The 57,671-nt window shown below is 73.3% G+C and carries 40 protein-coding genes (1 of these 40 cut by a window edge); 18 read left to right on the forward strand and 22 right to left on the reverse strand.

The window, feature by feature from the left end; all coding sequences use genetic code 11:
• Positions 1–119 precede the first annotated feature (119 nt).
• From ACZ6BG_RS34300 to ACZ6BG_RS34315, 4 genes are all read right to left on the reverse strand, one after another.
• On the reverse strand, positions 120–2,732 hold the full coding sequence (locus tag ACZ6BG_RS34300) for an ATP-binding protein (protein WP_469008863.1): 2,613 nt from the start codon (positions 2,730–2,732) through the stop codon (positions 120–122).
• A gap of 192 nt (positions 2,733–2,924) precedes the next feature.
• Positions 2,925–4,082 (reverse strand): acetyl-CoA C-acetyltransferase, encoded by a 1,158-nt coding sequence (locus ACZ6BG_RS34305; RefSeq protein ID WP_469008868.1) that lies wholly within the window; start codon positions 4,080–4,082, stop codon positions 2,925–2,927.
• A 47-nt stretch (positions 4,083–4,129) separates the two neighbouring features.
• Positions 4,130–4,717, reverse strand: a complete 588-nt coding sequence (locus ACZ6BG_RS34310; protein ID WP_468483579.1) for a TetR/AcrR family transcriptional regulator — start codon at positions 4,715–4,717, stop codon at positions 4,130–4,132.
• A gap of 144 nt (positions 4,718–4,861) precedes the next feature.
• On the reverse strand, positions 4,862–5,647 hold the full coding sequence (locus ACZ6BG_RS34315; RefSeq protein WP_468454861.1) for an SDR family oxidoreductase: 786 nt from the start codon (positions 5,645–5,647) through the stop codon (positions 4,862–4,864).
• A 122-nt stretch (positions 5,648–5,769) separates the two neighbouring features.
• On the opposite strand from ACZ6BG_RS34315, the gene ACZ6BG_RS34320 reads away from it, so the two are divergent.
• Entirely contained in the window at positions 5,770–7,071 is a 1,302-nt protein-coding gene (locus tag ACZ6BG_RS34320; RefSeq protein ID WP_469008871.1) for an acyl-CoA dehydrogenase family protein, read from the forward strand.
• Positions 7,071–8,075: an acyl-CoA dehydrogenase family protein gene (locus tag ACZ6BG_RS34325; RefSeq protein ID WP_469008874.1), complete on the forward strand. Its 1,005-nt coding sequence runs from the start codon at positions 7,071–7,073 to the stop codon at positions 8,073–8,075. The genes ACZ6BG_RS34320 and ACZ6BG_RS34325 overlap by 1 nt, the downstream gene beginning before the upstream one ends.
• A gap of 112 nt (positions 8,076–8,187) precedes the next feature.
• Here the strand turns inward: ACZ6BG_RS34325 and ACZ6BG_RS34330 are convergent, their stop codons facing one another.
• On the reverse strand, positions 8,188–9,573 hold the full coding sequence (locus ACZ6BG_RS34330) for an MFS transporter (protein WP_469009010.1): 1,386 nt from the start codon (positions 9,571–9,573) through the stop codon (positions 8,188–8,190).
• Positions 9,574–9,941: 368 nt separating this feature from the next.
• On the opposite strand from ACZ6BG_RS34330, the gene ACZ6BG_RS34335 reads away from it, so the two are divergent.
• Positions 9,942–11,123, forward strand: coding sequence for an anhydro-N-acetylmuramic acid kinase (locus ACZ6BG_RS34335; protein ID WP_469008877.1), 1,182 nt, complete (start codon positions 9,942–9,944; stop codon positions 11,121–11,123).
• 80 nt (positions 11,124–11,203) lie between these two features.
• Entirely contained in the window at positions 11,204–12,130 is a 927-nt protein-coding gene (locus ACZ6BG_RS34340; RefSeq protein ID WP_469008878.1) for a DUF2510 domain-containing protein, read from the forward strand.
• Between the two features lie 189 nt (positions 12,131–12,319).
• Here ACZ6BG_RS34340 and ACZ6BG_RS34345 read toward each other — a convergent pair whose 3' ends face one another.
• Positions 12,320–12,985, reverse strand: coding sequence for a TetR/AcrR family transcriptional regulator (locus ACZ6BG_RS34345; protein WP_469008880.1), 666 nt, complete (start codon positions 12,983–12,985; stop codon positions 12,320–12,322).
• A gap of 168 nt (positions 12,986–13,153) precedes the next feature.
• On the opposite strand from ACZ6BG_RS34345, the gene ACZ6BG_RS34350 reads away from it, so the two are divergent.
• Together ACZ6BG_RS34350 and ACZ6BG_RS34355 are read left to right on the forward strand one after the other, a co-directional pair.
• Entirely contained in the window at positions 13,154–14,074 is a 921-nt protein-coding gene (locus tag ACZ6BG_RS34350; RefSeq protein WP_469008882.1) for a phosphatase PAP2 family protein, read from the forward strand.
• Complete coding sequence (locus tag ACZ6BG_RS34355) at positions 14,071–15,036, forward strand: DMT family transporter (protein ID WP_469008884.1); 966 nt, start codon at positions 14,071–14,073, stop codon at positions 15,034–15,036. The genes ACZ6BG_RS34350 and ACZ6BG_RS34355 overlap by 4 nt, the downstream gene beginning before the upstream one ends.
• A 163-nt stretch (positions 15,037–15,199) precedes the next feature.
• On the opposite strand, the gene ACZ6BG_RS34360 is transcribed toward ACZ6BG_RS34355, so the two are convergent.
• The 3 genes from ACZ6BG_RS34360 to ACZ6BG_RS34370 form a co-directional block, all read right to left on the reverse strand.
• On the reverse strand, positions 15,200–16,099 hold the full coding sequence (locus ACZ6BG_RS34360) for an LURP-one-related family protein (protein WP_469008886.1): 900 nt from the start codon (positions 16,097–16,099) through the stop codon (positions 15,200–15,202).
• Between the two features lie 123 nt (positions 16,100–16,222).
• Positions 16,223–18,838, reverse strand: coding sequence for a valine--tRNA ligase (gene valS / locus ACZ6BG_RS34365; RefSeq protein WP_469008890.1), 2,616 nt, complete (start codon positions 18,836–18,838; stop codon positions 16,223–16,225).
• 155 nt (positions 18,839–18,993) lie between these two features.
• On the reverse strand, positions 18,994–21,051 hold the full coding sequence (locus tag ACZ6BG_RS34370) for a phosphocholine-specific phospholipase C (RefSeq protein WP_469008893.1): 2,058 nt from the start codon (positions 21,049–21,051) through the stop codon (positions 18,994–18,996).
• A gap of 317 nt (positions 21,052–21,368) precedes the next feature.
• On the opposite strand from ACZ6BG_RS34370, the gene ACZ6BG_RS34375 reads away from it, so the two are divergent.
• Positions 21,369–22,289 carry an NADP-dependent oxidoreductase gene (locus tag ACZ6BG_RS34375; RefSeq protein ID WP_469008898.1) on the forward strand — a complete coding sequence of 307 codons (921 nt, stop codon included), beginning with the start codon at positions 21,369–21,371 and terminating at the stop codon, positions 22,287–22,289.
• 395 nt (positions 22,290–22,684) lie between these two features.
• Positions 22,685–23,188, forward strand: coding sequence for an FBP domain-containing protein (locus ACZ6BG_RS34380; RefSeq protein ID WP_469008901.1), 504 nt, complete (start codon positions 22,685–22,687; stop codon positions 23,186–23,188).
• On the opposite strand, the gene ACZ6BG_RS34385 is transcribed toward ACZ6BG_RS34380, so the two are convergent.
• The 7 genes from ACZ6BG_RS34385 to ACZ6BG_RS34415 all read right to left on the reverse strand — a co-directional run bounded on the left by ACZ6BG_RS34385 (position 23,185) and on the right by ACZ6BG_RS34415 (position 30,009).
• Positions 23,185–23,583 carry a (2Fe-2S) ferredoxin domain-containing protein gene (locus ACZ6BG_RS34385; protein WP_469009014.1) on the reverse strand — a complete coding sequence of 133 codons (399 nt, stop codon included), beginning with the start codon at positions 23,581–23,583 and terminating at the stop codon, positions 23,185–23,187. The two genes, ACZ6BG_RS34380 and ACZ6BG_RS34385, sit on opposite strands and share 4 nt — an antisense overlap.
• Before the next feature lie 147 nt (positions 23,584–23,730).
• A complete protein-coding gene (locus ACZ6BG_RS34390; RefSeq protein WP_469008903.1) occupies positions 23,731–25,071 on the reverse strand; it encodes a 6-phospho-beta-glucosidase in 1,341 nt (446 codons plus the stop codon).
• A gap of 154 nt (positions 25,072–25,225) precedes the next feature.
• Positions 25,226–25,729, reverse strand: a complete 504-nt coding sequence (locus ACZ6BG_RS34395) for a thioesterase family protein (RefSeq protein ID WP_469008907.1) — start codon at positions 25,727–25,729, stop codon at positions 25,226–25,228.
• Complete coding sequence (locus ACZ6BG_RS34400; RefSeq protein ID WP_469008911.1) at positions 25,726–26,733, reverse strand: 3-hydroxyacyl-CoA dehydrogenase NAD-binding domain-containing protein; 1,008 nt, start codon at positions 26,731–26,733, stop codon at positions 25,726–25,728. Before ACZ6BG_RS34400 ends, ACZ6BG_RS34395 begins: the two co-directional genes overlap by 4 nt.
• 69 nt (positions 26,734–26,802) lie before the next feature.
• The gene (locus ACZ6BG_RS34405) at positions 26,803–27,705 is read right to left on the reverse strand and encodes a beta-keto acid cleavage family enzyme (protein WP_469008914.1); all 903 of its coding nucleotides are present in this window, start codon (positions 27,703–27,705) and stop codon (positions 26,803–26,805) included.
• Positions 27,706–27,798: 93 nt separating this feature from the next.
• Positions 27,799–28,656: a TetR/AcrR family transcriptional regulator gene (locus ACZ6BG_RS34410; RefSeq protein WP_469008917.1), complete on the reverse strand. Its 858-nt coding sequence runs from the start codon at positions 28,654–28,656 to the stop codon at positions 27,799–27,801.
• Between the two features lie 198 nt (positions 28,657–28,854).
• Positions 28,855–30,009: an MFS transporter gene (locus tag ACZ6BG_RS34415; protein WP_469008920.1), complete on the reverse strand. Its 1,155-nt coding sequence runs from the start codon at positions 30,007–30,009 to the stop codon at positions 28,855–28,857.
• A 723-nt stretch (positions 30,010–30,732) separates the two neighbouring features.
• On the opposite strand from ACZ6BG_RS34415, the gene ACZ6BG_RS34420 reads away from it, so the two are divergent.
• From ACZ6BG_RS34420 to ACZ6BG_RS34430, 3 genes are all read left to right on the forward strand, one after another.
• Entirely contained in the window at positions 30,733–32,949 is a 2,217-nt protein-coding gene (locus ACZ6BG_RS34420) for a terpene synthase family protein (RefSeq protein ID WP_469008922.1), read from the forward strand.
• Between the two features lie 110 nt (positions 32,950–33,059).
• Complete coding sequence (locus tag ACZ6BG_RS34425) at positions 33,060–33,515, forward strand: hypothetical protein (protein ID WP_469008924.1); 456 nt, start codon at positions 33,060–33,062, stop codon at positions 33,513–33,515.
• 7 nt (positions 33,516–33,522) lie between these two features.
• On the forward strand, positions 33,523–34,890 hold the full coding sequence (locus ACZ6BG_RS34430) for a hypothetical protein (protein ID WP_469008927.1): 1,368 nt from the start codon (positions 33,523–33,525) through the stop codon (positions 34,888–34,890).
• A 3-nt stretch (positions 34,891–34,893) separates the two neighbouring features.
• On the opposite strand, the gene ACZ6BG_RS34435 is transcribed toward ACZ6BG_RS34430, so the two are convergent.
• The 6 genes from ACZ6BG_RS34435 to ACZ6BG_RS34460 form a co-directional block, all read right to left on the reverse strand.
• A complete protein-coding gene (locus ACZ6BG_RS34435) occupies positions 34,894–37,212 on the reverse strand; it encodes a hypothetical protein (RefSeq protein WP_469008930.1) in 2,319 nt (772 codons plus the stop codon).
• A gap of 85 nt (positions 37,213–37,297) precedes the next feature.
• Entirely contained in the window at positions 37,298–38,941 is a 1,644-nt protein-coding gene (qcrB, locus tag ACZ6BG_RS34440) for a cytochrome bc1 complex cytochrome b subunit (protein WP_469008931.1), read from the reverse strand.
• Positions 38,942–39,044: 103 nt separating this feature from the next.
• A complete protein-coding gene (gene dgoD, locus ACZ6BG_RS34445; protein ID WP_469008933.1) occupies positions 39,045–40,190 on the reverse strand; it encodes a galactonate dehydratase in 1,146 nt (381 codons plus the stop codon).
• Between the two features lie 93 nt (positions 40,191–40,283).
• Positions 40,284–41,039, reverse strand: coding sequence for an SDR family NAD(P)-dependent oxidoreductase (locus tag ACZ6BG_RS34450; RefSeq protein ID WP_469009019.1), 756 nt, complete (start codon positions 41,037–41,039; stop codon positions 40,284–40,286).
• A gap of 215 nt (positions 41,040–41,254) precedes the next feature.
• A complete protein-coding gene (locus ACZ6BG_RS34455) occupies positions 41,255–42,667 on the reverse strand; it encodes a cation:proton antiporter (RefSeq protein WP_469008935.1) in 1,413 nt (470 codons plus the stop codon).
• A 272-nt stretch (positions 42,668–42,939) separates the two neighbouring features.
• Entirely contained in the window at positions 42,940–43,809 is an 870-nt protein-coding gene (locus tag ACZ6BG_RS34460) for a metallophosphoesterase family protein (RefSeq protein WP_469008938.1), read from the reverse strand.
• A gap of 132 nt (positions 43,810–43,941) precedes the next feature.
• Between ACZ6BG_RS34460 and ACZ6BG_RS34465 the strand changes: the two genes are divergently transcribed.
• From ACZ6BG_RS34465 to ACZ6BG_RS34495, 7 genes are all read left to right on the forward strand, one after another.
• Positions 43,942–47,172, forward strand: coding sequence for an NACHT domain-containing protein (locus ACZ6BG_RS34465; protein ID WP_469008940.1), 3,231 nt, complete (start codon positions 43,942–43,944; stop codon positions 47,170–47,172).
• Between the two features lie 521 nt (positions 47,173–47,693).
• On the forward strand, positions 47,694–49,775 hold the full coding sequence (locus ACZ6BG_RS34470; RefSeq protein WP_469008944.1) for a P-loop NTPase family protein: 2,082 nt from the start codon (positions 47,694–47,696) through the stop codon (positions 49,773–49,775).
• Positions 49,776–49,781: 6 nt separating this feature from the next.
• Positions 49,782–51,401, forward strand: coding sequence for an ABC transporter substrate-binding protein (locus ACZ6BG_RS34475; protein WP_469008947.1), 1,620 nt, complete (start codon positions 49,782–49,784; stop codon positions 51,399–51,401).
• 363 nt (positions 51,402–51,764) lie between these two features.
• Positions 51,765–52,865 (forward strand): radical SAM protein, encoded by a 1,101-nt coding sequence (locus ACZ6BG_RS34480; protein WP_469008950.1) that lies wholly within the window; start codon positions 51,765–51,767, stop codon positions 52,863–52,865.
• 544 nt (positions 52,866–53,409) lie between these two features.
• Positions 53,410–55,668 carry an aminotransferase class I/II-fold pyridoxal phosphate-dependent enzyme gene (locus ACZ6BG_RS34485; protein WP_469008952.1) on the forward strand — a complete coding sequence of 753 codons (2,259 nt, stop codon included), beginning with the start codon at positions 53,410–53,412 and terminating at the stop codon, positions 55,666–55,668.
• Positions 55,665–56,957, forward strand: a complete 1,293-nt coding sequence (locus ACZ6BG_RS34490; protein WP_469008954.1) for a hypothetical protein — start codon at positions 55,665–55,667, stop codon at positions 56,955–56,957. Before ACZ6BG_RS34485 ends, ACZ6BG_RS34490 begins: the two co-directional genes overlap by 4 nt.
• Positions 56,954–57,671: the 5' portion of an acyl-CoA synthetase family protein gene (locus ACZ6BG_RS34495; protein ID WP_469008957.1), read on the forward strand. The gene runs 431 nt beyond the window's last position; only the first 718 of its 1,149 coding nucleotides appear in the window; its start codon is at positions 56,954–56,956; the stop codon falls past the right edge of the window. The genes ACZ6BG_RS34490 and ACZ6BG_RS34495 overlap by 4 nt, the downstream gene beginning before the upstream one ends.

Below are 57,671 nucleotides of genomic sequence, written 5' to 3' on the forward strand. Positions count from 1 at the left end.
TTTCCTTTCCTTCTTTTTTTTCTCTTTCTCTGTTTTTTTTTGTTTTCTTCCTCCTCCTCCCTTTTTTTGTCCCCCTCGCTTCTTCTCCTCCCTCCCCCCCCCCCCACACCCGCAGGGCCCTACACCCCGGCCAACTCCCGCTCGGCCAGGGCGGCAAGCCCATCGGCCCCGCAGGCCCGGGCGAGAGCGAGCCCCCGCTCGAGCTCCTCCGCGGCGCCCGAGGCGATCCCGTACTCGACCCGGGCCACGGCGTGCTCGTACTGGCAGGGCGAGGCCTCCAGATACGTGACGGCCTTGGCGTACAGGGCGACGGCCCGCGACCCGGTCTCCAGCGACGCCGCACACCGCACCGCTTCGCCGATCGCGGTGTCCGTGCCGAACCGCTCGGCCTGCACGCGCGCGTCCGCGACGAGGTCGCCCGCACGCCGCGGGTCCTCGGCGGCGAGCGCGCGGGCGAGGTCGTACGACCAGGGCGCGAGCACGGTGTTGTACTGGCCGCGGGCCGTCAACGCCTTGGCGGTGGCCTCCAGTTCGTTCAGGCCCTCCTCGGTGTGGCCGAGCGCGAGGAGGAGCCGTCCGCGTACGGACATGGCGTCGGGGACGTAGATCGTGGACGCGGACGGCGGCGCGAAGCCGTAGCGGTCGGCGACGGCCTTGGCCTCCAGCGCGTGGCCGCGGGCGAGCAGGGTGTCGATGAGCATGCTGGCGGCTTCCCAGTGCATGGGCAGTCCGCCCTGGCCCACGCGGTCGGCGAGCCGCAGGCTCTCGCGCAGCGACTTCTCGGCGTCCCTGAGCCGTCCGCGCCTGCGGTGCACATAGCCGAGGAAGGCGTGCGCGAGGGCGAGGTGTCCGCCGCTCCAGCCCGCGGTCTCGTACGCCTTCACGGCCTCGGTGAACAGGCTTTCCGCGCGGTCGAGCCGGTCCGCGAAGGCGTAGGAGCTGCCGAGCATCAGGCGCAGCTCGAAGCTCCACTCGGCGTCGGTCCAGCCGAGTCCGGGCGCGAGCCGGCCGTTGACGAGGGCGCGGTCGCACAGCTCGACGACCTCTTCGGCGTTCTCGCCGCGCGTCATGGCGTCGAAGGCGCGCAGGATGAGCAGCGCACGCTCGGCGTTGTCGCGGCCGGTCAGCGGTCCGGCGAGCGCGGCGAGGCGCCGGGAGCGTCCCGGCGAGTCCTCCTCGCCCGCGTGGATGCCCTCCCACATGTAGTGCACGGCCTGGAGCCGCAGCCGGGCGGGGCCGTCGGGGAGCCGCGCTGCCTCCTCGTCGATGACGCGCAGGCCTTCACCGAGCTGGTCGTTGTGGACCAGGGCCTGGGAGAGCCTGCACACGGCGTCGACGCGCAGTTGCTGGCTGAGCCCGGCCATCGACAGGGCCTCGCGCAGATGCCCGATGGTGGTGACGGGTGAGGTGAGCAGGGTGGCGCAGCCGAGTTCGTAGAGCACGCGGGCGTGCACGTCGGGCCGGGGCGGTTCGCGCAGGGCCCGCTCCAGGCAGCGGCGGGCCGCGTCGGGCGCGCCGACCGCGAGGTGTTCGGTGGCGGCGTCGCGCAGGTGCTGGACGAGTTCCGGGTCGTCGTCCGGGTGGACTTCGAGGAGGTGCCGGGAGGCCGCGGCGGCGCCGCGCCCGGAGCGGGTGACGGCCCAGGCGGCCCGGCCGTGCATCGCGGTGCGGGTGGCGTTCGGGATCGATTCGTAGACGGCGGTGGCGATCAGCGGGTGCACGAACTCCAGGCCCGCTTCGCCGCTGGTGACGATGCGGGCGGCGCGGAGCCGCTCGGCGCACCGAGCGGCGTCGTCGTACGGCATCCCGGCGAGCGAGGCGGCGAGTTCGGTGGAGACCGCGGGGCCGAGGATCGCGGCGGCCCAGGCGAACCGGGTCACGTCGGTGCCGAGGTCCTCGAGGCGGGCGACGAGGCCGCGGCCGCGTGCGGAGCGGTTGAGGTCCCGCAGTTCGGCGGCGGAGCTCTCGACCGGTTCCAGCTCGCTGTCCTGCACCTTGGCGAGCAGTTCCACGGACTCGTACGGATTGCCGCCGGTGACCGCCCAGACCTCGCGGCAGAACGGGGCGTCGGCGTGCTCGCCGAGGGTGGCGCGGGTGAGGCCCGCCGTGGCGTCCGGGGTGAGGGCGCGCAGCGGGGTCGTGGGCAGGGCCGTCGCGCCGATCCGGGCGAGGTGGCGGGCCCCCTCGCCGGTGGCCTCGCCGGGCCGGTGGGCGACCACGACGAGGGTGGGCAGGTCGTCGAGGCGCTCGGCGAACGCGGCGAGCCAGCGCAGCGTCTCCTGGTCGGCCCAGTGCGCGTCGTCGACGATCAGGACCAGCGGCCAGTACAGCCGCGAGAGGCGGGCGACCACGTCGACGAGGCCGTCGCACACGGCCTGCGGGTCGGGGCGGCCGCTGCCCGGCTCGGTGATGCCGAGGGCGGGTCCGGCGATCTCGTACCAGTCGCCCAGATATTCGCGGCCCTCTTCGGGGCTGAGCTGGACGAGGACGGGTTGCAGGAGTTGTCGTACGACGTTGAAGGGGACCTCGGCCACGGTCTCGCCGCCGCGGGCCGCGAGGACCGTGGCACGGCCCTGGGCGATGCCTGCCTCGCCGCTGTAGACGAGCAGGCCGCCCTCGGTCGTCAGGTCCGAGCACAGTGCGGACACCGCGCCTTCGGCTGCGGCCAGTTCCGCGTCGCGCTCCCACAGCGGGGCCCAGGTGCCACCACCTCCGGGCCGTCCCTGCGTCATCGCGCTACCTCCCGGGGTCGCTCAATCGACGTACAGAAGTCGAGCCTAGCCGGGTCGGGGCTGTCGCGGAGCACGGTCCGCGCAGCTAGTCCCGCATGGGTGACAGACGGTCATATGCCAGGCTGCCGGGCAATCGCGTGCGGGGCGCGGCGCGGTGGCGCCGGGACGCGCGGTCGGTCGGCAGGCGGGGCTTCACAGGCGTTCGATCACTGTGACGTTGGCCTGCCCACCTCCTTCGCACATGGTTTGGAGGCCGAACCGGCCGCCGGTGCGCTCCAGTTCGTGCAGGAGGGTCGTCATGAGGCGGGCGCCGGTGGCGCCGAGGGGGTGGCCCAGGGCGATGGCTCCGCCGTTGACGTTGACGCGGGCGGGGTCGGCGCCGGTTTCCTTCAGCCAGGCGAGGACGACGGGCGCGAAGGCTTCGTTGATCTCGACGAGGTCGATGTCGTCGAGGGTCAGGCCGGTCTTCTTCAGGGCGTGTGCCGTGGCGGGGATGGGTGCGGAGAGCATCCGGATGGGGTCCTCGCCGCGCACGGACAGGTGGTGGACGCGCGCTCGGGGCGTCAACCCGTGGTCACGGACGGCCTGTTCACCGGCGAGGAGCAGGGCGGCGGCGCCGTCGGAGACCTGCGAGGAGCAGCCGGCGGTGATGCTGCCGCCGTCCATGACGGGCTTGAGGGACGCCATCTTCTCGGCTGTCGTGTCGCGGCGCGGGCCCTCGTCGGCGGTGACGCCCGCGAGGGGGACGACTTCGCGGTCGAAGCGGCCCTCGTCGATGGCGCGCAGGGCCCGCTGGTGGGAGCCGAGCGCGAACTCCTCCATGTCCGTGCGGGAGATGCCCCATTTTCCGGCTATCAGCTCGGCGCCGTGGAACTGGTTGACGGGCAGGTCCCCATAGCGGGCGCGCCAGCCCTCGCTGCCCGCGAAGGGGCCGTCGGTCAGGCCGAGCGGTGCGGCGGCCTGCCGGGAGGCGAAGGCGATGGGGACCATGGACATGTTCTGCGTGCCGCCCGCGACGACGAGGTCCTGAGTGCCGGAGAGGATGCCCTGGGCCGCGAAGTGCAGGGCCTGCTGCGAGGAACCGCACTGCCGGTCGACGGTCACGCCGGGCACTTCCTCGGGGAGTCCGGCCGCCAGCCAGCTGGTGCGTGCGATGTCCCCGGCCTGCGGTCCGACGGCGTCCAGGCAGCCGAAGACGACGTCGTCCACGGCTGCCGGGTCGACGCCGCAGCGCTCGATGAGCGCCTTGAGGACGTGGGCGCCAAGGTCTGCGGGGTGCACGGCGGCGAGGCCGCCGCCGCGCTTGCCGACGGGGGTGCGGACCGCCTCGACGATGTAGGCCTCGGCCATGGCTGCGTACTCCTCGCGGTCTGGCGCCGTGCGGCGACGGCGCGGTGTCAGGTGCGTACGGAGATGCCGTCCAGGACCATCGACAGATACTGGCGGGCGATCTCGTCGGGGCTGTGGCCCCCGCCGGGGCGATACCAGGACGCGGCGACCCAGACGGTGTCGCGCACGAAGCGGTAGGCCAGGCGGATGTCCAGGTCGGCGCGGAAGACGCCGTCGGTGACGCCGCGCTCCAGCGTCGTCAGCCAGGCCTTCTCGAACCGCTGCTGGGACTCGACCAGGTACTCGAACCGGGTCTGGGCGACCAGGTGCTTGGACTCCTTCTGGTAGATCGCGACGGCGGAGCGGTGCCGGTCGATCTCCCGGAAGGACTCGGTGACCAGGGCTTCCAGGGTCTCGCGGGGGCCGAGGGGCGCGGACAGCACGCTGTCGTACCCGTCCCACAGCTCGGTCAGGAACGTCCGCAGGATCTCTTCGAGCATCGACTCCTTGGAGTCGAAGTGGTAGTAGAGACTGCCCGCGAGCATGCCCGCGGCGTCCGCGATCTTGCGGACCGTGGTGGCGTTGTAGCCCTGTTCGGCGAAGACGTCCGCGGCGATCCTGAGCAGCTCGCCGCGGCGCTCGGGCGAGGGGGTCACCGGGGGCTTCTTCTTGCCGCCGGCGGCCTGCTCGGCGGCGGCCGCCCGCTTGGCCCCCGTCGTCGGCTTACGGACGTCGGTCGGCTTCTCGCTGGTGCTGGTGTCGCTGGACTGCTTCTGTTTCGGCACACGGTCATTCTCCGCCTAGGCGTGCTGGCTGCTGACCGACACCGTCTCCCCCGTCATGTACGAGGAGTAGCCGCTGGCGAGGAAAACGATGACGTTGGCTATCTCCCAGGGCTCGGCGGGACGGCCGAAAGCCTCGCGCGCGGTCAGCTCGTCGAGCAGCTCGGCGGAGGTCACCTTCGCGAGGTGCGGGTGCAGGGCGAGGCTGGGGGCGACGGCGTTGATCCGGATTCCGTGGGGCGCGGCTTCCAGGGCGGCGCAGCGGGTGAGGGCCATGACTCCGGCCTTCGCGGCCGCGTAGTGTGCCTGGCCCGGCTGGGCGCGCCAGCCGAGCACCGAGGCGTTGTTCACGACGACGCCCCCCGAGCCGGTGGCGCGCAGGCGGCGCAGGGCGGCTCTGGTGCAGCGGAACGTGCCGTTCAGCGTGACGTCGATGACGCGGTCCCACTGCTCGTCGGTCATGTCGGTCAGCTCGGCGGTGCCGCCGAGGCCCGCGTTGTTCACCACGATGTCGAGGCGGCCGTGCTGCCGCTCCGCCAGGTCGAAAAGGGCCTGCACCTGGGGCTCGTCCGTCACGTCGCAGGGCGTGCCGTGCACGCGCTCGGCGCCGAACTCGTCGGCGAGCCGCTCGACCGTCTCCTTGGTGCGGCGCGCGTGCGCGTCACCGAGGACGACGCGCGCGCCCTCCTCCAGGAAGCGGCGCGCGGTGGCACCGCCGATGCCCGCTCCGGCCGCCGCCGTGACGACGGCGGTGCGGCCGTCGAGCAGGCCGTGCCCGGACACATACGGAACCGCTGCCGTCATGCCCCCTCCTGACATCCCCCGACACCCCCTCGGCCGCTCCGGCCCTCGACGATTGTCTGCCCCTCACGATAATCTACCAAACACTTGTTAGGGAAGGTTCCCGAGCGGGAGGCGGACCAGGGATGGACCTCGAATTCACCGCGGCGGAGGAGGAGTTCAGGCAGCAGGCGCGGGCCTGGCTCGCCGCGCATGTGCCGTCACGCCCGTTGCCCTCGCTGGAGACCGAGGAGGGGTTCGCGGCCCACCGCGCCTGGGAGGGCGAGCTGGCCGCGGACCGCTGGTCGGTGGTGTCGTGGCCCGAGGAGTTCGGCGGGCGGGGCGCCGACATCGTCACGTGGCTGGTGTTCGAGGAGGAGTACTACGCGGCGGGTGCCCCGGGCCGGGTCTCCCAGAACGGCATCAGTCTGCTCGCGCCGACCCTCTTCGACTTCGGCACGCCGGAGCAGCGCGCACGGGTGCTGCCCCCGATGACACGCGGCGAGGTGATCTGGGCGCAGGCCTGGTCGGAGCCGGAGGCGGGCTCGGACCTGGCCTCGCTGCGCTCCACCGCCCGCCGGGTGCCTGGCGGTTGGCTCCTGAACGGGCAGAAGACCTGGTCGTCCCGGGCCGCGTTCGCCGACCGCGCGTTCGGCCTGTTCCGCAGCGACGCGGCCACGGACCGGCCGCACCGCGGCCTGACGTATCTGATGTTCCCGCTCGACGCGGCGGGCGTCACCGTGCGTCCCATCGGCCGCATCGACGGCAAGCCCGCGTTCGCCGAGCTGTTCCTGGACGACGTGTTCGTGCCCGACGAGGACGTCATCGGCGAGCCGGGCGAGGGCTGGCGGATCGCGATGGCGACGACGGGTGAGGAGCGCGGCCTGACGCTACGCTCACCGGGCCGCTTCCTGGCGACGGCCGACCGGCTGCTCGGCGAGTGGCGCGCGCACGGCGACCCGGCCGACACGGCGCTGCGCGACCGGGTGGCCGACGCGGTGATCGGCGCCCGCGCGTACCAGCTGTTCACCTGGGCCAACGCCTCCCGGTTCGGGGCCGGCGAGCAGATCGGCGCGGAGTCGAGCCTGAACAAGGTGTTCTGGTCGGAGTACGACATCGGGGTGCACGAGACGGCGCTGGATCTGCTGGGGGCGGAGGGGGAGTTGAAGGGCACGGAGAGCGCGGAGGGCACGGAGAGCGCGGAGGGCACGGAGAGCGCGGAGGGCACGGAGAGCGCGGAGGGCACCGAGGACACCGAGGACGCGGCCTGGAGGCGGTCGATGCAGAACGGGGCGGAGCACGCCGAGCTGCCCGACCGGACGCCTCCGACCGACTGGACCGAAGGCTACGTCTTCGCGCTCGCCGGGCCGATCTACGCGGGCACGAACGAGATCCAGCGCGACATCATCGCCGAGCGGCTGCTCGGCCTGCCGAAGGGACGCCGGTGATGCGGTTCCTCCTGGACGACGAGCAGCGGGACTTCGCCCGTTCGCTGGACGGCATGCTGGCGGCGGCGGACACACCGGCGGCCGCGCGGTCCTGGGCCACCGGGGAGCACGCGGCAGGTCTCGCCCTCCGGCAACGGCTCGGCGCGGCCGGGGTGTTCGCGCTCGCGGCACCGGAGGCGTACGAGGGCGTGGGGCCGCTGCCGGTCGAAACGGCTGTCGCGTTCGTGGAGTTGGGACGGCACGCCGTCCCGGGACCGCTGGTCGAGACGGTGGCGGCGACAGCGCTCCTGTCGCGCCTGGCCGAGCTCGGGATACCGGAGCCCGCCAAACGGTCGCTGCCGACGCTGGTCGGCGGTGGGGCGAGCGCGACGCTGACCCTCCCCGGCACCGGGCCGTACGCACTGGACGCGGACGCTTCGGCGGTGCTGCTCGCCGCCGGGGACGGGGAGGTGCGGCTCGCGCCCGGCCACGCGGACCCGCGCGCCTCCCTCGATCCGGCGCGGCGGCTCGCCCGGCTGCTCCCGGGCGGGGAAGTGGTGGCGTCCGGGGACGCGGCGGCCGACGCGGCCGGGTGGGCCCTTGACTGGGCGGCGCTGGCGACGGCGGCGCAGTGCCTGGGGGTCGGGTACGCACTGCTCGACCGGACCGTGACGTATGTGCGGGGGCGGACGCAGTTCGGCGTGCCGGTGGGCTCGTTCCAGGCCGTCAAGCACCGGCTCGCGGATGTGCTGGTGGGGCTGGAGTTCGCGCGGCCCCTGGTGTTCGGGGCGGCGGTGTCGCTGCGGGACGGCGACCGGTCGGCGGCCCGGGTGGACCTGGCCGCGGCGAAGGTCGCCACCGGGGAGGCGGCGTACGGCGCGGCGCGGGCGGCGCTGCAACTGCACGGGGCGCTGGGGTACACAGCCGAGTACGACTTGTCCCTGTGGCTCCTCAAGGCGCGGGCCCTGCGCGGGGCTTGGGGTGGCGTGGGGAAGTGGCGGGAGCGGGTGGTGTCGGGTGGGTGAGGCTCGCGTCGCACGTGGGCGGCCCCGTCCCGACGCTGTGCGGGCGGCCACCATCGCGTACCCGGAACCCCACTCCCCGCAGGCTTCGGCCTCGTACCCGCCCCCGGAAGCATCAGCCCCTTCCAGGAAGCGTCCGCCCCAACCGGGCCAACGGCGAGAACCCCATCAGCACCGGCGAGAGGAGCATCCCGCAGGCGGCCACCAGCAGGCCGGTCCGCAGCCCGTACGCCTCGGCGAGCCAGCCGCCGAGCAGTGATCCGAGCGGCGTGAGGCCCATGCCGAAGAAGGTGATCGTCGCGGTAGCGCGCCCCTGCATGCCGTCCGGGGTGAGGGCCTGCCGGACGGCCATGACCGTGACGTTCACCAGCTGGCCGAAGGCCCCGAAGACGAAGTTGACGGCCAGGAGCACGGGGACGGTCACCGGGGCGGGGCCGCGCAGCGCGGGCACGCACAGGAGCACGCCGTCGCCGAGTGCCGCCGCGGCCACGAGCACCCTGCCGTGGCCGAACCGGCGCGGCAGGCGGGCGGCGAGCAGCGAGCCGAGGAGCGCGCCCGGCCCGATCGCGGCCAGCGCGAGGCCGACGGCGGTTCCCGGCAGGTGCAGTTCGCGGGGCAGGAACAGCAGGTACACGGTCATGAGGGCCGCGAGGGAGAACTGGAAGGCGGCCGAGGCGAGGCCGACGGTGCGCAGGGCGGCGTCGTGGACTACGAAGCGCAGGCCGTCGAGGATCTGGCGCCGGATGCGCGGAGGCCGTTCCGCGCGCTCCTCAAGGGGTTCCGCCGGAACGGATTCGCGCGACGGAGGCTCCCCCGCAACGAACTCCTGCGCAACGGACTCCTGCCACACGGATACCACCGGAACGAGATCCCGCGGAGCCGATTCATGGCGCCGAATTCCCCTGATCGCCAGGAACGACACCCCGAAGAACACCGCCGCGCACGCGATGCCCCAGGGCGCCGCGAGCACGGACACCAGTGCCCCGCCGAGGGCGGGCCCGCCGACCTGGGCCGCGGACCTGCTGCCTTCGAGCGCGCTGTTGCCGCGTACGAGGTGGTCGCGCGCCACGAGACGTACGAGAGAGGCCTGGTAGGCCACGTCGAAGAACACGGACAGCGTGCCGACGGCGAAGGCGACGACGAACAGCAGCGGCAGACCGACCCCGCCCAGGAGGCAGGCCACGGCCAGTCCGCCCAGGGCGAGGGCCCGGGCCGCGTCCGCGCGGACCATCACCGTGCGGGCGTGCCACCGGTCCACCCAGGCGCCGACGAGCAGCGAGAACAGCAGGATCGGGGCCTGCCCCACCGCACGGAGGGCACCCAGTTCACCGGCGCCCGCGCGCAGGGTGAGCACGGCGATGAGCGGCAGGACCACCAGGCTGAGGTGTTCGCCGAGTTGGGAGGCCGTCTGCCCCAGCCACAGGCGGCGGAAATCACGGTCCCGCCACAGGCTGGTCGGCACGGACCCGGCGGGCCCGGACCCGGACTCGGGCCCCGACATGGACTCGGACTCGGCAGACTCGGACACAGCGGGAGAGAAAGACGACGGCACAAGCGCCCCAAGAATCACGGAGTACAGGCAGGGAAGGGCTCGCTGTGCCGCACACTCAGGGGCAGCACGCGATGACGGGCCTCACGGCAACAAGGTCAACGCGTGCGGGAACGACCGGGCATGCCCAGACTCCTCACGGTGATCGCCCGCGGAACACTAGCCTTCGGCCGCTCACGGCGAAACGCATTTCCGATCTGGGCCGGACACCACTGGACCCAGGCCCCGCCCCGCGGCACCTTTAACTCCGGGCCCCCGGGGGAAGAGCACCCTCACGCCGCCCCGGCGCACCCCACCCCGCCAGTGAGAGACAGAGACCCATGCGAGTGATCGGCCTGATGTCCGGCACCTCCCACGACGCCATCGACGCCGGTGCCGTCGACCTCACCCTCGACGGCGAAAGCCTCCGTCTGACACCGCTGGGCCTGATCAGCCGCGCGTACGACGACGAGCTGCGCGCGGCCCTGACCGCCGCGCTGCCCCCGGCGGCCACCACCCTCGCCGCCGTGTGCCGCCTCGACACCCGCATCGGCCAGGCCTTCGCCGCGGCCGCCACCGAGGCCGACCGCGAACTGTGCGGGGGCCGCGCCGAGTTGGTCGCCTCGCACGGGCAGACCGTCTTCCACTGGGTGGACGAGGGGCAGGTGCGCGGCACGCTGCAGATCGGGCAGCCCGCGTGGATCGCGGAGGCCACGGGGCTGCCGGTGGTCGCCGACTTCCGGCCGCGGGACGTCGCGGCGGGCGGCCAGGGCGCGCCGCTCGTCAGCCTCGTGGACCAGATGTGGCTGCGCGGCCGCCCCGGCACCCCCGTCGCCCTGAACCTCGGCGGCATCGCCAACATCACCGCCCCGGACGGCACGGCCTTCGACACCGGCCCGGCCAACGCCCTGATCGACGCGGCGGTCCGCGCGTGGACGCCGCAGGGCCGCGAGCGGGGCCTGACGTACGACAGGGACGGCGGCATCGCCGCGCGCGGCACCGTGCACGAGGGCCTGCTCGCCCGGCTGCTCGCCGAGCCGTACTACGCGCTGCCCGCCCCGAAGACGACGGGCAAGGAGCTCTTCCACCCGGACTATCTGCGCCGGGCCCTCTCCGGGTACGAGGACCTTGCCCCCGAGGACGTCGTCGCGACGCTCACCCGGCTCACGGCGGTGACGGTCGCCGACGCGGTGCGCGCGGCGAAGGCGAGCGAGGTGGTGGCGTCGGGCGGCGGGATCCGCAATCCCACGCTGATGGCGATGGTGCGGGCCGAGCTGGGGCCCGACGTGCCCGTGCGCGGCTCCGACGAGCTGGGGCTCGCGTCGGCGGCGAAGGAGGCGTACGCCTTCGCGGTGCTCGGTTTCCTGACGGCGCACGGCCTGCCCGGCACCGTCGCGGCGAGCACGGGCGCCCGGCATCCGAGCGTGCTCGGCTCGATCACCCCGGGGCGCGCGGGGCTGTGGCCGGGGGGCCTCCTCGGCGGTGCGCAGGCGCCGACGCGGCTGGTCGTCGACGGTCACTGAACCCCGCTCCGGCCGCACTTGGCCGATTTCCACCGACCCCTCTCATCCGACTTTCAGGCGCTGCTCTTACGCTGACGCCCATGACGCACGCGACTCCCCCGGGCTGGTATCCCGACCCCGGGCAGATACCTGGTGCCCCGCCGTCCGAGCGATGGTGGGACGGGACCATGTGGACGGATGCCGTCCGCGCTCCGGGCGGCTCGCCCGCCTTCCCCCAACAGCCCCCGCAGGCGCCACGGCGCCGGGCGCGCACGGCCGTCGTCGTCGGGGTGGCCCTCGCGGTGCTCGCGGGCATCGGCGGCGGCGTGTACGCGCTGACCGCGGGCGACGACGATGACGGCGATGACACCGCCAAGACCCCGGCGTCCTCCGGGCCTTCGAAGCCCGGCAAGGGCGACGACGGCCCCGAGAAGCCCGAGGGCTCCCCCTCGCCCGGCCCGTCCGACGGCGCCCCGCAGGCCGAGGAGGGGTTCGCCGCCGACACGGCGAGCGGCATCAGCATGCCGGTCCCGGACGGCTGGGAGGGCAAGTCCGGCAGCCTCGGCGCGGGCGTCACCACGGGCAAGTACCCGTGCCCCGGCGACGGCGCGAAGGTGTGCGTGCGCGGTGGCGCCTTCTCCGCTCCCGCCAGCAGCTTCAAGGTCAGGGAGACAAGCCCCGAGGCGGCGGCCAAGGCCGACATCGAGAAGAACGCCGAGGAGTCGTACGGCGGCAAGATCTACGGCGGCAAGCTGGTGTCCCACAAGCAGCTCGCCTCGAAGTCGGTGACCGTGGCCGGGCAGAAGGGCTATCTGGTTCGCTGGAAGGCCGTGAACCGCAAGGGCCCGGACGGCTATGTGCAGTCGCTCGCGTTCAAGTCGCCCGCCGACGACATGACGATGGTGATCGTCCGCTTCGGCATCGACGACCACGACGACGCCCCGTCGGTGTCGTACATGGACCAGATCACCAAGGGCATCAAGGAGTCCCGCGGCGGGGGCGGCGGAGGCGACGGCCAGCAGGTCTGACGGCCGGGCGCGGGACGGCTGCGGGCGAGGGACCGTACACGAGAAGCACGCGAAGCCGCGCGTGAACACGAGAAGCCGGGCGTACCGATCGCGATCGGTACGCCCGGCTTCTCGTCGCGCGCCGCCCCCGTCCCCACGGTGCGGCGCTCTGCGGGCCCCGTCCGGTCATCCTGCGGACCGGGCCCACGCTCAGGTGGCCGGGGTCTCCCCCGCGGCCGGGCGGGCGGGGCCCTCGCTCAGTCCGAGGACCGGCAGGAGCACCGCCTCCACGAACCGCTCCAGATAACGCTCGTCCGCGTCCTCGCCCTCCACCAGCGGCCGAGCCCGCAGCACGCCGAAGAGCTGGACCGTGACGAACTCCGCCGCCGGGTGGCCCGCGGCGATCTCCCCGCGCGCCACGGCCCGCGCGACGAAGCCGTCGACGGCCTGCACCTCCGGCTCCACCAGCGCCTCTCGGAGCGCACGCTGAAGGTCCTCGTCCTGCTGGACCGCGTGGCTGAGCGCCTGCACGATCATGGTGTCGCGCCCGGCCCAGGCGGCGGCCGCGCGCGCCGCCGCGCGCAGGTCGCCGGCGAGCGAGCCGGTGTCGATGCCCGCGAAGCGCACGCACCGGTTGGCGCGCAGCGCGGCGGCCACGAACTGGGGCTTCGTCTTCCACTGGCGGTAGAGCGTGGACTTGCTGCAGCGCGTACGCGCGGCGACGCCCTCCATGGTCACGGCCTCATAGCCGCACTCGCGGAGCTGGTCGAGGACCGCGTCGTAGAACTCCTGCTCACGCTCGGGTGTGATCTTGGAGCGGCGCGACATCGCGACCTGCTCGCAGAGGTGCTCCTCAATCCGTTCCCGCGGCGTCATCTCTCGTCTCCTCGGTGCGGCGGCCCGCTCGGTCGCTTCCCGCGGACCCTACCGATACGCCAGTGTACCGGTACGCTCCCGTATCGGTACACTGGCGTATCGATGAGTGGAACAACAGGGAGTCACTCATCACCGCACCACCCAGTCGTCATGCAAAGGGGCCGGCGGATGGATTCCCGCACCGAGCCTGCAGAACAGGAGCCGGAGATAACCTCCGGACGACCGGACACCCCTGCCCGGCCGCCGCTCGCGCGCGAGCTGCTCCTCGTCGTCGGACTCTTCCTCGTCTACAAATTCGGCAGGCAACTCGCCAACGGCCATACCGCCGAGGCGTTCCGCAACGCCCACCGCGTCTGGGACACCGAGCGGTTCCTGCGCCTGCCGGGCGAGGGCTCCGTGCAGGACGTCCTGCTGAGCGGCGACAGCCTCGTCCACGTCGCGAACACCTACTACGCGACCGTGCACTTCCCGGCGACGCTGCTCTTCCTGGTGTGGCTGTACGTGCGCCGCCCCCGGCACTACGTCTGGGCCCGGCGGATCCTCGCCGCGCTCACCGCGGCCGCGCTCGCGCTGCACCTGGCCTTCCCGCTGGCGCCGCCGCGCCTCCTGGAGGCGGCGCACCTCGTGGACACGGCACAGAAGTACGGGCCCTCGGTGTACGCGGCCGAGCCCGCGACCGACTCGATGGCCAACCAGTTCGCCGCCATGCCGTCGCTGCACTTCGGGTGGGCGCTGATGGTGGCCGTCGGCCTGATCGTCGCGACCAGCTCCCGGTGGCGCTGGCTGTGGCTGCTGCATCCGCTGCTCACGCTGCTCGTCATCGTCGGCACCGCGAACCACTACTGGCTCGACGCCCTCGCCGCGGCCGCGCTGCTCGGCATCGCGCTGGCCGTGATCCGGCCGCCGCACCCGGCCCGGTCCCGGATCGTACGCAGGTCCGCCCCGACAGCGAGGCCCACACCCGTGTGGTCAAGGACGCCATCCGTAGCGCCCGCGCTCCCCGCACGCGAGCCGGTCGCCCCGGCCGCCTCGTCCGCCACCGCGGCCACCCCCGCCCCCGTTCCCTCCACCTCCGGAGCCGGCCGATGAGCGCCACCCTGCTCGCCGTCCTCCTCTCCCTCGTCTCCGCCGCCGCGTACGCCACCGCCGCCGTCGCCCAGCAGCGCCTGGCCGTGCGCATGGCCGACACGGACGGCCGGGTGACACGGCTCCTGGGCAGTGGCGCGTGGTGGGCGTCGGTCGGCCTCAACGCTTCGGCGGCGCTGCTGCACGTCGCGGCGCTGAAGTTCGGTCCGCTCACCCTCGTACAGCCGCTCGGCGCGCTCACGCTGGTGGCCGCGGTGCCGCTGGGCGCGCGCCTGGCCGGGCGGCGGGTCTCCCCGCTGGAGTGGCGCGGCACGGGCCTGACCCTGATCGGCCTGGGCGTCCTGCTGCTCACCGCGTCCGGTCCTGAGCCCGATGACACGCTGTCGCTGCCGGAGGCCGTGGCGGTCGCCGGGGTGACGATGGCCGTCGTCGGCCTGCTCTCCCGGCCCGGCACCCGACCCGGACTGCGGCACGCGACCGCGTCCGGCTTCGCCTCCGGAGTCGCGTCCGCGCTCACGCAGACCGTGACGGTCGCGGCGACGGACCGCTCGGGGCCGGTGCTCGACGCTCAGGTCGTGGTGGTGGCGCTGCTCGTCGCCGCGTTCGCCGTGGGCGGGCTGCTGCTGTCGCAGACCGCGTACCGCGGCGGCCTCGGCGCGCCCCTCGCCCTCGTGACACTGGCCAACCCCGTCGCCGCGGCGGCCATCGGCATCGCCCTGCTCGGCGAGCGGCTGCGGGGCGGCGCGGGCGGGGTGCTCCTCGCCGCGACGGGGGCACTGATCGCCGCGTACGGGGTCGTGGTCCTCACCCGGTCCCCGCAGACCACCGCCGCGCGCGGGCCGGAACAGGCACCCGAACCGGCAGCCGTTCCCGCGCCTGGCCCCGTCCTCACACCGGACACGGCGGCCGACTACCTGCCCTCGATCCCCCTCCAGCCCGAACCAGCGACTTCCCTGCGGACGTAGACCGGGGCCGTAGGGCGAGGACGCGACAAGGGCGTACGACGAAAGCGACCGCCCCCGCCAGCGAGCGGGCCCCGCACCGGGGCGCCCTCGTCGGGGAGCGGTCGCTTCGTCGTACGTGTACGTGCCCTGCGGCCCCCGGACCCGTCGGCCCGGAGGCCGCTGCTCAGCCGAGGCCGCGCGAGTCCTGCTTGAGCGCGGTGTCGACGGTCAGGGCCGTCGCCACGACCAGGCTCAGGAGCGGGTCCGGGAGCTGGTAGTGGATCTGCAGGACGTAGTTGTCCGCGGTCGTGAACATCGTCTTGGCGAGGCCCTCCCAGGTCTTGGTGATCCGGGCGACCTCGTTGTCCGACTGGTCGACGATCGAGAAGTTCCAGGCGCGCCAGTTCTCCGCCTTGATCGCGCCGACCTGCTGGCCGTTGACGTTCATCGCGAAGTTGATCTTGCCGATGACGTTCTGCTGGAGGATCTCACCGACCACCTGGCCGTCGGGCCGCTCCACGATCACCCGCGACTTCATGAACTTCCGGGGCCGGGTCATGAGCAGCTGCGGGGTGCCGTGCGCGTCCCGGATCTCCAGCTTGTGCGTCATGAACTGGTCGATGCTGGAGACGAAGCGGGCCACCTTCTTGATGGCGCTCTGGTCGACCTGGACCACCGAGCCGAGCTGGTTGCCCGACTGGTCCATGACGCTGTACTCGTTCGTCAGCTCGATCAGCTTGGCCTTCTGGTTCACCACCAGGACCGGCTCGCTGAACAGCGTGCCGCCGCCCTGCGAGGTGGGGTTCACGCCGGCCTGCTGCTGCACCTGGCGCTGGACCCTGGCGGGGTCCGCGGCCGGGGCGGCGGGGACGGCCTGGGCAGGGGCCTGGGCCTTGCTGAACTGGGCTGCCTGCCCCGGCTGCTGCGGGACCTGCTGGCCCTGCGCGGCCGCCTGGGCCGTCGCGTCCTGCGGGGCCTGGTTCGTGTGGTCGGTCCACTGGGAGCCGTCCCACCAGCGGAGGAGCTGGGAGGCGCCCTTGGGGTCCGGGTACCAGCCTGCAGGAGTGTTCGAATGCGTTGTCACCCGGGCACACTACCTCGAACCACCCCGGCCCCCGCCAGCCCCAGGAGCGGACTTTCCGCAGGCCGGAGCGGTGCCCGCGCTTCCGGAACCGCCACCGGCCCCGGCACCACGACGGCGCCGGAGCTAACTCAGGACCTCCACCGCGAGCGCCCCGTCCGCCACTTCGAGCACCACCTCACCGACGCGCCCCGCCGCCCGCACGTCCGCCGCGGCGAGGGCGAACCGGTCGAGCGCGCCCCGCTGTCCGCGCACGACGACCGTCGCGATCTCGGCCCGCATCGAGAGCCTGGCGAGGGACTTGGCCTTGCGCACCCCGGCGATGACCTCGGCGGCCGTCGCGAGCACACTCCCGTCCGGGTCACCCGCCTCCCGGCCGTCCGGACCGCCCTCGGCCCGGCCGGGCCCCTCGCCGCCCCGCGCCCCCGCGAGCACCTCCTCCGCCGACGGCCACGCGGCCCGGTGGACCGACCCCGGCGCGTACCAGGACCAGACCTCCTCGGTGACGAAAGGCAGGATCGGCGCGAACAGCCGCAGCACCGTGTCCAGGGCGGTCCGCAGGGTCGCGCGGGCGGAGTCGCGGGCGGCCGCGCCGCCGTGGTCGCCGTAGGCGCGGGCCTTGACCAGCTCCACGTAGTCGTCGCAGAAGCGCCAGAAGAACGTCTCCGTGCGGCTCAGCGCCCGGGTGTAGTCGAAGTCGTCGAAGGCGGCCGTCGCCTCCTCGACGGTGGCGGCGAGGTCGGCGAGCAGCGCCCGGTCCAGCGGTTCGCGCACGGCCGCGTCCGTCGCCTCGAAGCCCAGGACGAACTTCCCGACGTTCAGGAGCTTCGTCGCGAGCCGTCGGCCGATCTTCATCTGACCGGTGTCGAAGGCGGTGTCGGTGCCGGGCCGGCCGCTAGCCGCCCAGTGCCGGACCGCGTCCGAACCGTGCGTGCGGAGCAGGTCGTCGGGGGTGACGGCGTTGCCCTTCGACTTCGACATCTTCTTGCGGTCGGGGTCGAGGATCCACCCGGAGATCGCCGTGTGCCGCCAGGGCAGCGTCCCGTGTCCGGTGTGGGCGCGCAGCACCGTGGCGAAGAGCCAGGTGCGGATGATCTCGTGGGCCTGCGGGCGCAGGTCCATCGGGAAGAGGCGGGCGAACAGCTCCGGGTCGGCGAGCTGCCGTCCGGCGATCTGCGGGGTGAGCGACGAGGTGGCCCAGGTGTCCATGACGTCCGGGTCGCCGGTGAAGCCGTGGGGCTCGCCGCGCTGGGACGCGTCGTAGCCGGGCGGGGTCTGCGCGCTGGGGTCGACGGGCAGCGTGGCCGGGTCGGGGACGATCGGACGGGTGTGGTCGGGGGTGCCGTCGCCGTCGAGGGGATACCAGAGCGGGATGGGGACTCCGAAGAAGCGCTGACGGCTGATCAGCCAGTCGCCGTTGAGACCGTCCACCCAGTGGTCGTAGCGCACGCGCATGTGCGGCGGGTGCCAGACCAGCTCCCGTCCCCGCGCGCGGAGTTCGGCCCTGCGGCCCTCGTCGCGGCCGCCGTTGCGGACGTACCACTGGCGGGTGGTGACGATCTCCAGGGGCTTGTCGCCCTTCTCGAAGAACTTCACCGCGTGCGTGACGGGCCGGGGTTCGCCGTGCAGCTCGCCGTGCGCGCGCAGGCGCGCGACGATCCGTTCGCGCGCGGTGTGGGCGGTGGCGCCCGCGAGTTCGGCGTACGCGGCCACGGCGTCCGGCGCGTCGACGCCGCTCGGCGGCTCGGCGCGGAAGCGACCGTCCCAGCCGATCACCGGCCGGGTGGCCAGGCGCAGTTCACGCCACCAGACGACGTCCGTGGTGTCGCCGAACGTGCAGACCATGGCGATGCCCGTGCCCTTGTCGGGCGCCGCGAGCCGGTGGGCGAGGACGGGGACCTCGACGTCGAACAGCGGGGTGCGGACGGTCGTGCCGACGAGGTCGCGGTGGCGCTCGTCGTCGGGGTGCGCGACGAGCGCGACGCACGCGGGGAGCAGTTCGGGACGGGTCGTCTCGACCGGGACGCCATGGCCGTCGGCGGCGCGGAAGGCGAGCCGGTGGTAGGCGCCGGGCCGTTCCCGGTCCTCCAGTTCGGCCTGGGCGACCGCCGTGCGGAAGGTGACGTCCCACAGGGTGGGCGCCTCGGCGAGATACGCGTCGCCGCGGGCGAGGTCGGCGAGGAAGGCCCGCTGCGAGGTGGCGCGCGCCTCCGCGCCGATGGTCCGGTAGGTGCGCGACCAGTCCACGGACAGGCCGAGGCGGCGCCACAGGTCCTCGAAGGCCTGCTCGTCCCGCGCGGTCAGCCGCTCGCACAGCTCGATGAAGTTCTCCCGGGAGATCGGGATCTGCCGTTTGCCGGGCGCCGCGGGCGGGGTGAAGTCCGGGTCGTGGGGCAGCGCGGGGTCGCAGCGGACGCCGTAGTGGTGCTGGACGCGGCGCTCGGTGGGCAGGCCGTTGTCGTCCCAGCCCATGGGGTAGAAGACGTTCCGGCCGCGCATGCGCTGGTAGCGGGCGACGGTGTCGGTGTGCGTGTACGAGAAGACGTGTCCGACGTGCAGGGAGCCGCTGACCGTGGGCGGCGGGGTGTCGATGGCGAACAGCTCGTCCCGGGGTGCCGTGCGCGCCCGCTCCGCGTCGAAGGCGTGTACACCTGACTCGTCCCAGCGCCTTGACCACTTCTCCTCGAGACCGTCGAGGACGGGCTTCTCCGGGGCGCCCTGGGGGCGTGGGGTGTCCGTCATGCTCCCGCATGCTAACGCCGCGCCGAGCAGGGCGTTCGACCTTTTTCCGCGGCGCGGGCGGCGGCGGTGCCGCTGCCCGGAGCGGGGAGCCCCGGGGCAGCGGCCGCCGCGGGCGCGTGCCTCGAACCGTGGCGCGCCTCAGACGATGACGTGCCTCAGACCGTGGCGATCGCCGGGTCGCTGACCCCCGCCTGACCGTTCTCCACGTGCCCGGCGAGGCGCCGCAGGAAGCCGGCGGAGGTGTCGGACACCACGGTCAGGTCGTACCAGCGCTTGCTGGCGCGCAGGTCCACGGTGTGCTGGACCGTGGCGCCCGGCTTGACCTTGAAGGTCTCCTTGCGGCCGCCGTAGGCGTTGGTGACCGTGAGGTTGCAGTCGGCGGCGCCCGCGTTCGTCAGGGTCAGCTTGAGGTTGCCGGTCGCCTTGTCGTGGCGGGCGGTGACCTCGGGGCCCGCGGTCTTCCCCGGGCCCTTGAAGGTGCGCAGGAAGCCGTTCGGGCCGAACACGCTCAGGTCGTGGCTGCCGCCCGAGTACGCCGAGTTCCAGGTGTCGGAGACCGTCCTGCCCGCGCCCGTGGTGTACGTCCAGGGACCGTCGGTGCGGTTGCCGGAGCGCACGTGGAAGCAGACGCCCGCCTGGTCGCCGCCGCCGAAGGTGAGGGTGAACTTCCCGGCGGCCGTGTCCGCGCGGCCGTCCACCAGCGGGGCGTAGGGCAGCGCACGCGCGGGACGGGAGCCGCGCTCCTGCTTGGGCAGCGCCGGGCTCGCGGGCGGCTTGGGGAAGTAGTCGGGGTGGCGCTCGTGGTCCGGCGGCTCGTAGGCAGCGGTGTCGGGCAGCTCCGCCGGGTCGGTGTCCTTGCCGCTGAAGTCGAAGGCGGAGGTGAGGTCGCCGCAGATCGCGCGGCGCCACGGCGAGATGTTGGGCTCCTGGACGCCGAAGCGCTTCTCCATGAACCGGATGATCGACGTGTGGTCGAAGACCTCGGAGTTCACGAACCCGCCCGTGCTCCAGGGCGAGATCACGAGCATCGGGACGCGCTGACCGAGGCCGTAGTGCCCGGCGCCGTACGAGGCGTTGCCGGGGAAGTGGTCGAGCTTGGTGTCGACCGTGGAGAGGCCCTGGTTCGCCGAGGAGGGGACGTACGGCGGCACGACGTGGTCGAAGTAGCCGTCGTTCTCGTCGTACGTGAGGAACAGCGCCGTCTTGCCCCACACCGCCGGGTTGGAGGTGAGCGCGTCCAGGATCTGCGCGATGTACCAGGCGCCGTAGTTCACCGGCCAGTTCGGGTGCTCGCAGAAGGCCTCGGGCGCGGCGATGTAGGACACCTGCGGGAGCCGGTCCGCCCGCACGTCGGCCCTCAGGATGTCGAAGTAGCCGTCGCCCGCCTTGGCGTTGGTGCCGGTGCGGGCCTTGTCGTAGAGCGGGTCGCCGGGCTTGGCGCCGCGGTACTTGTTGAAGTACAGGAGCGAGTTGTCGCCGTAGTTGCCGCGGTAGGCGTCGTCGATCCAGCCCCAGTGGCCGGCCGCGTCCAGGCCGTCACCGATGTCCTGGTAGACCTTCCAGGAGACGCCCGCCTGCTCCAGGCGCTCGGCGTACGTCGTCCAGTCGTAGCCCGCCTCCTGGTTGCCGAGGACCGGGCCGCCGCCCTTGCCGTCGTTGCCGACGTGGCCCGTCAGCATGTAGTAGCGGTTGGGGTCGGTGGCCCCGATGAACGAGCAGTGGTAGTCGTCGCAGACGGTGAAGGCGTCGGCGAGCGCGTAGTGGAAGGGGATGTCGTCCCGCTTCAGGTACGCCATCGTCCGCTCGGACTTCGCCGGGATCCACTGGTCGTACGCGCCGTTGTTGAACGCCCGGTGGCCGCCCGCCCAGTCGTGGTCCAGGCCCGCGATGAACTGCATGCCGAGGTCGTCGGCGTCCGGGTGGAAGGGCAGGACCTCCTTGCCGCCGCCCTGCTGGTGCCAGACCGGCTTGCCGCTGGGCAGCGTCACCGGACGCGGGTCACCGAAGCCGCGTACGCCCTTCATCGTCCCGAAATAGTGGTCAAAGGAACGATTCTCCTGCATCAGCACCACGACGTGCTCGACGTCCTTGATGGTGCCGGTGCGGCGCTTCGCGGGCAGCGAGGCCGCGCGGGCGATGCTCTCGTTCAGCGCGGCGAAGGCGGCGGCGCCACCGGCCAGTTGCATGAAGCGACGCCGGTTCAGTTCAGGCATGGGGATATGACCTCGCGTGATGTGGGGGGACGTGAGCGGGTGAAGTGTGTCAAGCGGCCAAGGCTTACGGAAGAGGCGGGCGGTGCCGTGTCGGCGAGATGTCGGCGGGGACAACCGCGGGTGCCGGGTCCGGTCGGTGTGGTGCTCGCGCCAGGAGGGTGCCGCCGGCCCCGGGGCGGCGCGTGCGCTTTGCGGGCTCGTGAACTCTCCCCCGGCCAGGAATGCGGGAGCGGCCCTGCGGCCTTGTTCTCTGTGATCGTTGGGGTGCGCCGTGCGCCACGGGGCGCGCGGGACGCAGGGAACGGAGCGAGGGACAGATGGCCAAGGCGTACGTATTCACCCGGCACGGCGGTCCCGAGGTGGAGGCCCTGATCGACCGGGCGCCGCCCGAGCCAGGACCGGGGCAGTTGCTCGTCGCGGTGCGGGCGGCGGGCGTCAACCCCGTCGACCACAAGCTGCGCGGCGGCTACCGCAGGCCGGGGCAGGCGCCCGCCGAACTGCCCGAGGTGCTCGGCAGCGAGGCCGCGGGCGTGGTGGAGCGGACCGGTCCCGGCGTCGAGGGGTTCGCCGTGGGGGACGCGGTGTTCGGGTCCACGCTCACCGGCGGGTACGCCGAGTACACGCTCCTTCCCGTGGCCGTCGCCGCGCACGTCCCCGAGGGCCTGTCCTTCGCGGAGGCCGCGACGCTGCCGGTCGCCGCGGCCACCGCCTACGACGGGGTGCGTCAGCTCGCGCTGCCCGCCGGGGCGACGCTGCTGGTCACCGGTGCCGGGGGCGGCGTGGGCGGGAACGCGGTGCGCCTCGCCCGCCATCTGGGGCTGCGCGTCGTCGGTACGGCGAGCGAGGCCAAGAAGGACGTCGTCGAGTCGCTGGGCGCGGTCCATGTGGCGTCGGGGCCCGGCCTGGTGGAGCGGATCCGTGCCGCCGCCCCGGACGGCGTCGACGGCGTCTTCGACCTGGTCGGCGGGGAGCACCTGCGGACGGTGGCGGAGCTGGTGGCCGACCGCACGAAGCTGATCACGGCCGGCGGGAAGCAGATCGTGGTCGAGCTGGGCGGCTCCCCCGTGGTCCGGGCGCGGGACGCCGCCACCCTGGAGGCGGTGGCCGGACTCGCCGCCGCCGGTGTGCTCCGGCCGCAGATCACGGCGACGTACCCGCTGGACCGGGCGGGCGAGGGCCTGCGCGCGGTGGAGACCGGCCACGCGTTGGGCAAGGTCGTGATCGAAGTCGGCTCATGAGGTCGGCGCGGGCGGCGGAACGGGCCACTCCGGCGGATCTCGCGCCGTCCGCCTTGGCGGATCTCGCGCCGTCCGGCACGACCGGTCCCGCTCCGTCCGCCCCGGCGGCGCCGGACGCGGAGGCGGTGCGGATCGGCCCCGACGGCGTACCGGAGATGCTGGACCACACGGCGGCACGCAACGTGGGAGCGGCCCTGCAGTCCGAGTCGCCGGGGTTCCGGCTGCGGCGGAGCATCCCGTTCCGGTCGGCGCGCGCCCCGGCGCGGGCGACGCCCCGGGGCGCGGACAGACAGCCGACCCGATCAGCGACAAGTCGACATCCCGGACCGGGCGCAGGGCCCTGACCGGGAAAAAGGAAAAGACGGCCGTTAGTTCGGATTGATACCTTCCGAACCATGCGTGCCCTTGGTGACAAAGAAATCCGTGCGTCGTTCGTGAACTGCTCGAAGGGCGAGGCCCGGCGTCTGACGCTGCCCCCGGGCTTCGCCGAGACGCCCTGGTCCGACCTGGACTTCCTGGGCTGGCGCGACCCCAAGGCACCGGACCGCGGCTACGTCGTCGCCGAGCGGGACGACGAGCTGGTCGGCATCGCCCTGCGCGCCTCCACGGGGGCCCGCCGCTCCATGCTGAAGTCCAGCATCTGCTCGGTGTGCGTGACGCCGCAGGCCGGTTCGGGCATCGCGCTGCTCGTCGCGCCCCGCGCGGGCGAGGCGGGCCGCCAGGGCAACTCGGTCGGCCTGTACGTCTGCGCGGACCTGGCCTGCTCCCTCTACGTACGCGGCAAGAAGACGTCGGCCCTGGCCCGCCGCTTCGACGAGAGCCTCAGCCCGGAGGAGCAGAACGAGCGCACGGTCCGCAACCTCAACGGCTTCCTGGACCAGGTGCTCGGCCGCGCCTAGACCTGCCGCGGGTCGACCAGTTGCAGGGTCAGTGCGTCCGGCGGGTCCGCGAGGCCCGGGCCGCCCGCCTCCGCCCAGGTGAGGATGTCGTCGAGGGACGCGTCGTCCAGGGCGAAGCCCACCCAGGCCGGGCGGCCGCCGTGCGCGCGGCCCGTGCGGGAGGGCTGGATCACCACGATGTTGGCCTGGCCGCAGGGGCCGAGGCAGTCGCTGGTGCGCACCGCGAACCGGCCCCCGGACGCGTCCGCCGCCGCCCGCAGCCGCGCCAACTGGCCCACGTGGTCCGTGCCGGGGTGCTTGCCCGGGTCGCCGCAGCAGCAGCCCCGGCACACGACGAGGGTGCAGGGGCGGGTGACCGGCGGGGCTGCCTGGGCCGTCGGGGCCGACGGGGACACAGTGTCGGGGGCGGTGCGGGGGTCGGGCAGGAGCACGACGGGGGTACTGCGGGGCTCGGGCGTGCTGTTGGGCTCGGGCGTGCTCGTGGGCTCGGGCGCGGTACGGGGCTCGGGCGCGGTCATTTCGTGATCATGTCAGGGTGGTGCTCAGGTCAGATAGGCCAGGCCCGGGTGTGCCTGCCGGTAGCCGTCGACCAGGCGGCGGGCCACGGTCACCGAGTCGACCAGCGGGTGCAGCGCGAACGCCTTGACCGCCGTGGCGCGCGAACCGCTCTCCGCCGCGGCGAGGACCTCGCGCTCGACCGCCTTGACCGCGCACACCAGCCCCGTGGCGTGCCCCGGCAGCGGCGATACGGCCGCCGGGTGCGGCCCGGACGCGTCCACCAGGCACGGCACTTCGATGACCGCGTCCGAGTCCAGCTCGGGCAGGGTCGTGCGGTTGCGGACGTTGAGGATCAGCGTCGCGCGTTCGTCGCGGGCGATGGCCCGCATCAGGGCGAGGGCGACCCGTTCGTAGCCGCCGGACTCCATGTCCTCGGGGGCGCGTTCCCCGGCGCCCGCGGCCTCCCGGCTCTGCGCCATGTACGTCGCCTCGCGCTCGGCGCGGGTGGCGTCCCACGTCTTGAACGCGGGGGTCTCGGGGCTGCGCATCTCCTCGTAGAAGCGGGCCTGCTGGTCGCGCAGGAACGCGCCGCGGGTCCGCTCGGCCGTCCGGTAGGCGTGGACGGTCTCGCGGTTGAAGTAGTAGTAGTGCAGGTACTCGTTGGGGATCACGCCGAGCGACTGCAGCCAGTCGGCGCCGAAGAGCTTGCCCTCCTCGAAGGATTCCAGGAGGCCGCGGTCGCCGAGCAGGCGCGGCAGCAGGTTCTGTCCGTCGACCTCCAGGCCGCTCAGCCAGCCCAGGTGGTTCAGGCCCACGTAGTCGAGCCACGCCCGGCCGGGTTCGACCCCGAGCAGCCCCGCCACCCGGCGGCCGAGGCCCACGGGCGAGTCGCAGATGCCGATGACGCGGTCGCCGATGTGGCGGGCCATCGCCTCGGTCACCAGGCCCGCGGGGTTGGTGAAGTTGATGACCCACGCCTCTGGCGCGAGCCGCCGCACCCTACGGGCGATGTCGACGGCGACGGGCAGCGTCCGCAGCCCGTACGCGATGCCGCCCGCGCCGACCGTCTCCTGCCCGAGCACCCCTTCGGCGAGGGCCACCCGCTCGTCGGTGGCACGGCCCTCCAGGCCGCCGACGCGGATCGCTGAGAACACGAAGTCGGCGCCGCGCAGCGCCTCGTCGAGGTCCGCGGTGACGCGCACGGCGGGCGCGTCGGACACCCCGGCGGCCTGGTCGGCGAGGACGCGGGCGATCGCCCCGGCCCGGGCGCCGTCCACGTCGTACAGGACGACCTCGGTGATACGGCCCTCGGCGCGGTCGCCGAGCAGTGCCCGGTACACGAGGGGCACACGGAATCCGCCGCCGCCCAGAATTGCCAGCCTCACGTCTGAACCACCTTGCCCGCAGCCTCAGTGAAGAGGGAACAGTTGAACATCGCTCCGAACACCTACCACTTCGGACGATGCCATGCGGAACGCGAGGTGCCCGAACCGGGCCCCGGACCGGCGCCGAACCTCGACCAGGACCGGGACGAACGTTCTACTCAGTGGCGCCAACAGCCGCGACCGCCCGTCCCGCCCACGAAGGTGCCGCCTCCACGAACTCGGCGAGGCGCTCGCGGACCGCGTCCGGGAACGGCACCGCGCGTCCCGCCTTCTGGTCGACGTGCAGCGCGAGCAGTTCCGTCGTGGCGACCGGCGCGGCGTCCGGCGCCGGATCGGCCGCGGCGCCGTCGACGACGTACAGCTCATGGGTGAAGTGCGCCTTCTTGCCGTGCACGCCGAGGACCCGGGTGCGCACGGCGAGGTGCGCGCCCTCGGCGACGTCGCGCAGATACCGCAGATGGGCCTCGACGGTGTAGAGGGAGCAGCCGGTGGTCTCGCGGTACGCGGCGTCCAGGCCGGTGGCGTCCATCATGGCGTCGGTGGCGAACCCGAAGGCCAGTGAGTAGTAGCCCTCGCTCATATGGCCGTTGTAGTCGATCCACTCCGGCGGGACGACCTGCCGGTACGGCGCGAGACGGCGGGCGATTTCCCTGGTCACAGGGTTCCCTTCTGATCGGCGTGGTCGGAGTGGGGGGCGCTCCGGTCGGCGGCGGCCTGGCGCGGCAGCCTCCCCGTCGCGCGCAGTACGTCGATGACGCCCTGGTCGCGCTCGGCGACGAGGTCGGCGATGGTGCGCCCGGCGGCGGCCTCGTCGCACCCGGCGACCACCGCGTCGTACAGCTCCTTGTCCAGCTCGGGTGCTTCGAGCCGCGTCCACGGGGACTTCAGGGACGGCCCGAAGTGGTCGAGCATATGGGCCATGCCGCCCTCGCCGCCCGCGAGCGCGAAGGTGAGCATGGGGCCCATGAACGCCCAGCGCAGGCCGGGGCCCTCGGTGATGGAGTCGTCGATCTCCTGGACGGTGGCCTCGCCGTTGGCGACCATGTGCAGCGCCTCGCGCCACAGGGCTTCCTGGAGGCGGTTGGCGATGAAGCCGGGCACCTCGCTCTTCATGGTGATGACGGACTTGCCCGCGACCTCGTAGAAGCGCGACGCCCAGGCGACGGCCTCGGTGGTGGTCCGCTCGCCGCCGACGACCTCGACGAGGGGGATCAGGTACGGCGGGTTGAAGGGGTGTCCGACGACGAGGCGGCCCGGGTCGGCGGCCGTGGTCTGCATGTCGGTCATCGGATAGCCCGAGGTGGACGAGGCGATGACGACACCGGGCGGCGCGGCGGCGTCCAGGCGTGTCAGCAGGTCGCGCTTGAGGTCCAGCTTCTCGGGGGCGCTCTCTTGGACGAACTGGGCGTCGGCGACGGCCTCTTCGAGCGTCGCGGCGACGGTCAGGCGGTCCCGGGACGCGCCGTCGGCGAGGCCGAGCCGGGTGAGCGCGGGCCAGGCGGCGTCGACGAGACGGCGAAGGCGGGGCCCGGCGTCGGGCGCGGGGTCCCAGGCGGTGACGTCGTAGCCACGGGCCAGGAAGTGCGCGACCCAGCCGCCGCCGATGACACCGGCGCCGACGCAGGCGACGCGGCGGACTTCTTCAGGGGTGGTCGTGGTCATGGTGCGGTCCTCCGCGGTGCTCGGTACGGGGCTTGAGGCGGTGCTCACGTGCGGGGCTTGAGGCGGTGCTCAGGTACGGGGCTTGAGGCCGAGCTTCGCGCGGGCCTCGTCGGGGGTGGCGACGCGTGAGCCGAGGCTCTCGGTGATCTGGACGGCGCGCTCGACCAGTTGGGCGTTGGTCACCTTGTTGCCCTTGCCGAGGTAGAGGTTGTCCTCCAGCCCGACGCGGACCTGCCCGCCGAGCAGGATGGACTGCGCGACCCACGGCATCTGCATGCGCCCGAGCGCGAAGCTGGCCCACTGCGCGCCCTCGGGCAGCATGTTGACCATCGACTGGAGCACGCCGGGGTCGGCGGGGGCACCCCACGGGATGCCCATGCAGAGCTGGAAGACGGTCGGGTCGTCCAGGAGGCCCTCGGCCAGAAGCTGCTTGGCGAACCACAGCTGCCCGGTGTCGAAGATCTCCAACTCGGGCCGTACGCCCAGCTCCTGGATACGCTTGGCGCCCTGGCGGAGCATGTCGGGGGTGGAGATGTAGAGGTTGGACCCGTCGCCGAAGTTGAGGGAGCCGCAGTCGAGGGTGCAGATGTCGGGAAGCAGCTCCTCGACGTGCGGGAGCCGGTCGAGGCCGCCGACGAGGTCGGTGCCGGGGAGTTCACCGAGTTCCTTGAGCGGCTCGGCCGGGTCGATCACGAGGTCCCCGCCCATGCCCGCCGTCAGGTTGATGACGACGTCGGTGCCGGTCTCCTTCACGCGCTCGACGACCTCGCGGTAGAGCCGGGGGTCGCGGGACGGAGCGCCGGTCTGCGGGTCGCGGACGTGGATGTGCACGACGGCGGCACCGGCCTCGGCGGCCCGCACGGCGTCGCGGGCTATCTGCTCGGGCGTGACGGGCACGTGCGGGCTCTTGCGGACGGTGTCGCCCGCGCCGGTGAGGGCGCAGGTGATGATGACGTTGTCGTTCACGGGCATGCCGGACTCCCTTTCGGAGGCTGGGGGTTGTGGTCGTACGAAGTGCGTACGGGGTCGCGTGCCGGAGGCGCCGGGGGTACGCGGCCGGGGGGCTCAGCGCGCGGCGAGCGCGGCGTCCACGTGGGCGAGCAGGGCCGCGTGCATGTCGTCGGGGCGGGTGCCGGGGCCGTCCGGGGCGCCGGCGAGGACCTGGGTGGCGAGGCCGTCGATCAGGGCGGTCAGGTGCAGGGCGGCCGCTTCGGGGTCCACGGGCCGGAACGCGCCCTGGGCGACGCCGCGCCGGACGACGTCGGCGACGGTGGCGCGCCACTGCCGGTAGTACTCGGTGTGCAGGCGGCCGACGGCGGTGGAGCGGGCCGCCTCGGCCCACAGGTCGAGCCAGACGCTCCACTGGTCGCGCTGGCGGCCGGTGCGCGGGGTCTGGAGCTCGATGAGCTGGCGCAGTTCGTCGGCGGCGTCGGCCGCGTCGGCGATGCGCGCGGCCCTGCGCGCGGTGTCCTCGTCCATGCACCAGCGCACGGCCGCTTCGAGGAGGTCGTCGCGGCCGGGGAAGTGGTAGTGGATGGCGGCCGTGCTGGTCTCGCAGGCCTTGGCGATGTCCTGGACGCGGACGGCGTGGAAGCCGTGGTCGGCGATCAGGCGGACGGTCTCGCGGATGATCTGCAACGGCCGTCCCTCGGGCGGCGTCGCGGCCCGCCGTCCGCGCGGGGCGGCGGGGCGGGCGGCCGCCGGGTCCGCGCCGCCGCGGGTGCCGAGCAGCCAGGCGGCGTCGACGTCGGCGGTGTCCGCGATCCGGGCCAGCTCCGCCGCGGTGAAGCGCCGGGTGCCGCCCAGGGAGCGCGACAGCTTCGACGGGTCCATGACGATCCGCCGAGCGAACTCGCGCTGGGTCACGCCCGCCGCGGCGATGACCTCACGGACACGGGTGGGGACGTCGGGGTCTTGCTCCATGTCGGCCACCGTACCCGTGCATTGAGATCAGCACAACGCGTCTTCGTGATCTCTCCTTCTGTACTCATGGATCCACGCCATTGCCATGCTGACTGATGCATCAGTCACCTCAACGTCCCTCGCGGTCCGAGCGGCCTGTGCGCCCCCTGCGCCTCCCCCACCCCGTGAACCTCGTGCCCCCTGCGCAGCCGCACCGCCCTACCGCCCCCGCCGCACCCTCCGCACCGCCACCGGCGCCGACACCGCCCCCAGCACCGCCACCCACGCACACACGCCCGCCCATCCCAGCGTCGCGTACGCCAGCGCCCCGAGCGACGATCCCGTCGCGCCGCCGATGAAGGCGCACGTCATGTAGGCCGTGTTGAGGCGGCTGCGGGCCTCGCCGCTGAGGGCGAAGATCCGCACCTGGTTGGCGACCATCCCGGATTGCATGGCCACGTCCAGGAGCAGGGTGCCGAGGGCAAGGGCCACGAGCCCGGGCACGCCGCCGAGTCCGCCGAGGGCGAGGACTCCCGCCGAGGCGACGACCGCGACCAGGCAGACGGCGTTCACCGCGTCCGGGCCGCGCCGGTCGATCTGGCGGCCCGCGAACGGCGTCGCCAGCATCGTGCCCGCGTTCACCAGGGCCAGCGCCCCGACCGCGGAGGCGCCGAGGCCGTACGTCCCGCTCGTCAGGAACAGGGCGACCCCCGTCCACAGCGCCTGGAAGGCCGCGAAGGCGGTCGCCTGGTAGAAGCACGAGAGCCGCAGCAGGGGCTCCGCGCGCAGCAGCCGCAGCGACTCGGCGAGCAGCGCCGGATAGCGCTGGTTCGACGTCGGGACGGTGCGGGGCAGGCCCCGGGCGAGGACGGCCGCGATCAGGAGCGCGAGCACGGCCGTCACGAGGTACGGCGCCCGCCAGCCGAGCCATTCGCCGAGCGCGCCGCCGAACGCGCGCGAGAGCAGCATGCCGCCGATGGATCCGCTCAGGAGGGTGCCGGTGACGGCGCCGCGGCGCGCGGCGGGGACGAGTCCCGCCGCCATGGGCGCGACGATGGGGGCGATCACCGTCGTGACGCCGACGAGCACGCTCGCGCCGAGCAGCGGCGGCAGCGCGGGCGCGGCGCTCGCGGCGAGCAGCCCGGCGCCGCTGAGGGCGAACAGGGTGGTGATGAGCGTGCGGTGCGGGACGCGGTCGCCGAGCGGCACCAGGAAGAAGATGCCGAGCGCGTAGCCGAACTGGGCCGCGGTCACCACGAGGGCCGCCGTGTCGCCGGACACGTCGAGCCCGGAGGCGACGAGCGGGCTGACGGCCTGCGGGAAGTAGATGTTGCCGACGGCGACACCGCAGGCGACGGCGAGGAGGAGCACCATGCCGCGGCTGAGGGAGGCGGGCGGAGCGGGGGCTTCGGGAGCGGGAGCTTCTGGTGCGGGCGCTCCCGAAGCGTGTGCCCACGAAGCGGGAGTTGCCGAAGCGGGAGAAACCGGAGCGTGGGTCCCCGGAGCGGGAGTTGCCGAAGCGGAGGCTGCCGAAGCGGGAGTTCCCGAAGCCGCGTGGGCCAGGGCTTCCGGAGTGGCGGTCTTCGGCGAGGTGGGCGCGGAAGCGGCCGGTATCGGCCCCGGCGTGGGCGTGGTGCGTTCGGTCACGAGGGATCACCTTCGCCGCTGCGGCCCCCACGCACAAGGTGTTCCTCCCCACCACCCCTGCCCAGCCACACCCCCGCCCACCTGCACCGCTTGCCCCTTCCCCGCGCGTCGGCGAGACGGTGTCGCACGGGCGGGGCCGGCGGGAGTACGCGGCCGTGCCCGTCGTCACCTGCCGGGCGATCGGCACCGCGCTGCCCGACCCCGGCGCCCACCTCGTGCCCGGCTGGACGGCGTACCGCACGCCGACCGGGACCGCGAAGCGCGCACCGGGTGCCACGCCCACGACGCCGCTCCCTCAACAGCCGCCCCCGCACGGGCGTTTGACTCCCGGGCCGATTTCGACGCGTCGTATCACGCGATGGTGTGACCGGGGGCGGTGCCCCGCATCCGACGGCGCCTCCGGGGTAGTGCTCGGCTGCCCGTACGCCGTCCGCGAGGAGAGAGCCCCGTATGCCCCAGCCGTCACGCCCCTTCGAACTGCCGAGCTTCTACATGGTGCATCCGGCGCGCCTCAACCCCCATGTGGAGGAGGCGCGTGCGCATACCCGGGAGTGGGCGCGGACCATGGGGATGCTGGAGGGCTCCGGGGTCTGGGACACGGCCGACCTGGAGGCGCACGACTACGCGCTGCTGTGCGCGTACACCCACCCGGACTGCGACAGCGCGGCCCTGTCCCTGGTCACCGACTGGTACGTGTGGGTGTTCTTCTTCGACGACCACTTCCTGGAACTGTTCAAACGCACCCAGGACCGGGTGGGCGGCAAGGCCTATCTCGACCGGCTGCCCGCGTTCATGCCGATGGACCTCGCGACACCGATGCCGGAGCCCACCAACCCGGTGGAGGCGGGCCTCGCCGACCTGTGGAAGCGCACCGTGCCCAGCATGTCCCTGGAGTGGCGGGCCCGCTTCGCGGAGAGCACCCGCAATCTCCTCAACGAGTCGCTGTGGGAGCTGTCCAACATCAACGCGCACCGCGTCGCGAACCCCGTCGAGTACATCGAGATGCGCCGCAAGGTCGGCGGCGCCCCGTGGTCGGCGGGGCTCGTCGAGTACGCGACGGGCGCGGAGGTACCGGCGGCGGTGGCCCGGTCGCGGCCGCTGCGGGTCCTCAGGGACACGTTCGCCGACGCCGTGCACCTGCGCAACGACCTGTTCTCCTACCAGCGGGAGGTCGAGGAGGAGGGCGAGCTGAGCAACGGCGTCCTGGTCCTCGAAACCTTCCTCGGCTGCTCCACGCAGGAGGCGGCCGACGCCGTCAACGACCTGCTCACGGCCCGGATGCAGCAGTTCGAGGACACGACGTTCACCGAACTCGCCCCGCTGTGCGCCGAGAAGGCACTGACGCCGAGGCAGAGCGCCGACGTCCTCGCGTACGTCAAGGGGCTCCAGGACTGGCAGTCCGGCGGCCACGAGTGGCACATGCGCTCCAGCCGCTACATGAACGAGGGCGCCGTCGACCGTCCGTCGCCGCTCGCGGGCCCCACCGGCATCGGCACGTCCGCCGCCAGTATCAAGGCCCTCATGGCCGCGACCGGCGCCCAGCGCGTGCGCCGCTTCACCCACGTCCCGTACCAGCGCGTCGGCCCGTCCGTGATCCCCGACTTCGACCTGCCCTACACGACCACCCTCAGCCCCCACCTCGACCGCTCGCGGCGCGAGGCCGTCGACTGGGCCGACCGCATGGGCATGCTGGAGCCCCAGCCGGGCGTGCCCGCCTCGCACATCTGGGACGCCCGCAAGCTCGCCGGGTACGACTTCCCGCTGTGCGCCGCGGGCCTGCACCCGGACGCCACACCGGAGCAACTGGACATCGGCTCGTGCTGGCTGACCTGGGGCACGTACGGGGACGACTACTACCCGGTGGTGTTCGGCAGGAGCCGGGACCTCCTCGGCGCGAAGGTGTGCACCGACCGCCTTCTGCTGTTCATGCCGCTGGACTGCTCGCCGACGCCTCCGCCCGCCAACGCCCTGGAGCGGGGCCTCGCCGATCTGTGGGCGCGCACGGCCGGACCCATGGACGCAGAGGGGCGCGCCCTGCTCCACCGGACCCTGGTGGACATGACGGACAGCTGGCTGTGGGAGCTGGCCAACCAGGCGCAGAACCGCGTCCCGGAGCCGGTCGACTACATGGAGATGCGCCGCCACACCTTCGGCGCGCACTTCACGATGAGCCTGTGCCGCTTCGGGCACGGCAAGCGGGTGCCCCCGGAGGTCTACGCGAGCGCGCCGGTGCAGAACCTGGAGAACGCCGCCGCCGACTACTCGATGCTCATGAACGACGTCTTCTCGTACCAGAAGGAGATCGAGTACGAGGGCGAGGTGCACAACGCGATCCTCGTCGTGCAGAACTTCTTCGACTGCGACTACCCGACGGCGCTCGGCATCGTCGACGACCTCATGAGGTCCAGGATGAGCCAGTTCCAGCACGTCGTCGCGCATGAACTTCCCGTTCTGTACGACGAGTTCGACCTCGACCAGGAGGCGCGGGACATCCTCGACGGCTATGTGGAGGAGCTGAAGCACTGGATGGCCGGGATCCACATCTGGCACCGCGACTGCCGCCGCTACCGCCAGGAGGACCTCTCGCACGGGCCGCTGCCCGAACCGACGGGGCTCGGCATGGAGGTGGTGCGGCCCGGCTGGCTGCGGGAGCCGGCCGCGCCCTGAGCCGTCCGCGGCCCGGGCGGGGGCGGGTAAGGTCGGCGGTCGGGCCGATCACCGGGGTCGGTCCGGGGCCGGCGCGGTCCGGCCCCGGGAACGTGGGGAGGACGCGCGCCGTGCGGGAGCCGAACCACGTCCACCCGGCCGCCCCCGGCGCCCCCGCCCGCTGGCGCACCGTCGCCCCCGAACGGACCGTGCTCGGCGTCATCCACAACGTGACCTCGGCGACCCGGCTGCTCGACCTGCTCACCGTCTTCGACGGCGACCGGCGCGTGCAGACCTTGTTCACCTGCACCGACTCCTCACCGTTCGCGGACGGCATCGCGGAGTTCGCCGCCACCCGCGAACTCCCCTTCCTCTCCTGGGACGAGGCGGTGAAGGCGGAGTTCGACCTGGCGGTCAGCACGAGCCGCGGCGGAGCCCTGCACAGCGTCTCCGCTCCTCTCATAGGAGCCCCGCACGGCGCCGGATACAATAAGAGACTCAGCAGCCGGGAGCCGGGAGCCGGGAGCCGGGAGCCGGGAGCCGGGAGCCGGGAGCCGGGAGCCGGGAGCCTTCGGTCTGACGGCTGAATGGCTTGTGCACGACGGCGAGTTGATACCGTCCGCCGTCGTCCTCTCCCACGAGGAACAGCTCGCCCGCCTCCGCGTCGGCTGCCCCGAGGCCCTGCCCGTGGCGCACGTCGTCGGCGACCCCTGCATGGACCGGCTGCGCGCCTCCCTCCCCTTCCGCGCGGAGTACCGCGCCGCACTCGGCGTCCGCCCCGACCAGCGCCTGCTCGTCCTCAGCTCGACCTGGGGCCGCCGTTCCCTCCTCGGTGCCGCGGGCGACCTCGTGCTCCGCGCGCTCGCGGAGCTGCCCCACGACTCGTTCCGCGTTCTCGCCGCCGTGCACCCCAACGCCTGGTACGGACACGGGGGTTGGCAGATCCGCACCTGGCTGCGGCCGCACCTGGACGCCGGGCTCCTGCTCCCCCCGCCCGCGGACGACACCTGGCAGGCGGCACTGTGCGCGGCGGACGCGTTCATCGGCGACCACGGCTCGGTGACGCTGTACGCGGCGGGGCTCGGCCTGCCCGGACTGCTCGGCGCGTTCGACGAGGACAGCGTGGCGGCGGGCTCCCCCATGGCGGCCCTCGGCGAGGCGCTGCCCCGCGTCTCACCCACGCGGCCGCTCGCCGCCCAACTGGAGCGCGCCGTCCGCGACCAGGCGACGGACCCGCGGCTCGCCGCGGTCACCTCGCAGATCACCTCCCACCCGGGCGAGGCCCCGGCACGCCTGCGCCGCCTCTGCTACCGCATGCTCGAGCTGGACGAACCCGCCGTCCCACCCGCGCCGCGCCCCGTCGACGTACCGCGGGACCTGCCTCCGACACCTCGCTCGCCCGTGGAACAACCCCTGTTCGTGGAGGCCCTGGTGACGGCGGTCGACGACGCCGACGCGGCCACCGGTTCCGACCGGCCGACCGCGCCCACCGGGCCGACCGAGCTCCTGATCCGGCGCTACCCCGCCCACGCCCGGGCCGCCGCTGCCCCGCACCCACCGCTCACCGACGCCCACGTCGCCGTCACCGCGGGCGAGCCCGAGGCGCGTTGGGCGCACGCGGCGGACGTGGTCACGGCCCGTACCCCCGCGCCAGGACCCCACCTCGCTTCACTGGCCGACGAGTTGTTCACGGCCCACCCCGGCTGCGCACTGATCGCCGTGCCGCAGGAAGGCGGCGGGTGTCTCCTCCGCACCCGCAACGGCACGTCCCTGCTGGGGCGTTGGGAGTCGCCTCCCGCCTGGGCGACGGCTTCGCTCACCGCCTCCGTGGCGTACACCTGTCTGCTCCAGCACGGGGACGACTGGGAGGGCGAGGTGCGGGTGCGGCTCGCTCCGGACGGCGTACCGGCGCGCCTGTGGGTGGGGCGCCTCGGCGCGGACCCCGCGCCGTACAACGGCTGACGGTCACCCGTCGGACCCCTCCCCCAGCCGCTCCCGCGCCCCGGCGGCCCCCACGCTCCCCAACGTCCGGTACGTGTCGAGCGCCGCCCGCCAGTCCTCCCGTGCCCGCGCCCCGTCGCCGCGGGCCGCCCACGCGTCGCCGCGGGCGAGGCGGGCGTCGGCCTCCTCCTTGGGGGCACCGCGCTCCTGGAGGAGGGCGATCGCCTCGTCCAGCGGGGCGACGGCCTCGTCGGCGCGGTCGGCGGCCAGGCGGGCCTGGGCGTAACGGGTCAGCGCGCGGGCCTCGTTGTAGCGGTCGGGGGTGGGCAGCTCGGCGAAGAGCCTGCGGGCGCCGAGCAGGGCCGCGGCAGCCTCCTCGTGGAGGTGGGCCGCGCTCGCCGTGCGCCCCATGTGGTACTGGAGCAGCGCACGGCCGCGCGGGTGCGCGAGGTCGCCGAGCGCGCGCAGCGCCTGCCGGAAGCAGTCCAGGGCGTCCTGCGGGCGGCCCTGCTCCACGGCGACCTGGCCGAGGCCTTCGAGCGCGGAGGACTCGGTGCGGGCGTGCCCGGCCGCGCGCGCCTGGCGCAGGGCGAGCCCGTAGTGGTGACCGGCCCGCTCGACGCTCTCCGCGCCGCCCTGGTCGAAGAGGGCGAACGCCAGCTCGTAGTGGCAGCGGGCCAGGACGAGCTGGGCGTCGTCGGGCGCCGCGGCATCGTCGGGCGCCGCGCCATCGCCGGGCGCCGCGCCATCGCCGGGCGCCGCGCCATCCCCGGCAGCCTGGCCCGGCCTCGCACCCGCCACATCCGCCGCGTTCGCCGCGTTCGCACCCCCGGACGCCCCCGGCACCCCGGACGCACCCGCCGCACCCCCCTCCACGATCCGCTCCCCCGCCCGCACCGCCCGCTCCGCCACCTCCACCCACAGCGTGTGGTGCTTGCGGCGGAAGAAGAAGCCGCGCAGTGCCTCCGCGAGGTCGCACACGGTGCGGTCGTGGCCGCGGGCGAACTCCAGGGCAGTGAGGGCGGCGGCGTTCTCGCGGTCCGGTTCGAGGGCGTCCAAGGCCTCGGCCTCACTGCCGAACACGCCCTCCAAGAGGGCGGGTTGGCGGAAGATCCCGGCCCGGCGCCAACGGCCGGACACCAGGTGCTCGGCCGCCGCGGCCCGACGCAGGTACCAGTCGGTGACGCGGGCCGCCACCGCCGCGGCCTCGTCGGCATCCGCGCGGGCGAGGTCGGCCGCGTACTCGTGGAGGAGACCGTTCATGCGGCAGCGGCCGGGCGCGGGGCGTTCGAGGAGGTTGCCGTTGAGGAGCGTGCGCCGCGCCCGCGCGCCCGCTTCGGGGCCGCCCGCCAGCTCGTCGACGAGGGCGTCGGCGAACTCGGGCGTCGGGTTCAGGCCGAGCCCGCGGAACAAGGCGGCCGTCGCGGGTTCGAGCGCCGCGTAGGAGTCCTCGAACACGGACCGCAGGGAGTACGTGTGCGGGTCGTCGGGCACGGTCAGCGCCTCCTGGAAGGTGGGCAGGGCCAGGAGTCTGCGGACGAACTCCTCGACGCCGCCCTCCAACGGGTCAGCGGCGCGCGCCCCGGCGAGCCGGGCGGCGGCGGGCAGGCCCGCGAAGGCGGGGATGACGGTGCGCAATAACTCCCGCCCCCGGTCCGTGAGTTCGGCGGCCATGGCGCGACCGGCCGTGTCCAGGAACAGCTCCCGGCAGGACTCGTCGTCGAGCCCGGCGAGGCGCACGTACACGGGTTCGGCCCCGGGCAGGACGGGGCGCAGGCCGTTCAGGAGCAGGCGGCTGGTGAGGACGACCATGCTCCCCGGGTGCCCCGGAAGCAGCGGCGGGACCTGACCGGCCGTCACCACGTCGTCGAGCAGCACCAGGCAGGGTTCGTGCGCGGTGAGGTGGCGGTAGTACGCGGCGAGCGGCGCCAGGTCGCCGGGCATCTCGGCGCGTGGGGTGCCGAGCGCGGCGACGAACGACTCCAGGACGGAGCGGATGTCGGCCGGTTCCAGGGCGCCGCGCGGGCTCATGTCGGCGTAGAGGACGCCGCCGGGGAAGTCCCCGCGCCGCCACGCCGACCAGTGCAGGACGGCGCCGCTCTTGCCGATGCCCGGCGGCCCCGTCACCGCGACGACCTCGGCGGCGGCGCGGTCGGCCCGGGCGTCGGCGACGCGGTCGAGGGCGGCGCGCACCGGCAGCCGGTCCACGAGCCGGCCGGGCGCGGCGGGCGCCATGAACGGCACCCGCGGGGCCCGCACTTCACCGCTCACGCACTGCCGCACCGTGACGTGCCGCGCCTGGATGACGTCGCGGAAGGTCCCGCCCGAGATGTTGTTGGCCACCGAATCCACCCGGGCAGTCTTCCAGGGCACCGCGCCGGACGGAACGCCACCTCGCACCCCGGGCGGACCATCGGCCCGGCGCGTCTCAGTGGTGCCCGTCCCCGCTGTGAATCCGCCGGTACTCCTCCGCCGTGGCCTTCGGCACCTGCGCGGCCGGCCCGTACATCGCCCGGGAGAGGCGGGCGCGCAGCCGCTCCGCGCGGGGCACCTTGCGGGCCACGCCGTTCGCGTCGACCAGGGGGCCCACCTCGTAGGGGCGGGGCTGTTCGTGCGCGGTGAGCCTGTACCGCTCGGCCTGGCTGAGGGGCTGGTGGACCTCGACGTACTCGCCGTGCGGGAGGCGTTTGATGATGCCGCTCTCCCGCCCGTGCAGCACCTTGTCGCGGTCGCGGCGCTGCAGCCCGAGGCAGATCCGGTGGGTGACGAAGAAGGCGAGCGGCGGGGCGACGAAGAAGGCGACGCGCACGAACCAGGTGATGGCGTTGATGGAGAGGTGGAAGTGCGTGGCCCACAGATCGTTGCCGCCGCCGACCATCAGCACGCCGTACAGCGTCAGCCAGGCCACGCCGAGACCCGTGCGGACGGGCGCGTTGCGCGGACGGTCGGCGATGTGGTGCTCGCGTCTGTCCTTGGTGACCCAGGACTCGATGAACGGATACACCCCGATCGCCGCCATGATCAGCGGGAACAGCGCGAAGGGGATGAAGACGCCCAACTGCAGGGTGTGGCCCCAGGCGTTGATCTCCCAGCTGGGCATCACCCGGATGAGCCCCTCGGAGAAGCCGAGGTACCAGTCGGGTTGGGCGCCGGTGCCGACGAGATCGGGCCGGTAGGGCCCGAGAGCCCATACGGGGTTGATCGTCGCGATGGCGCCCATCAGGGCGAGGACGCCGAAGACGAGGAAGAAGAAGCCGCCCGCCTTGGCGACGTAGATGGGCAGGAAGGGCGCGCCGACCACGTTCTTCTCGGTGCGCCCGGGCCCGGCGAACTGGGTGTGCTTGTGGTAGAAGACCAGGATCAGATGGGCGACGACCAGGCCCAGCATGATGCCCGGCAGCAGCAGGACGTGCACGGCGAAGAGTCTCGGGATGATGTCGTGGCCCGGGAACTCCCCTCCGAAGAGGAAGAAGGAGAGGTACGTGCCCACCACCGGGACGGACAGGATGGCGCCCTGCGCGAAGCGGATGCCCGTGCCGGACAGCAGGTCGTCCGGGAGCGAGTAGCCGGTCAGGCCGGTGATGAGGCCGAGCATCAACAGGGTCCAGCCGAAAACCCAGTTGATCTCGCGCGGCTTGCGGAACGCGCCGGTGAAGAACACCCGCATCATGTGCACGAGCATCCCGGCGACGAACACGAGCGCCGCCCAGTGGTGGATCTGCCGGATGAGCAGACCGCCGCGCACCTCCATGCTGATGTCGACGGTCGACTCGTAGGCGCGCGTCATCAACACGCCCTTGAGCGGTTCGTAACTGCCGTTGTACTCGACCTCGATGCCGCTCGGCTCGAAGAACAGGGTGAGCCAGACACCGGTGAGGATCAGGATCAGGAAGCTGTAGAGACAGATCTCGCCGAACATGAAGGACCAGTGGTCCGGGAACACCTTGCGCATCTGGGTCTTGGCGAGGGTGTGCACGCCGAGGCGGCTGTCCGCCCAGTCGGCGACGCGTTCACCCTTGCCGGGGCCGGTGTCGCGCTTGCCGGGGCCGGTGTTGCGGGCGCGTTCGCTCATGCGGCTCCCCCCTTGGGCGGCTACCAGGGTAGGTGCGCCGCACCCCTCGGCGACAGGGTCGTGCGGCCCGTGGGGAAGAACGCCCCCTTGGCCCCCGCCGGCCTCACCACTCCGCGAGGGAACCGTCCGGGTGCCGCCACACGGGGTTGCGCCAGGCGTGCCCGCCCCGGTCGGCCGCCCGCACGGCCGCCTCGTCGATCTCGACGCCGAGTCCGGGCAGGGTCGTGCGGTGGGCGTGCCCGTCGGTGAAGCGGAACGGCTCGGTGTCCACGACGTACGACAGGAGGTCGGCGCTCTTGTTGTAGTGGATGCCGCGGCTCTGCTCCTGGATGAGGAAGTTCGGTGTGGTGAAGGCGAGTTGGAGGCTCGCGGCGAGCGCGATCGGGCCGAGCGGGCAGTGCGGGGCGAGCAGCGCGCCGTGGGTCTCCGCGAGGGCGGCGATGCGCTGGACCTCCGTGACGCCGCCCGCGTGCGACAGGTCGGGCTGGGCGACGGCGATGCCCGCGGTGAGGGCGGGCAGGAACTCGGCGCGGCTGTAGAGGCGTTCGCCGGTGGCGATGGGGACGGGGCTCGCCGCGACCAGGGCGGGCAGGAGGTGGCTCTGGTCGGGCAGGAGCGGCTCCTCCGCGAACAGCGGGTGCAGCGGGGCGAGTTCGGCGAGGACGCGGCGGGCGCTCGCGGGGGTGAAGCGGCCGTGGAAGTCGACGGCCACGTCCCGGTCGGGGCCGAGGGCCTCGCGGGCGATGGCGACGCGGTCGACGACGGCGGCGGTCTCGGCGGGCGTGGTGAGCGGCGAGGTGGCCCCGGCCGCGTTCATCTTCACGGCGGTGAAGCCCGCCTCGACCTGCTCGGCGATGTGCTCGGCGAGCACGGCGGGCTCGTCGCCGCCGACCCACGCGTACACCCGCGCCCGGTCCCGCACGGGTCCGCCGAGCAGGGCGTGCACGGGCGCTCCGTACGTCTTGCCCGCGATGTCCCACAGGGCCTGGTCGATGCCCGCGACGGCGCTGGAGAGGACGGGGCCACCGCGGTAGAAGCCGCCCTTGGTGAGCACCTGCCAGTGGTCCTGGATCCGCAGCGGGTCCTTGCCGATCAGGTACTCGGCGAGTACGTCCACGGCGGCGCGCACCACCTCGGCGCGCCCCTCGACGACGGGTTCGCCCCAGCCGACCACGCCGTCGTCGGTCTGCACGCGGCAGAACAGCCAGCGCGGCGGGACGAGGAAGGTCTCCACGCGGTCGATCATCATGGGGTGTCCGTCTCTCCTCGCTCGGGGCGGCGTGCGGTGGGGGTGCGCGGCGGATCAGGTGCGTGGCAGGGGGGGCGAGGCGGTCGGGTCCGCTCAGGCGGAGTCCTTCACCACGCTCCAGCCGCCGTCCACGGTCAGGCTCGTCCCGGTGATGTACGACGCCTCGTCGGCAGCGAGGAACGCGATGGCCGCCGCCACCTCCTCCGGCGCCCCGAACCGCCCGGCCGCCGTCCCCTCGACGCTGCGCGCCCGGTCCGCCTCGCCCACGTCCCCCCACGCGGGCGTCAGGATCGGCCCCGGCAGGACCGCGTTGACCCGCACCTCGGGGCCGTACTCGACGGCGAGCTGCCCGCACAGGGAGACCAGGGCGCCCTTGCTCGCCGCGTAGGCGGGGCGGCCCGGGATGCCGGCGCGGGCGTGCACGGAGGAGGTGAGGACTACGGCGCCGCGGTGGGCGCGCAGGTCGGGCAGGACGGCCTTGACGCCGAGGAACGTACCGGTGAGGTTCACCGCGAGCTGGTGCTCCCAGGAGGCCTGGGTCATGGCGTGGGCGGGGGCGATCTCACAGGCGTAGGCGTTGCCGGAGAGGACGCCGACGGGGCCGAAGCTGTGGGCGGCCGCGAGGACCCGGTCCCAGTCGGCGGCATCGGCGACGTCCGCGCGGACGAACACCGCGCTGCCGCCCTCGGCCCGGATGCCCTCCGCGACCGGCTCGCCGCGGCCCGCGTCCACATCGGAGACGACGACGGCCGCGCCCTCGGCGGCGAGGCGCACGGCGGTGGCGGCACCGATGCCGGAGGCGCCGCCGGTGACCACGGCGACCTTGCCGGTGAAGCGGGCGCCGGGCAGGGCTGCGGCTGGGGAACCGGTGGGGCCGGTGCGCCTGCTGGGGCTCGCGTCGGCGGAGTGGGAGGCGGGTGCGCTTGGGTTCACGTGCGGCGTCCCCTCGTGCGGGTGGGCGGCGTGCCGCTCCCCGGGGCCCGTGCCGCGCGGCGTTCCCGCGCGGACGGCCGACCGGGGAGCGCGACCGCTGATGGCATGCGCCCTCCACTCTAAGTGCGGTCCTAGGTCCGGACACCTGCCGACTCGGTCGCCACGCTCTCCCCCACGGACTGTGCGGACTCCACGGACTGTGCGGACTCTGCGGACTCCACGGACCCCACGGACGGCTCGGGAGCCGCGATCGACGCCGCGGCCTTGGCCGGTGCGGGCCCCTCCACCACTCCGTCCGCCGCCGGACGCCCGACCCCGGCGGCGCCGCCCGCGGCCACGCCGACCCGCCGTGCCTCCCGCCGGTCCAGGAACCCGAGCGCCGGGCCCGTCATCGCCGTGGTGACGAGGGCCATGACCACCATCAGGGAGTACAGCGACTGGTCCAGGAGGCCGAGTTGCAGGCCGACGCCGAGGATCACGAGTTCGGTGAGGCCGCGGGTGTTCATGAGCGCCGCGAGCTTGCCCGCACCGTGCGGCGAAAGTCCCTGCGAGCGCGCTCCGGCGTAGGTCCCGCCGAACTTCCCCGCGATGGCGACCAGCAGGATCACGGCGAGTTCGAGGAGCCCGCTCACGCCCACTCCGCGCAGGTCGACCTTGAGGCCCGCCACCACGAAGTACACGGGCAGCAGCAGCGAGGTGACGTGCCCGGTGCGCTCGCACACCTCGTCGCGCAGCGCCCCCGCGCCGTCGCGCGGCAGCACGACGCCGAAGAGGAAGGCGCCGAAAATGTAGTGCATGCCCATGGCCTCGGTGGCCGCGGCGCAGAGCAACGCGCCGACGAGGACGGCACCGAGCCGGTTCGCGCTGAGCCCCGTGGCGCCGCCGGTGTCGAGGACGCGCCGCAGCAGCGGCCGCAGGGCGACCAGGAGCGCCGTGAACGGGATCAGCAGCGTCACGCGCCAGTAGTCGTCGGCCCCGCCGACCACGGCCTGCACCCCGGCGAGCGCCGACCAGGCCACGACGTCGACGAGGGCGGCCGTGGCGAGCGCGATGCCGCCGATCTCCGTACGGGACAGGCCGCGGTCGGCGAGGATCCGCGCGAGCACCGGGAAGGCGGTGACCGACACGGCCAGGCCCATGAACACGATGAACGCGGTGCGCTGCGGCGTGTCGTGGTCGCGCAGGAGCCACAGCGCGAGGCCGACGCCGAGGACGAACGGCACCAGGGTGGAGCCGAGGGCCGCGCCCGCGCTGACCCGGGTGCGGCCGCGCAGAACCCGGTGTTCGAGTTCGAGGCCGACGACGAACATGAACAGCGCGACGCCGATGTCGGCGAGCGCCGTCAGGAGCGGGCGCACGTCGGACGGGAACAGCTGGTCCGCGAAGAGACCGCCGAACAGCGTGGGCCCGAGCAGGATGCCGCCCAGGATCTCGCCCACGACGGGCGGCTGTCCGATCCGCGCCGCGAGCGCGCCGAGGCCGCGGGCGAGCGCCAGGATCAGCGCCACGTCCAGGAAGAGCAGCTGCACTTGGTGACTGGTCATGACCGGACCAGCCCTTCACCGACGTCGTGGGCGGTGCCCCCGTGAACGCACGCGCCTCCGTGCACGTACGTATCCGCGTGAACGTAAGTGACTGCGTGAACTTTCGTATTGGACCGCATCAAGCTGCTCCCCTGTCGCATCCCTCGGTCTGTGCACTCTGTTCGCAGTGCGCTCAGATTCGGCGAGGGACGCTGACAGCCCCCTGACGCAAACGACGGAGATCGTCGGAGGCGACGGGCGGACGGGAAGGTGAGGGGAGGCGGGCGGGAGTGTCAGGTCCCGGTGGGGCGCGGCGCGGGCAGGATCTGCCGCAGGCGCGGCGAGGGGTGCCGCTCGCGCTGCCACTCGCGCGGATAGCCGACGGAGACCTCCACGTGCGGAACGCCCTCGTGCCAGATGGTGCGCGGGATGTGCAGATGGCCGTAGACGACGGCCGCGGCGCGGTAGCGCACGGGCCAGTCGGCGGTCGCCTCGGTGCCGCACCACAGGGCGAACTCGGGGTAGTGCAGGATGCGCGTGGGCTCGCGGACGACCGGCCAGTGGTTGATGAGGACGGTCGGCAGCTCGGGGTCGAGGGCGTCGAGCCGGTCCTTGGTGAGCGCGACGCGGGCGCGGCACCAGTCCTCGCGGGTCGCGTACGGGTCCGGGTGCAGGAGCACCTCGTCCGTGCAGACCACGCCGGTCTCGTACGCGTACGCGAGGGCGTCCTTCTTGGTGTGCTTCCCGGCGGGCCGGAACGTGTAGTCGTACAGGAGGAACAGCGGGGCGATGACCGCCGGGCCGCCCTCGCCGTCCCAGACCGGGAACGGGTCCTCGGGGGTGTGGACGCCGAGGCCCCGGCACAGCTCCACGAGGTGGCGGTAGCGGGCCTCGCCGCGCAGTTGGTTCGGGTCGTCGCGGGGTGTCCACAGCTCGTGGTTGCCGGGCGACCAGATCACCGTGTCGAAGCGCTCGGTGAGGGTGCGCAGGGCCCACTCGATGTCGCTCATCATCTCGCCGATGTCACCGGCGACTATCAGCCAGTCGCCCTCGTGTTCCGGCCAGAGCTCGTCGACGAACTTCCGGTTCTCGGCATAGGCGATGTGCAGGTCACTGATGCCGAACAGCCTCGGCGCCCGTCGGGATGCGGCAGATGTCGTCACCACGTGAGGCTAACCGACGCGCGCCGCCGCCCCGCAGCCGCGCCCCGGGTGCTCCGCGCGACCTCGGTGCGCCGTCGGCGACCACGGTCTAAGGTGCCCAGAAGGCGGTTCTGGGCACGGACGGGGGCTTGAGTGGACGCCGGCACGGTGGGGCTGCGGATCGCGTCGTCGGTGATGGTGCCGCTGGTGAAACGGTTACTGCTGCCGCCCAAGAGCCTGCCGGGAGCCGAGTTCGGCGAGCGGCCGGTGCGCATCGGGCGGCTCCTGTCGTTCACCGGCGACAAGCGCGTCCTCAGCGAGGCCGATCTCTACCAGCTCGCGCGGGAGTTGGTGCGCCGCGCCATGCGCGCCGCGGGCCCGCACGACCCGCCCATCGCGCCCGACGAGCAGAACGCCGTCGGCTACGCCCTCGGCCACACCCTCCGCGCCCTCGGCGAACTCGACATGGACGACGTGCAGGCCTTCGACCTCGGCCCGGAGAAGCTCGCCGCCGCCCTGGTCCGCGCCAGCGCCCCGGAGACCCGCGCGCTGCTCAGCGCCGACGCCGCACGCCTGCACGACCGGCTGCTCGTCACCGCCTGTCTGCACCTGGTCCACCAGTTCAGCAAGCGCCCCGGTTTCGAGGCCCGCACCCAGGTCGAGCTGCGCCGCGGCCTGAGCGAGCAGAAGGAGCAACTGCGGCTGCTCCTGGAGCGGCTGCCCGCGACGCTCACGGAGGACACCGACTTCGAGCGGGCCTACGCCGACTATGTGGTGGGCCAGCACAGCAGCCTCACCATCCACGGCGTCGACCTGCACGACCCGCAGAGCCAGGCCTGGCCCCTTGAGACCGCCTATCTGAGCCTGGAGGCCGTGCCCGCCCGCGACCCCGCCGAGCCGGTCCCCGGCGCGGGCAACGGCGATCCCGACGGCCGCGGCGTGGACCCGGACCCGGAGTCCGAGCGCACGGCGGGCCCCGTCGAGGCGGCCCTGGCCGCGCACGACCGGGTGCTGCTGCGCGGCGTCGCCGGGACCGGCAAGACGACGCTGGTGCAGTGGCTCGCCATCACCACCGCCCAGCAGGACCGGGTGCCCGGCCATCTGCCGCAGCTCCTCGGCCGGGTGCCGTTCGTGCTCCCGCTGCGCACGCTGGCCCGCGAGGACACCGAACTGCCCATGCCGGACGGCTTCCTGAAGTGGATCGACTGCCCGCTGACGGGCAGCGAGCCCAAGGGCTGGGTGGTGCGGGTCCTGCAGGCGGGGCGCGGCATGCTCCTGATCGACGGGGTCGACGAGATCCCGGAGGCGGAGCGGCCACGCGCGCGGGCCTGGCTCGCGAAGCTCCGCTCCGCCTTCCCCGGCAATCTGTGGCTGGTCACGACGCGGCCCTCCGCGCTGCCCCGGGACTGGCTCGGCCGCGAGGGCTTCCGCGAGTTCACGCTCACGCCGATGCGGCCGGGCGACGTACGGCGGTTCGTGCGGCGCTGGCACGAGGCTGCCGGAGCGGGCGAGGAACTCGCCGGGAAGCTGCTGCCGCTGCTGCGGGCCTCGCCGGAGCTGAGCCGCCTTTCCACCAACCCGCTGCTGTGCGCCCTGATGTGCGCGCTGCACCGCGAGCGCCGCGGCTTCCTGCCGCCGGGCCGGATCGCGCTGTACGAGGCCGCCCTCTCGATGCTCCTGGAGCGCCGCGACCGCGAACGCGACCTCTACGGCCGCCAGCCGCCGCCGCTGGACCAGATGTCCGCGACGGAGCCCCTGAAGCGGCTCGCGTACTGGCTGATCCGCAACGAACGCACCATCCTGCGGCGGCAGGACGCCGTCGACCTGGTGGAGAAGCTGCGCCCGTCCGTGCCGCAGCTCGCCGCCGTCGGCACGTCCGACGACGTCCTGCGGCTGCTCCTCGTCCGCACCGGCCTGCTGCGTGAACCGGCCGAGGGCGCCGTGGACTTCATCCACCGCACCTTCCAGGACTTCCTCGGCGCCAAGGCCGCCTTGGAGGAGCACGACATCGGCGCCCTGGTCGCGCACGCGCACGTCGACCAGTGGGAGGACGTCCTGCAGATGGCCGTCGCCCAGGCCCGGCCCGACGAGCGCGCCGACCTCCTCACCCGGCTCACCGGCCGCGCCGACCGCGAGGAGGACGACACGGTGCGCGCCCGGCTCCGGCTGCTCGCGCTCGCCTCCCTCGGCCAGGCGACGCGCCTCGACCCGGAGGTCCGCAGGACCGTGGAGGAGCGGGCCGCGCAGCTCCTGCCGCCCCGCAGCATGCGCGAGGCCAGGGCGCTCGCGGAGACCGGGGCGCTGCTGCTCGGCCTGCTGCCCGGGGCCGAGAGCCTCACGGGCGACGCCGAGGTCACGACGGTCCACGCGATCTGCCGCATCGGCGGCGACGCGGCCCTGGCCCGGCTGCGCGAGTTCGTGACCACACGGCAGCCGGCGGTGCGCTCCCAGCTCCTCGCGCACTGGGACCGGTTCGACACCGACGCGTACGCCGAGGAGATCATCAAGCCGCTGCTCGCGGCCGGCGCGGGCGAGGCCGTCACGGTGCGCTCGGCGGCCGAGCTGAAGGCGCTCAGCGCGATGTCCGGGTACGAACGCGTGGTGCTCCAGGGCGACTTCTCGGAGCAGGACATCGTCGGTGCGCTCGACGCGGAGGGGCTGCGCGAGCTGCGGCTGCGCGGCAACGTACGGCTGACGTCGCTCGGCTTCCTGTCGACGTTCCCCGCCCTGGAGGCCCTGGCCCTGCACGGCTGCCGCGCCATCAGCGACACCGCGCCGCTGACCCGGCTCCCCCTGCTGCGCCGTCTCACCCTCACCGACCTGCCCCAACTGGAGCCCCTCGCCCGGCTCTCGGCGTGCCCGCGCCTCGACTCGCTGCTCCTGGGCGCCGCAGTGCCCTGGCGCGGGCTGCGGGACCTGCCGCGGCCGGGCGGGCTGCGGCTGCTCGCGCTGCCGCCGGACGCCGTCGAGCTGGCTGCCATCACCGCCCTGACGGAGCTGCGCGAGCTGCGCCTGCACAACGCGAGCGACCGGCTGCGGCCGGACGACTGGGACGCGCTGCTCGCCCAGTTGCCCGCGCTGCGCACCCTGCGCCTCTCGCACGAGCAGCTGAGCATGATGCTGTTCCCGCCGGGCGCCCGCATTCCGCAGCTCACCGGCCTCGAAGTGCGCTCGCGGCCCGGCGCGGCGGTGTCGCTGCGGCGAATCGCGCGCCGCCTTCCGGGCCTTGAGGAGGTCCACCTCTCCCTGTTCGACACGGTCGACCTGGTGCATCTGGCGGGCCTTCCGGCGCTGCGGCGGGTGCGCCTCGACTATCCGGGCGAGGTGCACCACGCGGACGAGCTGCCGGCGCGGGTGGAGCTGACGGTGCGGCCGCGGCACTGAGACGAGGCCGGCGCGGGTGGTTGGGGAAGGTGGAGGTGTCGGGGGGATGCGCTCGCGCGCGGCTCCGAAGTGGCGCCCGCACGGCCCCGAGCACCGCTTCGAGTACGCCCCCGCGCGCGTGCCGCGTCCGCGCTCCTCCGCGCGCCCGTTCCCGATCGGCTCCCGACCGCTCCCGACCTGAATCCAAGCGAAACCCGAGCGACGCCCGACCGGAAACCCACCGAAAACCCACCGGAATCAGACCGGCCCTGAACCGCCGTCCGACCGCCTTGCGACCGCCTTCGGCCCCGCTCGGTCGCGCGCCCCCGATCGCATACCGCACCGTGTCACGGATCCGCCGTAATATGCCCGATCGGCTCGCCCGTAGGCCCTGGCCAGGGGATAGTGGGAGGTGTAACTTCTTTCACCCTCAAAGCAGTTGACCCCGGCAAGGAGGGGCGAAGGAGCGGCGCGAGAACCCGCGGGACCGGCGGGGACGAGACACCGGCGGGCGGCCAAGGACAGGAGCGGAATCCGGCGAGATGCACACATCCGAAACGCCTCGGCTGTACGCACGCGATCCGCTCCTCCACTCCCTCCTCCCCCGCCTCACGGGCCTCGCCTACGCCGAACGCGCCCGCGTGCCCTGGGAGCACGACAAGGACCTCCCTCTCGTCCTCCTGACCGGACGCCACGGCATGGGCCGCACCGCCGTCCTGCGCGCCCTGGAGCGGCACTACTCGGGGCGGCTCCCGCTCGCCCTCGTCGACACCGCGGCCTGCGCGCTCGTCGTCGAGCTCCTGGAGGAGCTGGTGTGCTCCCTGGCGCCCGGCCTCGGCAGGCGCTTCCCGCTGCTCCTGCCCGGCCTGATCTCCGTGTTCGCGAGCCACGGCGGCACCGCGGACGGGCGGACCCGGGCCACCACCCGCATCGCCCGCCTCCTGATCGCCTGCCACCTGGAGTCCGGCACCGAGGCGAACGTCGCCCAGCGGTGGGCCGTCCGACTGCGCGCCCGCCTGGACGACGCGCCCGGCGCGGGGGCCGGCGGCGCCGGGTCCTGGTCCGTCGCGCACGCCCTCACGCAGGCGGCGCTCGCCGAGTACTTCGAGCGGTACACCCGCTCGCGCGCCGCGGCACCGCTGCGCCAGTGGTACCAGGAGCGGTACGCCGAGTCCGAGTCCGCCGCGGGCACGGCGGCGGACGGCCAGGACGGACTCGTACGCCTCGCCGACTGGTTCCGCCGCGGCGGCGACTACCGGCACGCGGCCGAGCAGACCCTCGTGCACGCCTTCCTGGAGGACATCGCCGCCGCCCGCAGCAAGTGGCAGCGCCTGAACCGCGACCCGCGCCCGCTGGCCCTGCTCGACAACACCCACTCCCCCGCCGGCTCCCGCCTGGTCGACCTGATCCTCGAATACCGCGCCCGGCCCGGCACGGCCCACCACGACCCGCTGGTCGTCGTCGCCACCCGGCTCGGCGACGCGCCGCCGGAGGCCACCGAGGCCGCGCACCGCGAACTGCCGGACCTGGTGACCTCCACGCGCTGGCGGCGCACCGGCCACGCCCCGTCGGCGGGACTGCTCGTCGTACCGCTCACACCGCTCAGCAGGGACGACATCCTGCTGATGCTGGACGCCGCGTCCGCGCCGCTGCACCCGTATCTGGCGTCCGCGCTGCACACCCTCACCGGCGGGCACCCACTGGCGAGCGGCGTGCTGTGCGACGCGGTCCTGGAGCACACCCGTGCCACGGCGTCCCGCGGCACGAGCCCACCCCCGCCGGAAGGACCGCTCGGCCCGCGCAACCTCCTCGAACTGACCACCCCCGACGGGCCCTCGGTGACCCAGGCGATCCTGGAGCGGCTGCTCCCCTCGCCGCAGCAGCGGTCGCGTCTGGTGCCGCTGTCCCTGGCCCGCGACAGCACGGCCGCGCAGGCCCTGGCCGCCCATCTGCGCCTTGAGGGGCCCGAGCAGTTGCCCGCGAACGCGGCTGCCGACTATCTGGAGGCCGAGCACTGGCAGCACGACACCCCGCAGGACCGCCCGCTGGCCGCCGACCCGCTGCTGCACACCCTCCTGGTGCACGAGGCGCGCCGCACCTCACACGGCGCCGACTCGCGCCGCGGCTGGCAGGAGATCCACGGCTTCCTGCGCCGCCACCACACCACGCGTGGCGAGGACAGCGAGGCCGACGCGCTGCGCCACACGCTGGCCGCCGGGGACGCCAAGACGGTGGTGGCCGCGCTGTCCGAGGAGTTCCAGTCGGAGCAGGACCGGCAGAGCGCGCTGCGCTGGCTGAACTGCCTGAGCTACGCGGCGACGGCACCGGCCCCGCCGTCGGCGGACTGGGACGACGAGCGGGCCGCGATGGCCGCGGGCGCCCACGACGACCGCTATCACGACATAGACGAGATCGACCGCTGCATCAACAGGCTGCTGCACGGCCTGTGGTACCTCTCCGACGCGCTGGCCGAGCCGGAGGCCGACCTCTGCGACGACATCGGAGCCGAGCTGGCTTTCCTGTCGCTGCGGCACCAGACGTGGCGGGCCGTGCTGAGCCAGGCCGCCCGCACCTGGCCGGCCGCCGTCCGTGACAAGCGCCCCCTCCCGCTGCCCGAACTGTGAGGAAGCATGTTCCTGAGCCGCCGCAACGGGTTCGGTCCCCTCGACAAGGCCATCGCCGTCCTGGTGCCGCTGGTCCTGATCGCCGTGGGTGTGATCGTGTACCTGGCGACCCGCCCCGAGGACTGCGCGGGGGGCCTCGCCAAGCGTGACGGCCAGTGCGTGGGCGTCACGGATTCGGCGTTCGACGCGAACGACGACATCAAGGGGCTGATCCGGGCCGTCGCGGATGAGAACGCCCGGGTGGAGAAGGCCTGGGAGTCGCCAAAGAAGGGCCAGACCCGGATACCGTACGGCCGGATCGCGCTGATGATGCCGTTCACCTCGGACGATTCAAGCGCCATGACCGCGCCGATGATCCGCCGCGCCCTCGCCGGGGCGCACGCCGCCCAGTTGCGGGCCAACAGCGGCGGCGGGCCGCACTATCAGCTCTTGATGGCGCCCGACGGCAAGGACCTCGACAAGTGGCAGCCGGTGGTCGACGACCTGGAGGACCTGACGGACGACCGGGAGTCGCCGCTCGTCGGTGTGATGGGCCTGCCGAGCAGCACCCCCGAGACCCGGGACGCGATGCGGGCGCTGAGCGACCGCCGTATCGCGACCGTCGGTCCGGTCATCACCTCCGCCGACATGAACGCCCCCTATTTCTTCAAGACCTCACCGAACAACGACCTCCTCGCGGACGCCCTCGGTCAGTACCTGAAGAAGAATCGGGGCGAGGGCAAAGGCTTCCTCGTCTTCGACAGCCGCCCCGACGACGTGTACTCGCGCAATCTGCAGAAGCTGATCGAGAAGAAATTCGGCGCGGCGTACGGGCTGCGCAAGCGCTCGGCGTCGTTCCTGGGCTCGACGGGCCCGGACGCCGGTATCCCGCAGCGATTCCAGTCCGCCGCGCAGAAGATCTGCGTGACCGATTCGGACACGGTGTTCTTCGCGGGCCGCGACCAGGATCTCCCGGCACTCGTGAAACGTCTGTCACAGGAGCCTTCTTGTGACCGCAGCAGCCCCGTGCGCATCCTGAAAGTGGGAATCGGTCTCGACCCGACGCTCACCACCCCCGAACTCACGCAGATGCTGCGCGACACCAAGACCACGATGGTGGCGGCCGCGTCCGTGACGAGCGAGTGGTGGCAGAAGAAGAGCACCGCGCCCGATGGCCTCGGCGGCTTCCTGTCGGTCTTCAACAAACTCAAGGAGCCCTACGGCCTCGGCGGGAAGTCCCTCGACGACGGTTACGCGATCATGTACCACGACGCGTTCATGCTTCTGGCCAATGCCTTCGACCGCTCGTACTCGGAGGCCAACGAGCCCACCGGCGGCTCCACCAGGACCCCGGACCCGGCGCGCACACCGACCAAGGACGACGTCTACAACACCCTGATCGACGCGAGCATCGTCGACACCGGCGACTCCACGCGCTGCATCGGCTGTCTCCAGGGCGCCGCGGGCACGTACGGCTTCGAGAAGTCCTCCGACACCGACGACACCGATCAGTGGCCGGTATGCAAGCCCGTGCCGGTGATCGAGTACCCGGCCGTGCGGGGCCGCAAGGCGCAGGACACCTTCCGGACGTTCGAGAAGACGTTCAAGCACCCGTGTCCCGATGACGTGACCCGCGGCGATTCCTGACCCGCCCCCCGATGATTCCTGACCTGCCCCACAGCGATTGCTGACCTGCTCCGCGGCGGCAATTCAGCGCGTCCGGCACGCGGTGGCACGTGACAAGAACACGTGCCCAGCACATTTGGCCTGATCCCATGGCGCGATAGATGTTTACTCAACTTCCTGGTTGTCTAGACCCATTGACACTCCAGGAAGCGCTCTCCTACTGTCGCGGACGTCGATCGGACAACGCAAAACGTCGCCAAAAAGCGCGTGGAGGGGTTCGTGAACAGCACTGAAGGTGCCCGCGATATCACCATGACAGCGCCCCGGAACGGCGAAGGCCTCCCGGACGTGAGTCTCGATCAAGCGCACTCGCCACAGAAAGTCATGGCGCACGGTGATCTCCTACGACGATTCGTCGCCGGCGAGGAGATCAAACCGGTCCACATGCGGATCGGCATCATGGGCGCCTGCAATATGCGTTGCAACTTCTGCAACTTCCATTCACCGAACGAGGAGCAGTTCTACGACCTGTTCTCGTTCAAGGACTCCCTCACCACCGACAAGGCGATCACTCTCCTCAAGGAGTTCGCCGAGAACGACGGCCGCGCCGTGACCTTCTGCGGCAGCGGCGAGTGCACCATCCACCCGGGCTACGCCGACATCTGCCACGCCGGGCACGACAGCGGCCTGCACATCGGCCTGATCACCAACGGCTCCCGGCTCGGCCGCCCCAAGGTCGCCGACTGTGTCACCGCGACGCACACCTGGGTGCGCGTCGGCATGAACGCCGGCACCGAGGCGACGTTCAACGACATCACACGCGACCGCGAGCAGACGTTCTCCAAGTTCATCGGGACGATCGGCAAGCTGCGCGACAACGCCGTCGCACCGGACTTCCGCATCGGCTTCAACTATGTGATCACGCTGCAGAACTACCGCGAGATCGTCGAGGCCGCCCGCATCGCCCACGAGTCCGGCGCGCACTATGTGCGCTTCGAGCCGGAGTTCTACAGCGCGATGGGGCACGAGACCATCGAGTCCGTCATGGCGGAGATCTCCGCCTCGCTCGTCGAGGCCGCCGCGATGTCCACGGACGCCTTCGAGGTGTCGGTGCCCAAGCTGGACCGCGGCCCCATGGACCAGGTGGAGGAGGTCGAGGGTGACTTCGAGCGCTGCCACTACAGCCGCTTCGTGACGGCCGTCGGCGCCGACGGGCATCTCTACCCGTGCCCGCAGGTCCACCTCAACAGCCGCTACCGCATCGGCGACGTGGTCGACCTCGGCTACCCCACGGTCCTCGACGGCGGTCCGCGCGCCGAGTGGGAAGCCACCAACCCCAACCGCACCGACCTGTGCAAATCCTGCTTCTACCGCCCCCAGAACGAGCTGCTGGAGCTCCTCAAACGCGGCCAGATCAAACTGGACGAGGCTCTGGACGCGTACGCGATCGAGGTCCCCCAAACTCTCCACGCGGACTTCGTCTAGACGCCACCCGGACGCCCGAAGCGGACTTCCCCCGCACACCTGACGCGAACTTCGCCGAGACCCCACCCGCACGCCCGACGCGAACTTCGCCCAGACCTCACCCGGACGCCCGAAGCGGACCTCGCCCGCACCCCCGACGCGGGACTTCTCCCAGACCTCGCCCGCACGCCCGACGCGGACCTCGCCCGCACACCTGACGCGGACTTCCCCCAGACCCCACCCGCACGCCCGACGCGAACTTCGCTCGCACACCTGGCGCGGACTTCGCCCAGACGCTCCCCGAGCGCCTGGCACGTACACCACTCGACCCGTCGCCCATCCACCCACCAGTGACCCAACGACCGCCCTTCACTCACACGCCCGCCCTTCTCAACCCGGCCCCGCCACCTCCTCTTTCAAGCCCGTCCGGCGTTTGAGGACGAGCCGCGAAGCGGCGATCAGCGGGGGCCCAGGGGGCGCAGCCCCCTGGTTACGGGAAGGGGCGGGCCTGGGGCGCCCCGCGAGGACCACACCCACCCGCACCCACAGGAGCGTTAGCCCCCGCATGCAGACCACCCACGTGCGCCGGCTGCTGAGAGCCGAACCGACGCTGCGCTTCACCCCCACCCTCTCCGACCCCACCGCCCACGCGGCCTGGTCCCGCAGGGTCCGGGCGGTCGTGGACCGCCTTGCCCGCGTCGACCGCGCCCAGCTCGACATCACCGCCGTCGACACCCACGGCGAGACCGGCCTGCGGCGCGAGCACCTGACCCTCAACTCGCCCGTACGGGGCGCCTTCCAAGCCACCCTGCTGGCCCCGGCGGACCGCACCGAGTCCTCCCCCGGCCCCGCCGTCCTGGTGTTCGGCGGCAAGAACGCCCGCCTGGAGCACCTCACCGGCGAGCGCCCACCGGACTTCCCCGACCGCAACATCGCCGAGCACCTGGCACGCGCCGGTTTCGTCACGCTGACCTTCGAGCACGGCATCGGCGGCCTCGACGAGGAGCGCCGCGCCGGCCGCGAGGAGGGCGCCCTCCTCGCGCACGCCTTCGCGCTCACCGGCCACTCCCTGCTCGGCGCGCTCGTCGGCGACACCCTGGGCGCCCTGGACGTCCTCACCGCGCACCCACTGGTCGACGCCGACCGCGTCGGCCTGTTCGGGCACAGCCTGGGCGCGGCGGTCGCCCTGCACACCGCGCTGCTCACGCCACGCCCGCTGCCGGTGTGCGCGGCCAGCCACCTCGGCAGCTATCCGGCGCTGTACGAACGCCTGTTGACCGGGTACGAGGGCGCCGCCCTGCCGGGCATCCTGGAGTACGCCGACCTCGGCGACCTCTACGCCGCGCTCGCCCCGGCCCCGCTGCACCTCCAGTACGGCACGGCCGACTCCTATCTGGAACCGGCCGACGCCCGCGCCGCCGCGGGCACGGTCCGGCGCGGCTACACGGCGGCGGACGCCGAGGACCGCCTCGACGTCCACGAGCTGCCCATGGGCCACGGCACCCATGTGCGGCACGCGGTCGACTTCTTCACACGCACCCTGTCGGGGCCCGCCACCGCTCCCGGCGACATCCCCGCGCAGCGCGTCCACTTCGGCGTGGCCGAGCGCCGCGCGGTCCTCGACCGGGTCGACACCGCGCTCGCCTCCGGCCACCTCACGCAGGGCCCCGGCCTGGCCCGTTTCGAGGAGCTGTGCCGCGCCTGGACGGGGCGCGAAGGGGTCGCCGTCGCGTCGGGCGCGGCCGCCCTGGAGATCGCCCTGCGCATCGTCGGCGTGGCCGGGCGCACGGTGCTCGTGCCGGTCAACACGTTCTTCGCGACGGCGGCGGCCGCGGTGCGCGCGGGTGCGCGCGTGCGGTTCGTCGACATCGAGCTGGACGGCCTCGGCCTCGATCCGGACGCGCTGCGCGCCGCGCTCGACCGCCATCCGGACACGGCGGCGGTGCTGCCGGTGCACATCGGTGGCATCGTCTCGCCGACCCTGGACGACGTTCTCGCGCTGTGCGAGCGGCGGGGCGTGGCCGTCGTGGAGGACGCGGCGCACGCGCTCGGCGCGACGCTCGGCGGCCGGTACGCGGGTGCCTTCGGCCGGTTCGGCGCCTTCTCGTTCTTCCCCACGAAGGTCGCGGTGAGCGGTGAGGGCGGCCTGGTGACCTGCGCGAACGCCGAGGACGCGGAGCAGGTGCGGCGCTGGCGCGACCACGGCAAGAGCGCGCAGGGCTCCACGCTGCACGACCGGCCCGGCGGCAACTGGCGGCTGAGCGAACTGCACGCCGCCGTCGGCACAGTCGACCTGGAGCGGTTCGACGACACGCTGGCGGCGCGCCGCGATCTCGCCTTCGGCTACGACGAGTTGCTGGCCGACGTGCCCGGCGTCCGCGCCCACACCGTGCCCGCGGCGGCGCACAGCAACTACTACAAGTACCTCGCCTACTTGGACGCGCCCGTGGATCGGGCGCTGCTCAAGAAGCGACTGCGCGAACGGCATGGTGTGTCGCTCGCGGGCGAGGTGTACGACCATCTGCTGTGCGACCAGCCGTACTTCGCAGCGGCTGGGGAATCGGGGGCGGTGGCGGCCGGGCCGGGGGCGGGCGCCGAGGCCTCGGGGACGGCAGTGGCCGGCTCGGGGACGGCGGCAGCGGACTCGGGGACGGTGGTGGAAGCGTCCGGGGCGGCGGTCGGAACCTCCGGGGTGGCGGCCGACGGTCCCTTCGAGCAGGCCCGGTGGTTCGCCCGGCACCACATCGCGCTTCCGCTCTATCCAACGCTCACCCGGGCCGAGCAGTTCCGGGTGGTCGAGGCCTTGCGCGGCGAGTTGTCGTGACGGGGCCGGACGATGAGGCTCCGGTCCTCTCCGCGTACCGCAGGGGCGACTGGCAGACGTCCCTCGACACGGCCCCGCTGCCCGGTGCGACGCGCGCCCGCCTCGCCCTCGTCCCGCACATCGTCGCCCACTCCGACCGCCGCTGGTGGGACAGCGTCCGCGCGGACCTGCCCCCGCTGCCCGGCCGACGCGAACTCGTCCTGTCCGCGCTGGAGTTGTTCCGGCACGGCACGGTCACCGTCGGGGGCGTCGGGCCGCAGAGCGCGGACGCCTTCCGGGCGGCCCTGTGGGAGAGCGCGGGGCTGCCGGGGCCGCTGGTCGACCGGTGGGGGGCGATGCTGTACGAGGGGGCCGCGCGCCGCGAGGTCGTCGCGCCGGACGACGCGCTCGCCCTGGTGGCGCTGCCCGGCAACACCTTCACCTGCCTGGACTCCGTCCTGGAGCAGGCCGAGCGGTCCGCGTGCGTCTGGGTGCGCCCGAGCCGCCGCGAACCGCTGTCCGCGGCCCGGCTGCTCGCGGCGCTCCTCGCCGTCGGCTGGCCACCCCGGCGCCTCGGTCTGTACCCCACCGAGCAGCACGCCCTGCACGGCCTGCTGAAACTCACCGACCGGCACATCGTGTACGGCGGCGCGGGCCTCGCCGCGTCGGTGCGGGACTCTCCGTCGCTGACGTTGCACGGGCCCGGCCGGGGCTGCGCACTCGTGTCACCCGGCAGGGCCGCCGGTCCCGCCGGTCCCGCCGAATCCATTGACTCCGTTGACGCTGTTGACGCTGTTGACGCTGTTGACGACACGGTTGCCTGGCTGCTGCCGCTCATCGCTGCGGATTCGGGCCGGTTCTGCAGCAACGTACGGACTGTCGTGTGCGTGGACCACGCCCCGGACCCCCTGGCCAAGGCCCTCGCGGCCGCGCTCGACGCCCTCCACCCGGGTCCCGCCCCCGACCCGGCCGACCCCCACTGGCCGCTGACCGCCTTCCGCGACCCCGGCGAGGCCGACCGCGCCGCCGCGTCCGTACGCGGCCGCCTGCGCCCGGGCGACCACCTGCTCACCCGCGAACCGGCGGTGACCACGAGTACCGGTGCCGGTGCCGGCGGCGACGTCTACGTACGCCCCCAACTGGCCCTGCTCCAGGTCGACCCCGCCGCACCGTCCCACCCGCTCATCGGCCATGAGGTTCCCTTCCCCTTCGCCGCCGTGCTCGGCGCCACCGCCGAGGCCGCGCGTGCCCTCGCCGACGAAGCCCTGTTCGTGTACCGACCGCCGGCGACACCAGGAGGAGTCCCATGACGACCGCGGCACGCCAGGAACACGCCCCGCAGGTCACCTTCGACACCCTGTATGACACGTTGCGCGAGCGCGTGCCCGAGCTGGCCGTGGACCTCGATGTGTGGACGCGGCGCATGATGCGCTGGCACTTCCACCCCGACACGGGCTCCCCGTTCTGGGTCGGGCGACGGGACCGGCTCGGCTTCGACCCGCTCAAGGATGTCGACGGGTACGCGGCGCTGGAGTTGTTCGGGCTCTTCGACAAGGGCGAGCTGCGCGCGGCGAGCGCCCTGGACCTGCGTCCGCGTGGGTATCGCGACCGGCCGTTCCGGGTCTTCGAGACGGGCGGCACCACCGGCGCGCCCTGCCGGATCGTGAACGTCACCCGCCTCGCGTACGACGTGGAGGTCTACCGGACCGTCCTGGAGGCGCGCGGTGTCGCGGGCGGCGACATCCTCGCGATGACGCCGAGCGGCCCGCACGCGTACGGGCACTTCGTGGAGGGCCTGGCGGACAGTTGGCGGGGAGCCGTGTACGCCATCGACTTCGACCCGCGCTGGGTGAAGGCGTCGCTGCGCGCGGGCGGCGAGGCGGACTCCTACACCTCGCACCTGGTGGAGCAGACCCTGATCCTGCTGACGGCCGAGCGGCCCACACTCCTTTTCACCACGTCCCGGCTGCTCCTCGAACTGGCCATGCGGCTGCCGCGCCCCCTGCACACGTACGGCATCCGCG

The sequence above is a fragment of the Streptomyces sp. NPDC041205 genome, from assembly GCF_055591765.1.

Bases quoted from the DNA above. Each gene is read 5' to 3' on its own strand.
- ACZ6BG_RS34300 (WP_469008863.1), bottom strand. From the start codon at position 2,732: ATGACGCAGGGACGGCCCGGAGGTGGTGGCACCTGGGCCCCGCTGTGG.
- ACZ6BG_RS34305 (WP_469008868.1), bottom strand. From the start codon at position 4,082: ATGGCCGAGGCCTACATCGTCGAGGCGGTCCGCACCCCCGTCGGCAAG.
- ACZ6BG_RS34315 (WP_468454861.1), bottom strand. From the start codon at position 5,647: ATGACGGCAGCGGTTCCGTATGTGTCCGGGCACGGCCTGCTCGACGGC.
- ACZ6BG_RS34320 (WP_469008871.1), top strand. From the start codon at position 5,770: ATGGACCTCGAATTCACCGCGGCGGAGGAGGAGTTCAGGCAGCAGGCG.
- ACZ6BG_RS34325 (WP_469008874.1), top strand. From the start codon at position 7,071: ATGCGGTTCCTCCTGGACGACGAGCAGCGGGACTTCGCCCGTTCGCTG.
- ACZ6BG_RS34330 (WP_469009010.1), bottom strand. From the start codon at position 9,573: ATGTCGGGGCCCGAGTCCGGGTCCGGGCCCGCCGGGTCCGTGCCGACC.
- ACZ6BG_RS34335 (WP_469008877.1), top strand. From the start codon at position 9,942: ATGCGAGTGATCGGCCTGATGTCCGGCACCTCCCACGACGCCATCGAC.
- ACZ6BG_RS34340 (WP_469008878.1), top strand. From the start codon at position 11,204: ATGACGCACGCGACTCCCCCGGGCTGGTATCCCGACCCCGGGCAGATA.
- ACZ6BG_RS34345 (WP_469008880.1), bottom strand. From the start codon at position 12,985: ATGACGCCGCGGGAACGGATTGAGGAGCACCTCTGCGAGCAGGTCGCG.
- ACZ6BG_RS34350 (WP_469008882.1), top strand. From the start codon at position 13,154: ATGGATTCCCGCACCGAGCCTGCAGAACAGGAGCCGGAGATAACCTCC.
- ACZ6BG_RS34355 (WP_469008884.1), top strand. From the start codon at position 14,071: ATGAGCGCCACCCTGCTCGCCGTCCTCCTCTCCCTCGTCTCCGCCGCC.
- valS (WP_469008890.1), bottom strand. From the start codon at position 18,838: ATGACGGACACCCCACGCCCCCAGGGCGCCCCGGAGAAGCCCGTCCTC.
- ACZ6BG_RS34370 (WP_469008893.1), bottom strand. From the start codon at position 21,051: ATGCCTGAACTGAACCGGCGTCGCTTCATGCAACTGGCCGGTGGCGCC.
- ACZ6BG_RS34375 (WP_469008898.1), top strand. From the start codon at position 21,369: ATGGCCAAGGCGTACGTATTCACCCGGCACGGCGGTCCCGAGGTGGAG.
- ACZ6BG_RS34380 (WP_469008901.1), top strand. From the start codon at position 22,685: ATGCGTGCCCTTGGTGACAAAGAAATCCGTGCGTCGTTCGTGAACTGC.
- ACZ6BG_RS34400 (WP_469008911.1), bottom strand. From the start codon at position 26,733: ATGACCACGACCACCCCTGAAGAAGTCCGCCGCGTCGCCTGCGTCGGC.
- ACZ6BG_RS34405 (WP_469008914.1), bottom strand. From the start codon at position 27,705: ATGCCCGTGAACGACAACGTCATCATCACCTGCGCCCTCACCGGCGCG.
- ACZ6BG_RS34410 (WP_469008917.1), bottom strand. From the start codon at position 28,656: ATGGAGCAAGACCCCGACGTCCCCACCCGTGTCCGTGAGGTCATCGCC.
- ACZ6BG_RS34415 (WP_469008920.1), bottom strand. From the start codon at position 30,009: ATGGTGCTCCTCCTCGCCGTCGCCTGCGGTGTCGCCGTCGGCAACATC.
- ACZ6BG_RS34420 (WP_469008922.1), top strand. From the start codon at position 30,733: ATGCCCCAGCCGTCACGCCCCTTCGAACTGCCGAGCTTCTACATGGTG.
- qcrB (WP_469008931.1), bottom strand. From the start codon at position 38,941: ATGAGCGAACGCGCCCGCAACACCGGCCCCGGCAAGCGCGACACCGGC.
- dgoD (WP_469008933.1), bottom strand. From the start codon at position 40,190: ATGATGATCGACCGCGTGGAGACCTTCCTCGTCCCGCCGCGCTGGCTG.
- ACZ6BG_RS34455 (WP_469008935.1), bottom strand. From the start codon at position 42,667: ATGACCAGTCACCAAGTGCAGCTGCTCTTCCTGGACGTGGCGCTGATC.
- ACZ6BG_RS34470 (WP_469008944.1), top strand. From the start codon at position 47,694: ATGCACACATCCGAAACGCCTCGGCTGTACGCACGCGATCCGCTCCTC.
- ACZ6BG_RS34475 (WP_469008947.1), top strand. From the start codon at position 49,782: ATGTTCCTGAGCCGCCGCAACGGGTTCGGTCCCCTCGACAAGGCCATC.
- ACZ6BG_RS34480 (WP_469008950.1), top strand. From the start codon at position 51,765: ATGGCGCACGGTGATCTCCTACGACGATTCGTCGCCGGCGAGGAGATC.
- ACZ6BG_RS34485 (WP_469008952.1), top strand. From the start codon at position 53,410: ATGCAGACCACCCACGTGCGCCGGCTGCTGAGAGCCGAACCGACGCTG.